Below are 57,671 nucleotides of genomic sequence, written 5' to 3'. Positions count from 1 at the left end.
GGCTGGCCGCGGCGGGCGGCGCGGTCGCGGTCGCGGTGCGCGACTACGGCGTCGGGCTCAAGCCCGGCGAGGCGACCCGGGTCTTCAGCCGCTTCTGGCGCGCGGACCCGGCACGCGCGCGTACCACCGGTGGTACGGGTCTGGGGCTGTCGATCGCCCTGGAGGACGCCCGGCTGCACGGCGGCTGGCTGCAGGCCTGGGGCGAGCCGGGTGGTGGTTCACAGTTCCGGCTGACGCTGCCGCGGACCGCGGACGAGCCGCTGCGGGGCTCGCCGATACCCCTGGAGCCCAAGGACTCGCGGCGCAACCGGGGGCTCGACGGCGCAGGACTGCCGGGCGGGGGCGACGGCAAGCGTGCCACCGTCCCGGTGCAGCCGACGGGCGGCCAGGCGCCGCTGCCGCCGCGCGATCCGATCGTGCCCCGGCCGGCCGTCAGTCCCACCGCCGACCCGACCGCGCTGCCCGGCAACGGCGCGCGCGTGGTGCCCAGGCCCAACGGTGGCGCGCGGAGGCAGGGCGGCGCGCCCGCCTCGGGCGCGGCGCGCGAGGAGACCGAGGGCCGCGCGGACGCGGTCGAGGACTTGAACGAGCCAGGGGAGGCATTTCGTGGGCGCTGACCACGAGGGGGGCGTGCGTCGGCGGCCGGTGCGCGCGGTGGTGTACGCCGTGTGTGGCGTCGTACTGCTGGCGGGGTGCGCCTCGATGCCCGACAGCGGGGATTTGCGCGATGTCGAGTCCACGCCCCGGCAGGACACCCAGGTGCGGGTCTTCGCGATGCCGCCGGCCGAGGACGCCCAGCCCGGGGAGATCGTGCAGGGCTTCCTGGAGGCGCTGACCAGCGACGATCCGCACTATGACACGGCGCGCAAGTATCTGACCGGTGAGGCTGCGAGGAAGTGGCTGCCCGAGCGGTTGACCACAGTGCTCGCGGACGGGCCTAACATCGCGCCCGACCCGCAGCCGGGCGCCCGTGAGGACGCCGACAACGTCTCCTACACGCTGGCCGGGGAAAGGGTCGCGTCGGTGGACGACGAGCAGGCGTACGCGCCCGCCGGCGGGCCGTACAGCAAGAAACTGCGTCTGACGCGGGACGCGAAGACCAAACAGTGGCGCATCAGCGCGCTGCCGCCCGGCGTCGTCATGGGCAAGTCCGACTTCCAGCGCAACTACAAGTCCGTGGACAAGTACTACTTCGCCTCGAACACCTGGGTCGGGACGAGCGGGCAGCCGGTGGCCGTCGCCGACCCGGTCTTCGTGCGCAAGGGCGTGGACCCGATGACCCAGGTGGTGCGGTCCCTGATCACCGGGCCCACGAGCCGGCTGTCACCCGTGGTCAGATCCAGCTTCCCCACGGGCTCGGCACTGCGGAAGGGCACCGCCTCGCTGACGCCCGACGACCAGAACGTGCTGACGGTGCCGCTGAACGACAAGGCCTCCGGGGTGGGGGTGGCCCAGTGCAACGAGATGGCCACCCAGTTGCTGTTCACCCTGCGGGCTCAGACGCCGACGGTGGACACCGTGGACCTGCGGGGCACCGGGGGCAGGAGGCTGTGCGACCTCAGCGAGGGCCGGGCCGAGCGCACCGCCTGGGACGCCGCGGCGAAGAGCCCCGAGTACCTGTACTTCCTCGACGACAAGCACCGGCTGGTGCGGATGGTCGGCGGCAGCCCGGGGACCAGCGCGGTGCCGGTGCCGGGCGCGCTGGGCGAGAGCGGCAAGGAACTGCGCTCGGTGGCCGTCTCGCGTGACGAGCGCACCGCGGCCGGGGTGGGCATCGACGGCGGCTCGCTGTACGTCACGTCGCTGACCTCGGGAAGCTCGCTCGGTGACGCCGTGGTCACCAGCCAGGGCGCGACCAAGGACGACCGGCTCACCACGCCCAGCTGGGATGCCCGGGGCGACCTGTGGGTGGCGGACCGCAACCCTCACGCTCCCCGGCTGCTCCTGCTGGAGCAGGGCAGGGGCGAGCCGGTCACCGTGCGGACCCCCCAGCTGCCCGGACGCATCAGGGACGTGCGGGTGGCCGGCGACGGGGTGCGGATAGCGCTCGTGGTGGAGAAGGACGGCAAGCAGTCCCTGCTCATCGGCCGTGTCGAGCGGGACGACGGGTCCGCGGGGCACCCGGTGGCGGTCACGGAACTGCGCTCGGTGACGCCGGAGCTGGAGGAGGTCACCGCCATGTCGTGGGCGGGCGACAGCCGGCTCGTGGTGGCCGGACAGGAGCACGGGGGACTGCTGCAGATGCGGTACGTCCAGGTCGACGGTTCCACGCCGGAGGGCCCGGCGCCCGCCGCGCTCTCGGGCGTGAAGGCGATCACGGCGTCCGAGGACGACCAGCTGCCGCTGGTGGCGTACTCGGAGGACGGGATCGTACGGCTGCCGTCCGGTGCTCAGTGGCAGAAGGTGGTCAAGGAAGGGTTCGCGCCGGTCTATCCCGGGTGACACGGCCCGGGTGACACGATCCGGGATACCGGGCGGGTTGTCCACAGGGAGTTTTCCACAGGGGTGGCCGGCCCGGTCGGGCGTTGGCACAGTGGAGGCCATGCGGGGGTGGTGGCAGGACCTCACCGACCTGGTGCTGCCGGCTGAGTGCGGAGGCTGCGGAAGGCCTCGCACGGTGCTCTGCCAGGAGTGCCGTGCCGCCCTGAACGGGGCCGTACCGCGCCGGGTGCGGCCGGTGCCGGAGCCGCCCGGGCTGCCTCAGGTCCGCGCGGCTGCTCCGTACGGGGACGAGGTGCGGGCGGTTCTCCTCGCCCACAAGGAGCGGGGCGCGCTGACCCTCACCGGTGCTCTCGGGGCGGCTCTGGCGGGTGCGGTGCGGGCGGGGCTGCCGGCCGCCGGGCGGGCCGGTGGGCCCGTGCTGCTTCTGCCGGTGCCCTCCGCGCGGCGGGCCGTGCGGGCGCGCGGGCACGACCCGGTGCGGCGGATCGCGCTGGCGGCGGCCGGTGAGCTGCGGAGTGCCGGAACGCCGGCCCGGGTGGTGGCGGTACTGCGGCAGCGGCGTGCCGTGGCCGACCAGTCGGGGCTGGACTGGCGCGGGCGGCTGGACAATCTGGCGGGCGCCCTGGAGGTGACGGCGGGCGGTGCCCGGCTGCTCGGCGGGAGCCGTCTGGTGCTCGTCGACGACCTGGTCACGACGGGCGCCACCCTGACGGAAGCGGCGCGTGCCGTACGGGAGGCCCTCGTCCGCGACGGCCGGAGAACGGTCGTGTACGCGCACGCAACCCGGGAAGAGATGGGGGAACGGAGGACCGGATCAACGGGAGGAGCGGTGATCCGCGGGGCCGTGATCGCGGCACCGCCGGATTCCTTCGAAAAGAACCGGAACTGACTTCGAACTTGCGTCGTTGCAGGTAACGAGGAGGCCAATTCACCGGAACGGAGGTACGCCGCAGTAGAGGGTGACGACATCCGTCCGGGCGAGATATGTTCGGTTGTGAGGGAAAGGCGCAGGCCATACCCCTCATATTCGAATGCCGTGCTGCGGGTTTCCTGCAATCACCCGCACCGGCTGGGTGGAGATCTTGCCCGCGGGGGAGGAGGAGGTGGACGTCACCGAGTCCGAGGCTCTGGGGCTCACCGGAGCCGGGTGCAAAAGGGAGATGCTCCGCCAGTGATGCGGAGCGATCCGGGAACGGAGTTCTGCGTGGACATCGTCGTCAAGGGCCGCAAGACCGAGGTGCCCGAGCGGTTCCGCAAGCACGTGGCCGAGAAGCTGAAGCTGGACAAGATCCAGAAGCTCGATGCCAAGGTGATCAGCCTCGATGTCGAGGTGTCCAAGGAGCCCAACCCGCGACAGGCCGACCGCTGCGACCGGGTGGAGATCACCCTCCGCTCCCGCGGTCCGGTGATCCGGGCGGAGGCAGCGGCCAACGATCCGTACGCGGCACTCGACCTGGCGGCGGACAAGCTGGAAGCCAGGCTGCGCAAGCAGCACGACAAGCGTTTCTCGCGCCGTGGCGCGCGCCGGATCTCGGCGGCCGAGGTTCCCGACCACGTCCCGGGCGCGGCGACGCTCAACGGGAACGGCCTCCCCGTCCATGAGGAAGAAAAGGGCGAAGTGCCGACGAAGAGGATCGGCTCGCTGGAGGTGCAGGGCGAAGGCCCTCTCATCGTTCGCGAGAAGACCCACGTCGCCTCCCCGATGACCCTTGACCAGGCTCTCTACGAGATGGAACTGGTCGGGCACGACTTCTATCTCTTCGTCGACTCCGAGACGAAGGAACCGGCCGTCGTCTACCGGCGGCACGCCTACGACTACGGCGTGATTCACCTCAGCACGGACCCGATGGTCGCCCAGGCGCAGGCCCCCGCGGCGGGCGGCACGCTGGGCGGCTGAAATTCATCCGGCTGACAGCTGAGCGGGTGCCCCTGGAGCGCGCGTGTGCGCCCCCAGGGGCACCGGTGTGCGACCAGTTCGCGCCCCGCTCTGTCACCGCAGTGTCGTCCCGGCATGAAATCATGGCCGCACCGGCCCAACCGGTGGGCCGCTGCCTTGGGTTGGCGATGGCACAGGACCACAGGCCACAGCCTCAGGGGGAGGAACGATGGCGGACAGCTTCGGACCGATGCAGGAGCAAGCTGCCGACGGCGCCGTCGGCATGGGCCCGGACGGGGGCACTCCACGCAAGGAGCCGATCAGAGTCCTGGTCGTGGACGACCACGCCCTGTTCCGCCGTGGTCTGGAGATCGTGCTCGCCGCCGAGGAGGACATCCAGGTCGTCGGGGAGGCGGGGGACGGCGCCGAGGCCGTCGACAAGGCCGCCGACCTGCTGCCCGACATCGTCCTGATGGACGTACGGATGCCCAGGCGCGGCGGGATCGAGGCATGCACCTCCATCAAGGAGGTGGCACCCAGCGCGAAGATCATCATGCTGACGATCAGCGACGAAGAGGCCGATCTCTACGAGGCGATCAAGGCGGGCGCGACCGGTTACCTGCTCAAGGAGATCTCCACGGACGAGGTCGCCACCGCCATTCGCGCGGTGGCCGACGGGCAGTCGCAGATCAGCCCCTCCATGGCGTCGAAACTCCTGACCGAGTTCAAGTCGATGATCCAGCGCACCGACGAGCGCCGGCTGGTGCCGGCGCCGCGGCTCACCGACCGGGAGCTCGAGGTGCTCAAGCTGGTCGCCACCGGGATGAACAACCGGGACATCGCCAAGGAGTTGTTCATCTCCGAGAACACCGTGAAGAACCATGTGCGCAACATCCTGGAGAAGCTTCAGCTGCACTCCAGGATGGAGGCGGTGGTCTACGCGATGCGGGAGAAGATCCTCGAGATCCGGTGAGGCTCAGGCGAGGAGACGGGCGAGAACCGCGGTGAGGGACTCGCGGAGCTCGGGGGCGTCCACGCGTTCCACCCGGACGTCCGTGCAGTCCACCCAGCTCGCGGCCTCGACCAGGGCCTGGGCCACGGCCGGGACGGCCTTGGCGCCGTCCAGAGTGACCTGCCTGGCCACCAGGGTGCGGCCCTCGCGGGCCGGATCGACACGCCCGACGAGGCGGCCGCCGGCCAGGACCGGCATGGCGAAGTAGCCGTGCACCCGCTTCGGCTTGGGAACGTAGGCCTCCAGACGGTGGGTGAAGCCGAAGATCCGCTCCGTGCGGGCCCGCTCCCAGATCAGGGAGTCGAACGGGGACAGCAGCGTGGTGCGGTGCCGGCCGCGCGGAGGTGTCCGAAGGGCCGCCGGGTCGGCCCAGGCCGGCTTGCCCCAGCCCTCGACCGTGACGGGGACCAGGCCCGAGTCCGCCAGCACCGCATCGACCTGCTCGCCCTTGAGGCGGTGGTAGTCGGCGATGTCCGCGCGCGTGCCCACGCCGAGGGACTGGCCGGCCAGGCGGACCAGGCGGCGCAGGCATTCGGCGTCGTCCAACTCGTCGTGCAGCAGCGCGTCCGGGACGGCGCGCTCGGCGAGGTCGTACACGCGCTTCCAGCCGCGGCGCTGCACGCAGACGACCTCGCCGTACATCAGGGCGCGCTCCACGGCGACCTTCGCACCGGACCAGTCCCACCACTCGCTGGTCCGCTTCGCGCCGCCCAGCTCGGTGGCCGTGAGGGGGCCCTCGGCGCGCAACTGCTTGATGACCTGCTCGTAGGCGCCGTCGGGCAGCTCGTGCGACCAGTGCGGGCGGTTGCGGTAGGCGCGGCGGCGGAAGGCGAAGTGGGGCCACTCCTCGACCGGGAGGATGCAGGCGGCGTGGGACCAGTACTCAAAGGCGTGCGTGTCTTTCCAGTAGGCGCCTTCGACGGTCTTGCGGCCGACCGCGCCCAGCCGGGCGTACGGGACGAGTTCGTGGGAGCGGGCGAGGACCGAGATGGTGTCCAGCTGGACCGCGCCGAGGTGGCGGAGGACGCCGCGGACGCCTGCTCGGCGGTCGGTGGTGCCGAGGAAGCCCTGTGCGCGGAGGGCGATGCGGCGGGCGTCGTCTGCGGAGAGGTCGGTGGCGGGGCGCGGGGTCGTCATGGGTCCGGACGATAGAGGGCGGCACTGACAGCGGGGGATGAGCTGGGAGTTCTCAGCCCAGGTGACCCGGTGCCGGCAGATACGGCGCCGTGGACGGCAGGCTGAGGTCCGACGGCAGCAGGGAGCCCACCCAGCAGTCCCGGCGCACGCCCTTGTTGTTGAGCGCGGAGCGCAGGGTGCCCTCGATGGTGAAGCCGACGCGTTCGGCCACCGCGCGGGAGGGTCGGTTGCCGACTTCCGCACGCCACTCCAGCCGGTCGACGGCGAGTGCGGTGAAGGCCCAGCGGGCGGCGGCGAGCGCGGCCTCGGTGATGTAACCGTGCCCGCGGTGCTCCTTGGTGGCCCAGAAACCGATCTCGCCGACACCCAGGGCGCGCATCGTGATGCCGAGCATGCCGGCCAGCTGCCCCTCGGGCAGGAAGAGGCCGAACGAGTACATCGAGTCGTGCGTCCAGCCGTCCGGTGCCATCTGTCCGGTGAAACTCTCCGCGTGCTCGCGCAGATAGGGCGAGGGGAGCTGGGAGATCCAGCGCTGGATGTCGGGGTCCTGGGCGGCGGCGTACACCGCGTCGGTGTCCTTCGGGCCCACGGTGCGCAGCAGGAGACGATCGGTGGTGAGCGTCACGGGTTCCATCGGGTGATTGTGCTCGGGCGGCGGGCGGGGACGCCATCGTTTATGCCCTGCGTGAGCGCGTGATCACATTTCGCGCAAATCCATGCGACGATGCGGCACTATCCGCGTGGCCCGGCCGTTGTCCCCGATGGGAACAGCCCTCGCGCCGCCAGGCCTCCCGGCGTGGCCGGGTCCTCGCATACGATGGCCGTTGCTCAGTACGTCCAATGGAAACCGACCGTCCCAGGCCCGACCGGCAAGGAGACCAGCCCCCGTGTCCGTCCTCTCGAAGATCATGCGTGCAGGCGAAGGCAAGATCCTGCGCAAGCTGCACCGCATCGCGGACCAGGTCAACTCCATCGAAGAGGACTTCGTCGACCTCTCCGACGCCGATCTGCGAGCCCTCACCGAGGAGTACAAGCAGCGGTACGCCGATGGTGAGACTCTGGACGACCTGCTCCCCGAGGCGTTCGCCACCGTGCGCGAGGCAGCCAAGCGCGTCCTCGGCCAGCGGCACTACGACGTGCAGATGATGGGCGGCGCCGCCCTGCACCTCGGGTATGTGGCCGAGATGAAGACCGGTGAGGGCAAGACCCTCGTCGGCACGCTGCCCGCGTATCTGAACGCCCTTTCCGGTGACGGCGTCCACCTGATCACGGTCAACGATTATCTGGCCGAGCGCGACTCCGAGATGATGGGCCGTGTCCATAAGTTCCTGGGCCTGAGCGTCGGCTGCATCCTGGCCAACATGACGCCGGCCCAGCGCCGCGAGCAGTACGAGTGCGACATCACGTACGGCACGAACAACGAGTTCGGCTTCGACTACCTGCGCGACAACATGGCGTGGTCGCAGGACGAGCTCGTCCAGCGCGGCCACAACTTCGCCATCGTCGACGAGGTCGACTCCATCCTCGTCGACGAGGCCCGTACGCCGCTGATCATCTCCGGCCCGGCCGACCAGGCCACGAAGTGGTACGGCGACTTCGCCAAGCTGGTCACGCGCCTGAAGAAGGGCGAGGCCGGCAACCCGCTCAAGGGCATGGAGGAGACCGGCGACTACGACGTCGACGAGAAGAAGCGCACGGTCGCCATCCATGAGGCCGGCGTCTCGAAGGTCGAGGACTGGCTGGGCATCGACAACCTCTACGAGTCGGTGAACACCCCGCTGGTGGGCTACCTGAACAACGCCATCAAGGCCAAGGAGCTCTTCAAGAAGGACAAGGACTACGTCGTCATCGACGGCGAGGTCATGATCGTCGACGAGCACACCGGCCGTATCCTCGCCGGCCGCCGCTACAACGAGGGCATGCACCAGGCGATCGAGGCGAAGGAAGGGGTGGACATCAAGGACGAGAACCAGACGCTCGCCACGATCACCCTGCAGAACTTCTTCCGCCTCTACTCGAAGCTCTCCGGCATGACCGGTACGGCGATGACCGAGGCCGCCGAGTTCCACCAGATCTACAAGCTCGGCGTGGTCCCGATCCCGACGAACAAGCCGATGGTCCGCAAGGACCAGTCGGACCTGATCTACCGCACCGAGGTCGCCAAGTTCGAGGCGGTCGTCGACGACATCGCCGAGAAGCACGAGAAGGGCCAGCCGATCCTGGTCGGCACCACCTCGGTCGAGAAGTCCGAGTACCTCTCGCAGCAGCTCAGCAAGCGCGGCATCCAGCACGAGGTGCTCAACGCCAAGCAGCACGACCGTGAGGCGACGATCGTCGCCCAGGCCGGCCGCAAGGGCGCGGTCACGGTCGCCACGAACATGGCCGGCCGTGGTACGGACATCAAGCTCGGCGGCAACCCCGACGACCTCGCCGAGGCTGAGCTGCGCCAGCGCGGCCTCGACCCCGAGGAGCACATCGAGGAGTGGGCGCACGCCCTGCCCGCCGCCCTGGAGAAGGCCGAGCGGGCGGTCAAGGCAGAGTTCGAAGAGGTCAAGGAGCTCGGCGGGCTCTACGTGCTCGGCACCGAGCGGCACGAGTCGCGCCGGATCGACAACCAGCTGCGCGGTCGTTCCGGCCGTCAGGGCGACCCCGGTGAGTCCCGTTTCTACCTCTCCCTCGGCGACGACCTGATGCGGCTGTTCAAGGCCCAGATGGTCGAGCGCGTGATGTCCATGGCGAACGTGCCGGACGACGTGCCGATCGAGAACAAGATGGTCACGCGCGCGATCGCGTCCGCGCAGTCGCAGGTCGAGCAGCAGAACTTCGAGACCCGTAAGAACGTCCTGAAGTACGACGAGGTGCTCAACCGCCAGCGCGAGGTCATCTACGGCGAGCGTCGCCGTGTCCTGGAGGGCGAGGACCTGCAGGAGCAGGTGCAGCACTTCATGGACGACACGATCGACGCGTACGTGGGCGCGGAGACCGCCGAGGGCTTCCCCGAGGACTGGGACCTGGACCGGCTGTGGGGCGCCTTCAAGCAGCTCTACCCGGTGCGGATCACCGTCGATGAGCTGGAGGAGGCGGCCGGTGACCGGGCCGGGCTGACCGCCGAGTTCATCTCCGAGTCCATCAAGGACGACATCCGCGAGCAGTACGAGACGCGTGAGGGACAGCTCGGCTCCGAGATCATGCGTGAGCTGGAGCGCCGGGTCGTGCTGTCGGTCCTGGACCGCAAGTGGCGCGAGCACCTCTACGAGATGGACTACCTCCAGGAGGGCATCGGCCTGCGCGCGATGGCGCAGAAGGACCCGCTGGTCGAGTACCAGCGCGAGGGCTTCGACATGTTCCAGGCCATGATGGAGGGCATCAAGGAGGAGTCCGTCGGCTACCTGTTCAACCTGGAGGTCCAGGTCGAGCAGCAGGTCGAGGAGGTCCCGGTCGAGGACGCCGCGCCGTCGCTCGAGAAGCAGCCGCAGGACACGGTTCCGGCGCAGGCCGGTGCCCGTCCCGAGATCCGCGCCAAGGGGCTGGACGCCCCGCAGCGCCGGAACTTGCACTTCTCCGCCCCGACCGTGGACGGCGAGGGCGGCACTATCGAGGGTGACTTCGAGAGCGACGACGAGCCCGTGCGCTCCGAGGCCGATGGCCTCACCCGTGCCGAGCGGCGCAAGCAGGCCAAGGCGGGCCGTCGCCGCAAGAAGTGACCCGTCGCCGCAAGAAGTGACCGCGGGCGTGCCTGCGGCGCCTTGACGGTGGGAAGGGCCGGGAACCCCTCGGGGTGCCCGGCCCTTCGGCATGCTGCCCCGGCTGCTCTTTCGCCGCCCCTTCGCCGGCGCTTCAGGTGCGCGGTCCGCCCAGTTCCACCGCCGTGCAGCGCCAGCGGAGGTCGGGGCCCTGTTCCAGCCGGAAGGCCAGGGCACGCAGTTGGTCGCCGGCGCCGATGCGGGCGAAGGCCTCGACGGCGCCCGGTCGGGGGACGTAGTAGCCGATGTCGCGGACGACGGGACGGGTGCCGCGGGTGCGCAGGGTGCCGGCTTCGGCGAGCCGGGCCAGGTCGTCGTAGGCGCGGCCGACGGTGTGCCGGAGCATCCAGTGGACGGGCCGCCGGCCGCTCAGTACGGCGAGGAGACGGTCGGCGAAGAGGTCGGTGGGACGGGGGCCCGCAGGCGGCGCGGTGGCCGGGTTGCGGGGCGGGGTGCCGCCGGGGCGGCGGGGGTCGCGGCGGTTCGGGGGGCGGGTGCCGGGGCGGTGCTGTGCCGCTGACCTGGTCATGACCTTGTTCATGGAAGTCCCCGTTGGGCGGGCCCGGCGGGTACCGGGCGGTAACTTGCTGGTGGGGATCTTGTACGGGCCGACGACGGCGGCAGCAAGGAAGGGCCCGGCTGGTGTCGCGGGGCCGGGAGGTTCACCTATCCGAGTGGTCGCCCAGGAGAGAAACCCCGTGGCGCGGCGGCGGGCCCGGGTGAGCCGCGGGGCGTCGGGTGGACGGCCGGGGGGCCATGGGCGGGAACCCGAAAGGGGACTCCACACGTATCCTGAAGAGCCTCAGCGGAGCCTCCGACCGAAAGAGCGGCCAGCATGCGCGTCTACGTCCCCCTGACCCTCTCCGGGCTCTCCGAGGCCTACAAGACGGGTGAGCTGGGGAGCGGCCCGCTCGTCGCGTACGCGGTCACGCCGGGGCTGCGCGAGTGGTACCTCTCCGACGACCTCGAGGAACTGGAGTACGCGGCGCTGAGCCGGGCCGCGCTGGCCTCCCTGAGGCTGCTGGCCGTGGAGCCGGACACGGCGCGGCGGCGTGTCGTGGTCGCCGTCGACGTGTCCGACGGCGCGGCCACCGCCGACCCGGACCGCGGGCTCGACCCGGCGGCGCTCGGCGAGGTGCGGGTGGCCGGGCCGGTGCGGCTGGCCAAGGCGGCGGCGGTGCATGTGGACGCGGACGACGCGGAGGCGGACGTGGCCGCCGCGGCCGGCGCGCTCGAGGCGGCGGACGGCGGGGACGACGACGCGCAGGCCGTCGTCGATGGGGCCGAGGACCACGAACTGCTGTGGTTCGCGACGCAGGAGATCCCGAATCTGGTGGGGCTCGGGTAACCGACGCGACCGACGCAACCCCTGTGACCTGCGGGACTACCCGTCGGGTCCATGATTGTCAGTGGCGGCGGGTACGTTTTTGGGCATGGGGATGCACGCGAGCACGCACATCGTCTGGGACTGGAACGGGACGCTGTTCCATGACAACGACGCGATCATCGGGGCGACGAACGCGGCGTTCGGCGAGCTGGGTCTTGAGCCGATCACACTGGAGCGGTACCGGGCGTTGTACTGCGTGCCGGTGCCGAAGTTCTACGAGCGGCTGCTGGGGAGACTGCCCACCGATGCCGAGTGGGAGGTCATGGACGACGTCTTCCACCGGTACTACACCGAGCACCGGGTGCGCTGCCGGCTGACCGAGGGTGTGGTGGAACTGCTGGCGGCGTGGCGGTCGGCGGGGCGCAGCCAGTCGCTGCTGAGCATGTACGGGCATGACGAACTGGTGCCGCTGGTGCGCGGGTTCGGGATCGAGGCGCATTTCCTCCGGGTGGAGGGGCGGACAGGGCCGTCCGGGGGCAGCAAGGCCGAGCACATGGTGCGGCATCTCGAGGCGCTGCTCGGGGTGGGGGTCGCGCCCGCGCGTACGGTGGTGATCGGGGACGCGGCCGACGACGCGGTGGCGGCGCGGTATGTCGGGGCGCGGGCCGTGCTGTACACCGGGGGGTCGCACAGCCGGGCCAGCCTGGAGGAGGTGGGCGTGCCCGTGGTGGACACGCTGGCGGAGGCCGTGGCGGAGGCGGAGCGGCTGGCGGCCTGACCGGCGGGCCCCGCCTCGCGCACATCGGCTCAGGTCACCGGCGCCTTCGCGCGCAGGACCTTCAGGAACTCCCGCATCCAGCCGGAGTGGTCCGGCCAGGCCCGTGCGGAGACGAGGGTGCCGTCGACGACCGCCTCGGCGTCCTGGAAGGTGGCGCCTGCGGCCTGCATGTCGAGTTCGAGGGCGGGGTAGGCGGTGACACGGCGTCCGCTGAGGCTGTCCGTGGCGGCGGTCAGCAGGGGGCCGTGGCAGATCTGGGCGACCGGCTTGTCGGTGTCGAAGAACGACTTGAGGATCTTGCGGACCTCGGGATCGTTGCGGAGATACTCGGGGGCGCGGCCGCCGGGGATGACGACGGCGACGTACTGGCCGGGATCGACCTCGGAGAAGGCGAGGTCGGCGGGCCAGGTGTAACCGGGCTTCTCGGTGTACGTGTCGAATCCGGGTTCGAAGTCGTGGACGACGAACTGCAGCTTCTTGCGGGCGAGGGCGGCGATGTGAACCTCGTAGCCCTCCTCGCGGAGGCGCTGGTAGGGGTACAGGACCTCCAGTGACTCCGCTGCATCGCCGGTGACGACGAGGATCTTGGCGGTCATGTCGGGCGGCTCCTCTCGGGAGGACAATCCCTGTCTACGGCAAACGTCCCTCCGACGAGCCCCGTTGCCAAGAGGACCCGCCGGTTTCCGAAAGAGACACCCGGATACGCCTTCCCGGGCGTCTCCACCCCTGTGCATAACGTCAAACTTCCACCCCGGGATTTGTACACATACGGCTCATGACGGGCCCCCCGTCAGGAGCGATAGCCTTGTGGCGTGATCAGCGCGATAGTTCGCGGGGGCACCGGTGCCCTCGCCCTGCGCCCGGAGAACACGGACGACATCCGTGGCCGGGCGGCAGTCGCTGGTCCTCGCGGGCGGGACGGGGACGCAAGGGTCCCCGAGGCGCCGCGCACTCCCCGGGCAAGGACGTCGCCGAGAGCAGCGTCACACCCGTCGGGCGCGCCGAGAATGGCTGATTACCCCCCGCTCCTCTCATCTTGCGGCATAGCGTCGGACCGGACCGGACACCCCGGGCCGTGGCGGCGAGCCGGAAGGGAAGAGGCCGTACTTCCTTCTACGTCACGCAACGGCGCGCGACAGGAGCCAGAGGACAATGCAGACCAAGCTGGACGAAGCCAAGGCCGAGTTGCTCGAGAGGGCTGCTCGGGTAGCTGAGAACAGCCCGGTCGGGGGGCACCTACCGACTGGGATCACGGGCGAGGGCATTCCGGGCACCCCGGGCAGCCCGGACCAGGAATCCATGATCGCGTTCCTCCAGCGCTACTACCTGCACACCGCCCCCGAGGACCTCGCCGACCGCGACCCGGTCGATGTCTTCGGAGCCGCGGTCTCGCACCACCGCCTGGCCGAGAACCGCCCCCAGGGCACGGCCAACGTGCGGGTCCACACCCCGACCGTCGAGGAGAACGGGTGGACCTGCAGCCACACCGTCGTCGAGGTCGTCACCGACGACATGCCCTTCCTCGTCGACTCGGTCACCAATGAGCTGACCCGGCAGGGACGCGGCATCCACGTCGTCATCCACCCGCAATTCGTCGTCCGGCGCGATGTCACCGGCAAGCTCATCGAGGTGCTGCCCACCCCGCCCAGCGGCGGCGAGCGCCCGCACGACGCGCACGTCGAGTCCTGGATCCACGTCGAGATCGACCGCGAGACCGACCGCGCCGATCTCAAGCAGATCACCGCCGACCTGCTGCGCGTGCTGTCCGACGTCCGGGAGGCCGTCGAGGACTGGGAGAAGATGCGGGACGCGGCGCTGCGCATGGCCGAAGGCCTGCCGGACGAGCCCGTTCCCGGCGACCTCGCCGCGCCCGAGGTCGAGGAGGCCCGCGAGCTGCTGCGCTGGCTGGCCGCCGACCACTTCACCTTCCTCGGCTACCGCGAGTACCAGCTGCGCGGGGACGACTCCCTGGCCGCGGTCCCCGGCACCGGGCTCGGCATACTGCGCTCGGACCCGCACCACTCCGACGAAGAGCAGCACCCCGTCAGCCCGTCCTTCGAGCGGCTCCCGGCCGACGCCCGGGCCAAGGCCCGCGAGCACAAGCTGCTGGTGCTGACCAAGGCCAACAGCCGGGCCACCGTGCACCGGCCGTCGTACCTGGACTACATCGGCGTCAAGAAGTTCGACGCGGACGGCAACGTCGTCGGCGAGCGCCGCTTCCTCGGCCTGTTCTCCTCCGCCGCCTACACCGAGTCCGTCCGCCGGGTCCCGGTGATCCGGCGCAAGGTCGAAGAGGTCCTGGAGCGCGCCGGATTCGGGTCCAACAGCCACGACGGCCGCGACCTGCTCCAGATCATGGAGACCTACCCGCGCGACGAGCTCTTCCAGACCCCGATCGCCGAGCTCCAGTCCATCGTCACGTCGGTGCTGTACCTCCAGGAGCGCCGGCGGCTCAGGCTCTACCTGCGGCAGGACGAGTACGGCCGCTACTACTCCGCGCTGGTCTACCTGCCCCGCGACCGCTACACCACCGGCGTGCGGCTGCGGATCATCGACATCCTCAAGGAGGAGCTGGGCGGCACCAGCGTCGACTTCACGGCCTGGAACACCGAGTCGATCCTGTCCCGGCTGCACTTCGTCGTCCGTGTCCCGCAGGGCACCGAGCTGCCGCAGCTCAGCGACAGCGACAAGGACCGCATCGAGGCCCGCCTGGTGGAGGCGGCCCGCTCCTGGACCGACGCGTTCGCCGAGGCGCTGACCGCCGAGTGCGGCGAGGAGTACGCGGCCGAGGTGCTGCGCCGCTACAACAACTCCTTCCCCGAGGGCTACAAGGCGGACCACAGCCCGCGCGCCGCGGTCGCCGACCTGGTCCACCTGGAGCGGCTGAGCGAGGACAAGACGTTCTCGCTCAGCCTGTACGAGCCGGTGGGCGCCGCGCCCGAGGAGCGCCGCTTCAAGATCTACCAGAAGGGCGGCACGGTCTCCCTCTCCGCGGTGCTGCCGGTGCTCAGCCGGCTCGGCGTCGAGGTCACCGACGAGCGGCCGTACGAACTGCGCTGCGCGGACCGGTCGACCGCGTGGATCTACGACTTCGGGCTGCGCATGCCCAAGGTGGCGGGCGGCGGCGCGGAGTACCTCGGCGACGACGGCCGTGAGCGCGTCCAGGACGCCTTCGCGGCCACCTGGACCGGCCGCGCGGAGAACGACGGCTTCAACGCCCTCGTGCTGAGCGCCGGCCTGACCTGGCGGCAGGCGATGGTGCTGCGCGCGTACGCCAAGTACCTGCGGCAGGCGGGCTCCACTTTCAGCCAGGACTACATGGAGGACACCCTCCGCAACAACGTCCACACCACCCGGCTGCTCGTCTCCCTGTTCGAGGCGCGGATGTCGCCGGACCGGCAGCGCGCCGGGCTGGAGATCGTCGACGCCCTGCTCGAGGAGCTCGACGCGGCCCTGGACCAGGTGGCGAGCCTCGACGAGGACCGCATCCTGCGTTCGTTCCTCACCGTCATCAAGGCGACGCTGCGCACGAACTTCTTCCAGGAGACCCGCGCCGGCGAGCCGCACGCCTACGTCTCCATGAAGTTCGACCCGCAGGCCATCCCCGACCTGCCGGCGCCGCGCCCGGCGTACGAGATCTGGGTGTACTCGCCGCGCGTCGAGGGCGTGCACCTGCGCTTCGGCAAGGTCGCCCGAGGCGGCCTGCGCTGGTCGGACCGCCGTGAGGACTTCCGTACGGAGATCCTCGGCCTGGTCAAGGCGCAGATGGTGAAGAACACCGTCATCGTGCCGGTCGGCGCCAAGGGCGGCTTCGTCGCCAAGCAGCTGCCGGACCCGAGCGTGGACCGGGACGCGTGGCTGGCGGAGGGCATCGCCAGCTACAAGACGTTCATCTCGGCGCTGCTGGACATCACCGACAACATGGTGGCGGGCGAGGTCGTTCCGCCGCAGGACGTCGTGCGGCACGACGAGGACGACACCTACCTGGTGGTCGCGGCCGACAAGGGCACGGCGACGTTCTCGGACATCGCCAACGAGGTCGCGCAGTCGTACAACTTCTGGCTCGGTGACGCCTTCGCCTCCGGCGGCAGCGCGGGCTACGACCACAAGGGCATGGGCATCACCGCCCGTGGCGCCTGGGAGTCCGTCAAGCGGCACTTCCGGGAGCTGGGCGTGGACACCCAGACCCAGGACTTCACGGTCGTCGGCATCGGTGACATGTCGGGTGACGTGTTCGGCAACGGCATGCTGCTGAGCGAGCACATCCGGCTGGTCGCCGCCTTCGACCACCGGCACATCTTCATCGACCCCACCCCGGACGCGGCCGTCTCCTACGCCGAGCGCCGCCGCCTGTTCGAACTGCCCCGCTCCAGCTGGGCCGACTACGACACCGGCCTGCTCTCGGCGGGCGGCGGCGTGTTCCCGCGCACCGCCAAGTCCATCCCGGTCAACGCGCACATCCGCGAGGCGCTCGGCATCGAGGGCAAGGTCACCAAGCTGACCCCGGCCGACCTGATGAAGGCGATCTTCAAGGCCCCGGTCGACCTGCTGTGGAACGGCGGCATCGGCACGTACGTCAAGGCGGCCACCGAGACCCACGCGGACGTCGGCGACAAGGCCAACGACGCCATCCGCGTCGACGGCGCCGACCTGCGCGTCAAGGTCGTCGGCGAGGGCGGCAACCTGGGCCTGACCCAGCTGGGCCGCATCGAGTTCGCCATGCAGGGCGGCAAGATCAACACCGACGCGATCGACAACAGCGCGGGCGTGGACACCTCCGACCACGAGGTGAACATCAAGATCCTGCTCAACGGCCTGGTCACGGACGGCGACATGACCGTCAAGCAGCGCAACAAGCTGCTCGCCGAGATGACCGACGAGGTCGGCCGTCTGGTCCTGCGCAACAACTACGCGCAGAACACGGCGATCGCCAACGCGCTGGCCCAGTCCAAGGACATGCTCAACGCCCAGCAGCGCTTCATCCGCCACCTGGTGCGCGAGGGCCACCTCGACCGGGCGCTGGAGTTCCTGCCCACCGACCGCCAGATCCGCGAGCGGCTGACCCAGGGCCACGGCCTGACCAGCCCGGAGACGGCCGTCCTGCTGGCCTACACGAAGATCACGGTCGCCGACGAGCTGCTGCACACCTCGCTGCCGGACGACCCGTACCTGCGCGGCCTGCTGCACGCGTACTTCCCGGCCGCGCTGCGCGAGCAGTTCGCCGACCGGATCGACGGCCACCCGCTGAACCGCGAGATCACCACGACCGTGCTCGTCAACGACACGGTCAACACGGGCGGTACGACGTATCTGCACCGGCTGCGCGAGGAGACCGGGGCCTCCCTGGAGGAGATCGTCCGGGCCCAGACCGTGGCTCGTACGATCTTCAGCTCGGCTCCGGTGTGGGACGCGGTGGAGGCGCTCGACAACCAGGTCGACGCCGACGTCCAGACCCGTATCCGGCTGCACTCGCGCCGTCTGGTCGAGCGCGGCACGCGCTGGCTGCTGAACAACCGGCCGCAGCCGCTGCAGCTCGCCGAGACCGTCGAGTTCTTCGCCGAACGGGTCGAGCAGGTCTGGCAGCAGCTGCCGAAGCTGCTGCGCGGCGAGGACCTGGAGTGGTACCAGCACGTGTACGACGAGCTGGCCGCGGCCGGTGTCCCGGACGAGCTGGCGACGCGGGTGGCCGGGTTCTCCTCGGCCTTCCCGACGCTGGACATCGTCTCGGTGGCCGACCGCATGGGCAAGGAGCCGCTGGACGTCGCCGAGGTCTACTACGACCTCGCCGACCGCCTCGGCATCACCCGGCTGATGGACCGCATCATCGAGCTGCCCCGCGCGGACCGCTGGCAGTCCATGGCCCGCGCGTCCATCCGCGAGGACCTGTACGCGGCCCACGCGTCCCTCACCGCGGACGTCCTCGCCGTCGGTAACGGCACCTCGACTCCCGAGCAGCGCTTCAAGGCCTGGGAGCAGAAGAACACGGCGATCCTGAGCCGGGCGCGGACCACCCTGGAGGAGATCCGCGGCTCGGAGACCTTCGACCTCGCCAACCTGTCGGTGGCGATGCGGACGATGCGGACGCTGCTGCGCACGCATTCGTAGGCGTACGACCTCGTAGGCGTACGACCTCGTAGGCGTTCGACAGCGGGGCGCCCCGGGCCGGTCTCGGCTCGGGGCGCCCACTGCTGATCGGGACATTTCGGACTAAGGTCTGCTGTGTGACAGCGCACCCCCGGGCGGTCCCGGCGCTCGTCGCGGCCTTCGTGCTGCTGCACGTCTTCGGCTACCCGGCGACCCGCTTCTCCAACGACTCCTACCGCTACGCCCGCGAGGCGTACGAATTCCTCGGCGACTCCCCGCACACGGCCACCCGCAAGGCCGTCGCCGCCTACTGCGAGGACACGGCCAAGCTGGTCCACCGCAACCGCATGCTCGACCAGCTGAAGTTCCGCGGACCGGGCCGCGAGGCCCCGTACGCGGCCGCGTGCGAGAAGAAGTACGCGGGCGGACTCGCGCCGACCGACCCCCGCTACGAGCGCATCTTCCACACCCGGCCCGCCTACCCGCTGATCGCCGCCCCCTTCGTGGCGCTGCTCGGCGCCAAACCCGGACTCACCCTGGTCGCACTCGCGTTCACCGCGCTCGCCGGATACCTCGTGTACCTGCTGCTGCGCGCACTGCGGGCACCGCCTACCGCCGCCGTACTCGGCCAGGTCCTCTACTACGTGACCCCGCTCGCCTCCTGGGGCGGCCGGCCGCTCACCGAGGGCCCGGCCCTCGCCCTGATGACCGCGCTGCTGCTCGCCTCGGTGTGGCTGCTGCAACGCCGAGTGCTGATCGGAGCCGTGCTGTTCACCGGGGCCTTCGCACTCGGGCTCGCCGTCAAGTACTCCAGCTTCCTGCTGGCGGCCCCCTTCCTGGCGGCCGCCGCGTGCGCCGCGCTGCTCTTCGTCCCCCGCACCCGCCACCGCGGCACCTACTGGCTGGCCGGGCTCTCGGCGGGCGGCACCCTGGCCGCACTGGTCCTGGGCAAGGCCCTGGACCTGCCCGGCATCGCCGACTCGCTCCAGGACACCTTCACCCTGCACTGGACCCGGCCCGAGATCGCCGACCCGTGGCGGGCCCTCGCCCGCCTCGACTACGACTACTGGTGGCAGTGGCTCCAGAAGGAGGCCCTGGCGCCCATGCTGCTCTTCCTGCTCGCGGTGGGGGCCTGGGGCGTGTGGCAGCGCTCGGTGCCGGTCGCCCTGTGCGTGATCGCCATGGGCCTCACCGGGTTCGCGACCACGGTGGCGCACCCGCTCGCGATCGAACTGGACCGGTTGTACGTCCCGGTGTGGCTGATCCCCGTGATCGGCGTGCCGCTCGCACTCGACCGGCTGTGGCGTACGGTCCCGGAACGGGGGAGCACGGCGTCGCCCGGCCCGGCCGGGGCTACCTCAGCACACCGGCCACCAGCCGCGCCGCCCGTCGCACCTTCGGGCGGGCGATCCCGCGGGCGACCGGGCGGATCAGGTGAGCCGTGACGCCGGCCGGCCGCCAGCGCACCTGGAGGCGGCCCGGGTTGCGGCCCTCCGGCTCCACCGTCAGACGGTGGTGGGCGGTCCGGGTGGTCAGGGAGGGGAAGGCCGCGGGAGCCAGCAGGACGCCCGTGTGGGCGAGGCCCTGCTGTCCGATGCGGAGCACAGGGTGGCGGATGCCGTCGAAGCCGTGCAGGGGCAGCGGCGCGGTGGCCGGCTCGAAGCGGACCCGCCCCTCGAAGACACCGGGACGCACGGGGTCGAGGCGGAAGGGGAGGGTGAGCCGGCGCCGGCCGGGGCTGAGGAGGAGGGCGGCGCGCTGCGGGCCGACGGCAAGACGCAGTCCCGGGTCGTAGGTGCGGATCGTCAGGTCGAGCGAGGCGCCGGGGCCGGGGGTGAGCTCCGTGATCTCGTGGCGGAACAGGGCGCTGGGGAAGGGACGCGCGTCGAGGTCCAGATCGGTCACGTCCAGTTCGCGGCGGGCCCAGATCGTCCCCGGGACGCGGTCGCCCCAGTACGTGGCCTCGCCCTCGGGGCCGGGTGTCACCTGTCTCGGCGCAACCGCGTGGCCCAGGCCGCGTGCCGCTTCCCGGGCCTCGGGCAGGCGGCCGTCACGGACGAGCTGGAGGACGACCCGCTCCGGGCGCGGGAGGCGGGCGTACGCGCCGGGTTCGAGCGAGTCGAGGTACGGGGTGACGATCCCGGCGAAGGACGCCAGCCACTCCTCGTCCCGGTACGGCAGGTCCCCGGCGTACATCCGGAAGTCGTGCTTGAGGAACTTGTAGTCCTTGTCCTCCCGCAGCGCCTCGTGCCCGCTCTCGGTGAGGAACTCGTCGATCAGCCGCTGGACGTGGACGCGGTCGCGGACGTTGGTGAGTTTGTGCCGCTGGTTCGAGATCGAGGCGGAGCCGGCGTCCGCGTGCGGGTCCACGTACCAGTGGTAGACCGGCTGCGGGATGATCGTGAACGACTTCGCCAGGCAGTACGCCTGCGCCGAGAACAGCTGGTCCTCGTAGTGGATGCCCTCGGGGAAGCGCAGGCCGTGCCGGTCCAGGAAGGAGCGGGCGTACATCTTGCTGGTCGCCAGGTGCTCGAACAGCAGGCGGGGGTCCGCCGCTATGCCCCGCACCGTGCGGCGTTCGGCCACCAGGTGGGGCATCCAGGTCGAGCGGTGGCCGTTGTCCGCCCGTATGCGCCGCACGGCGCCCATCGCGAAGTCGATCCGGTGCTCGCGGTGCGCGGCCAGGAGCAGTTCGACGGCGTTCGCGGGCAGTTCGTCGTCGCTGTCCAGGAACATCACGTACGGCGCCCGGGCGATCTCCAGGGCGCGGTTGCGCGGGGCGCTGCAGCCACCGCTGTTCTCCGGCAGCCGGAGGTAGTGGATACGGGGGTCCTGGGCCGCCAGCCGCCGTGCCACCGCCGGGGTGCCGTCCGTCGAGTGGTCGTCGCTGATGATGATCTCGATGCCGGGGTGGGTCTGCCGCCGCAGCGAGGCGACCGCCCGGGGCAGGCGTGCCGCGTCGTTGTGGACGATCACCGTCACCGTGGCGTCGGGGCGGTCGGGGTACCGGGGGGCAACGGGGGTCGGGACAAGGGGGGTCATGAAGCCGCCTCCTCGGGGGTCGGCGCCGGTGTGCGCTCCTCGACGGGGATCACCGGCGGCAGCGCTTCCTCGCCCTCGCCGAGGAAGACCCGCCGCACGATCCGCTCGGCGGCGCGCCCGTCGTCGTACTCGCAGAAACGGCGCCGGAAGGCGGCCCGTGCCTTCGTCGCGCCCTCGTCCCGCCAGGCGCCCGTGGTGAGGATCTCCGCCAGTTCCTCCTGGGTGCGGGCCACCTGGCCCGGCGGTTCGGCCATCAGGTCGAAGTAGACACCGCGGGTCGTCGCGTACGTCTCCCAGTCGTCGGCGTAGACCACCATCGGGCGGTCGAGGCAGGCGTAGTCGAACATGATGGACGAGTAGTCCGTGACCAGCGCGTCCGCCGCCAGGCACAGGTCCTCGACCGGGTCGTACGCCGAGACGTCGACGACCCTTCCGGTGCGGCGCAGGCCGGCGAGCGGGGAGGCCGAGCCGCCGTAGAAGTAGTGGCCGCGCACCAGCAGGACGGTGTCCTCGCCGAGGCGGTCTGCCAGGGTCGCCAGGTCCAGGCGGGGGGTCCAGCCGGCCTCGTAGTCGCGGTGGGTGGGGGCGTACAGGACGGCCCGCCGGCCCGGCGCGATGCCCAGGCGGTCACGGATGGCGCGCACTCCCTGGGCGTCGCAGCCGTAGAAGACGTCGTTGCGTGGATAGCCGTGATCGAGGGAGGTGTAGCGGGCGGGGTAGGCGCGTTCCCACATGCGGGTGGAGTGGCTGTTGGCGGAGACGCTGTAGTCCCACTTGTCGACGCGGGCCAGCAGGGCGGCGAAGTCCATGCCCTGGGCGGCGGCCGGATGCTCCATCTGGTCCAGGCCCATGCGCTTGAGCGGGGTGCCGTGGTGGGTCTGGAGGTGGATCGCGTCGGGCCGTTTGACCACCGCGCCCGGGAAGTTGACGTTGTTGGTGAGGTACCTGGCCGTGGCCAGCACCTCCCAGTAGCGGCGGGTGCCGGGGACGACGTGGTCGGTGCCGGGCGGCAGGAGCGGCACGTTCTCCTTGGCCACCACCCACACCGGGTGGATGTGGGGGGCGAGTTCGGTGAGCTTCGCGGCGATCGCGGCCGGGTTGCAGGCCACCCCGCGGTCCCAGTAGGCGGCGAACACCGCCAGGTGGGGGTCGACCGGGCGGCCGAGGGCGCGGCGGTACTGGTGGTCGCGGAGCTTGGCGCCCAGTTGCCGCCTGCGGGTCCGCAGGGTCGCCTTCGCCGTGCGGCGGGTGCGGTTGGCGGCCTGGAAGGCGCGGTAGCGGGTGTAGGCGCCCTCCTCGAGCAGGGCGCGGCGGACACCCTCGAGACCGTCCGGTCGGCGGTGGTCCGGCGCGCGCCAGCGGACCGCCGCCAGGGAGGCCCGGCGGAAGAACTCCCGGGCCACCGGCTCGGGCAGGGGCTCGCGGGCGAAGGTGCGCAGCAGTTCGCGGACCATGAGGTCGTAGAGGACCGCGCGGGTGGCGGGGCGGTCCTTGGCCAGGGTCAGCAGCGTCTCGTAGCGGTCGACGAGGGCGTAGCGGTCCTCGGGGGCGGTGGGGGGCAGGCTCTCGGCGCGCAGCCGGCGGTCGTCGTACGCCACCTGGTTCAGGCAGGCGATCCGTTCGGCGTGCAGCAGCGCCGCGTACGCCGCGCGGGGCTCGTCGTCGGTGCCGAGCCGCTCCTGGTGGACCCGCCAGAAGCCGGCGCGCAGGGCGCGGTTGCCGAGCAGCGGGGGCAGGCGCAGCAGGTGGGGGGCCTCGTCCAGGGGGAGTTCGGCGCGGCCCGCGCGGGCCAGGAGCCGGCCGCCGCCGGAGGGCCTGCCGGAGGTCTGCCAGGTGCTGGTGGTGTGGTCGAAGAGGAGGACGTCGACGTCGTCGGGCAGTTCGGCGGCGCGCTCGGCGACCATGCGGGGGGCGCCGGCGGGCAGGCCGTCCTTGGCGTGGACGAAGTGCAGCCAGCGTCCGGACGCCCGTGCGGCGCCCGCCGCCCGGGCCGCCGCGTCGCCCGTCCCGGCCGGCAGGGGCAGCACCACCGTCTCCGGGGAGTGCCCCTCGGCGGTCTCCCGGGCCCAGTCGCCGACCGCGGCCACGATCACCTCGGCGTCCGGGAGCGGGTGCGCGTCCAGGGAGTCGAGGAGCGCTGTCAGGTGCCCCTGGGTGTTCGGCCCGTAGACGATGACGCTGAGCTCGGGCATCGCGGGGGACTCCTTCGCCTCGACGTCACCGTGGCCACACCTTTCATCTCATAATGTCACCAATGGGATGAAAGGTGCGGATCTGGTTGCGCCGCCCGGGGGTCCTGTCACGCGGTCCGGCTACGCGGTCTGCGGGTTCCGGCTACGCGGTCTGCAGGGGCTTCGGCTGCGGCGTCTTCTTCGGCGCGGCCTTGGGGCCCTTGTCGCCGGTGAAGGCCTCGTACTCGGCGAGGACCTCCTCCGTCGGCCCGTCCATGCGCAGCTCGCCGCGCTCCAGCCACAGCACCCGGTCGCAGGTGTCGCGGATCGACTTGTTGTTGTGGCTGACCAGGAAGACCGTGCCCGCGTGCTTGCGCAGCTCGCGGATGCGTTCCTCGGAGCGCTTCTGGAAGGAGCGGTCGCCGGTGGCCAGCGCCTCGTCGATCATGAGGACGTCGTGGTCCTTGGCGGCGGCGATGGAGAAGCGCAGGCGGGCGGCCATGCCGGAGGAGTAGGTGCGCATCGGGAGGGTGATGAAGTCGCCCTTCTCGTTGATGCCGGAGAAGTCGACGATCTCCTGGTAGCGCTCCTTGACCTGCTCGCGGGACATGCCCATGGCGAGGCCGCCCAGGTAGACGTTGCGCTCGCCGGTCAGGTCGCTCATCAGGGCGGCGTTGACGCCGAGCAGGGAGGGCTGGCCGTCGGTGTAGATGTGGCCGTTCTCCACGGGGAGCAGGCCGGCCACCGCCTTCAGCAGCGTCGACTTGCCGGAGCCGTTGGTGCCGATGAGCCCGATCGCCTCGCCCCGGTAGGCGACGAACGAGACGTTCTTGACCGCGTGCACCTTGCGCACGCCGGCCGCCTTCTCGGCCTGCTTGCGGCGCAGCATGCGGTTGAGGGCGGCGGTGGCGGTGCCGCGTCCGGCGCCGGTGCCGTTGACCCGGTAGACGATGTCGACCCCGTCGGCGATGACGGTGGGGATGGGGGTGTCGTTCACGTTGTCAGCCACGGCCGTACGTCTCCTCAGCCTTCCAGAAGTAGATGAAGCCGCCGACCCCGGCGAGCAGGGCCCAGCCCGTGGCCGCCGCCCACACGTGCGGGGGCAGCTGGTGGGCGTGGAAGCTGTCGATCAGCGCGAAGCGCATCAGGTCGATGTACACGGCGGCCGGGTTGGTCTCCAGGGCGATCGTCAGCGCGTGGGGCAGATGGTCGCCCTTGGTCAGCTTGTCGATGCTCCACATCACGCCGGAGACGTACATCCAGGTGCGCAGGATGAACGGCATCAGCTGGGCGATGTCGGGGGTCTTCGCACCCATCCGGGCCATGATCATCGAAACGCCGGCGTTGAAGGTGAACTGCAGCACCAGCACCGGGAGCGCCAGCACCCACGAAGCGGAGACGGGGACGCCGAAGCAGAGCAGGATGACGATCAGCGCGGCCATCGAGAACAGCAGCTGCTGGAGCTGCTGGAGCGCGAACGAGATCGGCAGCGCGGCCCGCGGGAAGTGCAGCGCCCGTACGAGGCCGAGGTTGCCCGAGATGGCCCGGGTGCCCGCCATGATCGAGCTCTGCGTGAACGTCCAGATGAACACACCCGTGACCAGGAACGGGATGTAGTCCGGGACGCCGTGCTTGGTGTTCAGGAGCACGCCGAAGATGAAGTAGTAGACCGCCGCGTTGAGCAGCGGGGTCATGACCTGCCAGATCTGGCCGAGCTTCGCCTGGCTGTACTGGGCGGTGAGCTTGGCGGTGGCGAAGGCGCCGATGAAGTGGCGCCGGGCCCAGAGCTGGCGGACGTACTCGGGCAGGGAGGGGCGGGCGCCGCTGACCGTGAGGCCGTGCCGGGCGGCCAGGGCCGCGAGGTCGTCGTCGGCCGGGACCGGGGCCGCGGGCGGTGTGTGGAGAACCTGGCTCACATCCGCTGCTTTCGTTCGGGGGGAGGGGGTGCGTGCGTCCGGGCTGGCGCCGGGTCCGCGTCGCCTGGCGTTTCCTTACGCGTCTCTTCACGTTTTCTTACGTCGGGACGGGACCGTATCGTCGCAACGTGAGAGTAGGCCCAATCGACGTCGGAACGCAACCGTTTCGTCGTAACGCCCTATGCTGGAAGGTATGACGACGAACGCCGACGAGCCCCAGACGCGTCCGCGCCGACGGACCCCCGCCGGGGCCGCCGTACTCCGGGAGGACGTGACCGAGGCGATCCGGGCCGCCGTCTTCGAGGAACTGGCGGCCAGCGGCTACGCCCGCATGTCCATCGAGGGCATCGCACGCCGCGCCGGGGTCGGCAAGACCGCCGTCTACCGCCGCTGGCGCTCCAAGCTGCACCTCGTCCTCGACGTCGTCTCGGCGCTCGCCGTGATGGGCCTGCCCGTCCCGGACACCGGCTCCCTGGAGGGCGACCTGCGGCTGCTCTACGAGCTCACCTCGCGCGCGCTGCGCCACCCCGTCGCCTCGCAGATCATCCCCGACCTCCAGGCCGAGGCGGCCCGCAACCCCGACATCGCCGAAGCCATGCAGAAGGCCCTGCGCGACGGCCAGGCGGGTGTCGCCAGCAAGATCATCGCAGCGGCCGGACAGCGCGGCGAACTCCGCCCGGGCGTCAACGAGGAACTGGCCCTCGACCTGATCTCCGGCCCCCTGTACTGGCGCTCCGTCGTGATCCGCAGCCCGAAACTCCCCAAGGGCTACCTGCCCGCCCTGGCCACGGCGACGGCGGCGGCACTGAAGGCGCTCTGAGGCACATCGCCGCCCGCGGCCCGGCCGGTCAGCCCGCCAGGCTCCGGGCCAGCCCCGCCAGATCCGTCGCGCTCAGCACCCGCCCGTCGAACCCGGGCAGCGGCACGTGCAGGGTCTCGGTCCAGCGGGCCGGTACGGCGTGGATGCCGTGGACGGCTCCGGCCAGGCCGCCGGTGACGGCCGCCACGGTGTCCGTGTCGCCGCCCAGGTCGACGGCCGCGCGCACCGCTTCCTCGTACGAGGACGTGGTCCGCAGCGCCCAGACGGCGGAGCCCAGACAGGGCCGGACGGCACCGTTGAACTCGGTGGCGAGATCCGGGTGCCAGTCGGGTGCCAGGACCACCGCGTACCGTTCCCGGTGATCGGGATGAACAGACCGCAGTGCCTCCGGTACGGCGGCGAGCGGATCGCCACCGTCCAGGGCGACCCGCACCAGCTCGTGGAAGACGGCCGTGCCCTCCCAGGCCGCCCGGTCCCCGTGGGTGAGCGCGGCCAGACGGCGGGCGGCGTCCATCGTGGCCTCCCGCCCCAGGGCGGCGAAGCGCACGGCGGAAGGCGCCGCCCGCATCAACGCCCCGTTCCCGGCCGCACGTCCATTGCCCTGGAAGCGCAGCGCCGCCGCCAGGTCCCACGGGTCGCCGCTGCCGAGCACCGCCTCCGTCTGGAGACCGATGTCCTTCGGATCGGCGGCGGCCCACCGCTGGAACCGCCGGAACACGTCCGGGAGGTCCAGTCCGCCGTGCTCCAGCAGCGACTCGGCGACCAGCACGGCCATCTGCGTGTCGTCGGTCGCCTCGCCGGGGTCCCAGCCGCCGCCCCCGCACATCTCCCCGCCCTGCCCGGCCTGCGGGAAGCGGGCGGAGAAGGCGCCCTCGGGCCCGAACTCGAAGGGGGCGCCCAGGGCGTCGCCGACGGCGGAGCCCACGACGGCGCCGACCGCGCGTTCGACGCGTTCGGCTCGCTCGGCACGGAGGGGATCGGTCACCCGGGCAGCGTACGGGCGTTGGGCCTTCGGCGGGTGGTCAGGAGCGGGCCGCCTCCGGGTGGAATCGCAGCCAGCCCTCCCAGGCTGAGGTGATCATGTCCTCGATGTCGTACTTGGCCTGCCAGCCGAGTTCGACGGCGATGCGGTCGGCGGAGGCGACGACGCGGGCGGGGTCGCCGGGGCGGCGGGGGGTGACCGTCGGGGGGTGGTCGTAGCCGGTGACGGCGTTGATGCGGTCGATCATCTCGCGGACCGAGACCCCCTCACCGCGGCCGATGTTGAAGGTCAGGTCGATGCCGGGGGAGGACTGGAGGGCGCGGGCGGTGGCCACATGGGCCTCGGCGAGGTCCACGACATGGATGTAGTCGCGGACGCAGGTGCCGTCCGGGGTCGGGTAGTCGTCGCCGAAGATGCGCGGCGAGGCGTTCTCCGAGAGCTTTTCGAAGACCATCGGGATGAGGTTGTGGACGCCCGTGTCGGCGAGCTCCGGGCCGGCCGCGCCCGCCACGTTGAAGTAGCGCAGCGACGCCGTGGACAGCCCCGTGGCCCGGCCCGTGGCCCGCACCAGCCACTCGCCGGCCAGCTTGGTCTCGCCGTACGGGGACATCGGCGCGCACGGCGTCTCCTCGGTCAGCAGCTCCCCGTGGCGCGCGGTGTCCGGCATGCCGTACACGGCCGCCGAGGACGAGAACACGAAGGACGCGACACCGGCCTCCGTCGCCGCCTCCAGCAGGACCCGCAGGCCCTCCACGTTCTCCCGGTAGTAGTGCAGCGGGCGGTCCACCGACTCGCCCACCTGCTTCTTGGCCGCGAGGTGGACGACGCCGGTGACGGAGTGCTCGGCCAGGGTGCGCGCCAGCCGGACGCCGTCCAGGGTGGAGCCCGCCACCAGCGGGACCCCGTCCGGGACGCGGTCGGCGATGCCGCTGGACAGGTCGTCGTACACCACGGCCTGTTCCCCCGCCTCCGTCATCGCCCGCACGACGTGCGCCCCGATGTAACCGGCGCCGCCGGTGATCAACCAGGTCATGTGAGGCCGTCTCCTCGTTCCGTGGCCCTCGTTCCGTGGCCCGCGGCTCGTGGTGCGTGCGTCGGTCGCCGGGCCGGCGCCACTTCTCAGTGAAGCAGGCGGCGCGGCAGTCCGCGCAAAAGCCCTCAGCGGAAAGCACCGCGTCCGTCACAGGGGCGGCGTCGTTGTACCTGATGAAATGCAATCGCGGGAATGGCGGGTGTTCGCCCGCTAATGGGGGCTCAGTGCTCGATGCGGAAGACGGCCGGAGGAGGAGCGGGGTTCAGTCACGGGCGGGGGCTCCGCGACCGGGGGCCGGGTGGAGCGCCACAGCCGGGTGAGGGAGAGCACGGCGGCCGTCGCGAGGAGCCCGTTGCGCAGCAGCATCAGCAGGCAGCCCGTCCAGGTGCACCCCATGACCTCGCGGTACAGCGTGGGATAGGCGACGGCGCTGACCGCGCTCGCCGCCACCACCAGCGCGGCCACCGGGCGCTGGACGGTGTGCCGGGAGGTCAGGCAGACGGCGGCCAGACCGAGCAGCCAGACCATGTACTGGGGGCTGATGACCCGGCTGGTGACGGTGAACAGCAGCACGGCGCACAGCGCGGCGTCGTAGGGCGTCGCCTCGCTCCAGTGCCGGGCCCGTACCCGCCACAGCACCAGCAGCGCGAAGGCGACCGCCGTGAGCGCGAGGGAGGCGTCGGCGACGGCGGAGACGTGCGGGCCGAGCAGCTCGACCGCGCCGTACCGGTAGCGGGCCCGGCCGGGCCAGCCCGCGTGGGTGGCGAGGCTGAGCGCGGTCCCGCCGAGGGATTCGATCTGGACGCCCCGGCTCCCCTGCTGACGCACAAAGGCCAGGGGATTGTCGAACAATCCGGCGAGGATTCCGAAGACGAGCGCCCCCGCGCCCGCCGCCCACGTCCACGCCGACCGCGTCGCACGCCCCCTGGGCACCCCGAGCAGCACCAGAATCGGCCACACCTTCACCAGCCCGCCCAGCGCCGCGAACACCCCGCCCACGCGCGGGGAGCGCGACAACGTCAACAGGGAGATGACGGCGAACGCCGTGACCTGCACGTCGTACCGCGCGAGCGGCACGTGCAGCAGCAGCGGCAGGGCACCGACCCACAGCGCCGCCCCGCCCAGGCTGCGGCCGGGCCGGGTACCCGCGCGGGCCAGCACCAGCGCGATCAGCGCGTCGGCGGCGAGCGTGAGCGCCACGAACGCCTGGAAATAGGTCAGTCCGGGCACCAGCCCCGGCGCCAGCAGCACCGCGCCCGCGCCCGGCGGGTACTGCCACAGCTTGTCGTGCGCCGGGAAGGCACCCCCGGACAGGGTCACGTACCAGTTGAAGTACAGCCGCCACACCTCGCGCGCCACCGAGCCCCGCCCCAGGAGGGGAGCGGAGTTGTGGGCGAGCAGCCACAGCATCGCGGCACGGGTGGTCAGCCAGACGACGGCGAGGGAGAGCAGACGGCGGTTCATCCCTCGGAGCGTAGGCCGCGAGTATGGAGTATTCATGTCGATACGCCGTCAATACACACCAAATATTGGCTAATCGCAAAAGATCGGGCCGTGGTGAACTTTCGTCCCCTGGTCAACCCGGAGTCGAGCCGTGCCCGTCGCCGGGCGGCGGTGGCCGTTCCCACGGCCGTGATGCTCGCGCTCGGACTGTGGGGGATCGACCGCGGCGGCATGTGGCGCGACGAGGCGGTCACCTTCCAGGTGGCACGGCGCACGGTGCCGCAGATCTGGCGCCTGCTGCACGGGGTCGACGCGGTGCACGGCCTGTACTACCTGCTCATGCACGCCGTCCTCGCCCTCCACCCCGGCGAGGTCCTGCTCCGGCTGCCGTCGGTGTGCGCGGCGGCGCTGGCCACGGGCCTGGTCGCCGCGCTCGGCACCCGGCTGGCCCGGCCCCGCGTCGGACTGTGGGCCGGACTGCTGTACGCGGTCACGCCGATGGTCGGGCACTACGCGCAGGAGGGCCGCTCCTACGCCCTGGTCGCGGCCGGTGCGGCGGGGGCCACCCTGCTCCTGGTGCGGGCGGTGCAGGACGGCGGCCGGACCTGGTGGGCGTACGGCACGGTCCTCGGCGTCACCTGCTGGCTGCACGAACTCGCGGTCCTGCTGCTGCTCGCCCACGCAGGGACGCTCGCGCTGGCCCGGGTGCCGGCCGGGGTGTGGCGGGGATGGGGCCGCGCGGCCGGGGCCGTGACGCTGGCGCTGCTGCCGATGGTGGTGGTCTCGCACGCCCAGTCCGCGCAGCTCGCCTGGGTGCGGGAGCCGACGGTGGAGACCGCGGGGGCGTTGCTGCGGGAGTTCGCGGGACCGACCTCCGGCGTGTACTGGGCCTGCCTGGCCCTGGCGGTCCTCGGGCTGACGCGGCTCGTGGGCGGCCGCGGGGAGCTGACGTGCGCGGCGGTGGCGCTGCCGCTGGCGGTGGTGCCACCGACGGTCCTCATGCTGGCCTCACGCCTGACCCCGCTCTACGTCGACCGGTACGTGCTGTACGCGCTCGCGGGGGCGCCGCTGCTGGTGGCGGCCGGGGCGGACCGGGTGGCCGAGCTGCTGGGCCGCGTCGGCCGTACGGCCGGACCGCTCGGACGCACCGATCGTACGACCGGACCGCTGAGGCCCGGCCGCCGCCAGAATCCGCGCGTCCGCGCCCCCCTCCTCACCCTCGCCGGCGTCCTCGCCGTCGCCCTCGCCTTCGTCCACCAGCTCCCGGTCCTCCGCCAGGACCGCTCCCCGGACCACCGCCCCGACAACCTCGCCGCCATGTCCACGGACGCCGCCCGCGAACTGCGCCCCGGCGACCCCGTGCTCTTCCTGCCGTCCCACGCGCGGAGCACCGCGCTGGCCTACCCGGCGGGCTTCCGCGGCATCCGGGACGTGGCGCTCGCGGCGGGCGCGCCCGCGTCCGGCACGCTGTACGGGCGTGAGGTGGACCCGGACCTGCTGCGCCGCAGGCTGGCCGGGCTCGACCGGGTCTGGGTCGTCGCCGAGAAGCGCTTCGTCCGCTCGCCCTGGTACCCCGGCGACCCCACCGACCGGGCGAAACTGGACCTCGTGCGGGACCGGTTCGCGCTGCGGGAGGAACAGGCACGCGACGGGGTGGTGCTGCGGCTCTACGTCCGCAGGACCCTGGCTACGGGCAGCCTGGTTCGTCCAGTGCGGCTGCGTCCAGGGCGGTGGTGAGCCGGTCGAGACGGGTGCGCAGCTCGCTGATCTCCGCCAGGTCGAAGCCGGTCGCCTCGGCGATGCGGCGCGGCACCTTCAAGGCTCGCTCGCGCAGCGCCGCGCCCTCCTCGGTCAGTCGCACCTCCACCGAGCGCTCGTCGCGGGCGCTGCGCTCCCGGCGCACCAGGCCGGCCGCCTCCAGCCGCTTGACCAGCGGGGAGAGCGTGCCGGAGTCCAGGCGCAGGTGTTCGCCCAGCTTCTTGACCGGCAGGTCGCCGTGCTCCCACAGCACCAGCATCACCAGGTACTGCGGGTAGGTGAGACCGAGGTCCTTGAGGACCACGCGGTAGACGCCGTTGAAGGCGCGGGACGCGGCGTGCAGGGAGAAGCAGATCTGGCGGTCCAGGTGGAGCCAGTCGGCCTCGGGGGCAGGGGCGGGGGTAGGCGCGGAGGACGGGGTGGCGGTCATGGCTCCAGGATAGCTCTTGCGAGTCATTCAGTTGTGCACAACTGAGTTGTGTGCTCTACTTGTGGTCGTGAGGCGGCCCACCGAGGAGCCGCCGGAACGTGACTTCGAGAGGGATGGTCATCCATGGACGCGCTCTACACCGCTGTCGCCACCGCCACCCACGGCCGCGATGGTCGCGCCGTGTCCTCCGACGGCAAGATCGACCTCAAGCTGGCCCCGCCGGTGGAGCTGGGCGGCAACGGCGAGGGCACCAACCCCGAGCAGCTCTTCGCCGCCGGTTACGCCGCCTGCTTCGGCAGCGCCCTCGGCCTGGTCGGCCGGCAGGCCAAGGTGGACGTCAGCGAGGCCGCGGTGACCGCCGAGGTCGGCATCGGCAAGCAGGGCGAGGGCTTCGGCCTGAAGGTGACGCTGCGCGTGGAGCTGCCCGACACCGTGGACGAGGCGACCGGCCGCAAGCTGGTGGAGACCGCCCACCAGGTCTGCCCCTACTCCAACGCCACCCGCGGCAACGTCGAGGTCGACCTCGTCATCGAGTAACCCCGGTCACCTGACGGTGGTTCACCTCATCGAGTGAACCTCTCGCCCGGCGTGCCCCTGCGCGGGCACCGGCAGCGCACGCCGGACGAGAGGTTCCAGCAGCAGCGGCACCCCGACCACCGGCAGCAGCCAGGCCAGCACGATCAGCCGGTCGCCCCAGATGTTGATGTCGGGGTGCGCGGCCTGGGTGAGGATCCCGGTGCCCGCGGTCGCCAGCAGGAAGCAGCCGAACGCGCGCCGCCTGAGCGCGCCCCGCGCCCCGGCCGCCAGCGCCGCCAGGAACAGCGGCTCCCACAGCTGCCGCCGGATCCACTCCAGCCAGAAGCCGGCCTCCAGATGCTCCAGGTCCCGCCATGGGCGGACCCGGTCCGGGCGGGAGAAGTGGCCGGTGAGCAGGTCCTGGACGCTCTCCGCTTCGGACGGGTAGTGCAGCAGCCCGGCCAGCAGCACCGTCCCCAGCGCGGCGCAGCAGCCCACGGCCGCGATCGCCGTCACCCCGCGCCCCGCGGCCCGCCCGTGCCGCCTGCGCCGTACCGCGATGGCGGCGCCCGCGACGGCCAGGCACGCCCCGAGGAACAGCGCCTGCGAGTGCTTCACCGGGAACAGCGCGAGCAGGGCGCCGGCGGTCAGCGCCACCCCGGTCCTGGCCCGGCCGGTCAGGGCCAGCGCGCAGCCCCACAGCGCGGCCAGGGTCAGCGCCAGCAGCAGGCCCTCGGTCATCGGGCGCATGGCGGTCGGACCGCACGGCAGCACGTAGAACAGCACCTGGCCGGTCAGGGCGAGCGACGCGGGGACGGACAGGGTGCGCAGGGTCAGGAAGACGAGCACTCCGCCCGCGACCGTGACGACGACACTCGCCGCCCACACCCCCCAGGTCACCCCGAACACCGTGACGAACGGCACCAGGAACACCGGATAGCCGGGCCGTGTCTCGAAGAACCGGCGCAGCCGCGGGCCCACGAACGGCGCGACGTGCCCGTCCGTCTGCCCGGCTCGCAGCCGCCGGTCCACCAGTCGCCGCTCGTCGGCCCGGCACTGGGCGAACACCTGCTCGGTGGGGTCCGGCCGGTGGTAGCGCACCACGTTGACGCTCTGGCCCCGGAGCGCCAGGGACGCCCGGCCCTCGCACACCCAGTCGACGGTGTCGGCCGCCGCCGCACGCTTGTCCTCACCGCTCAGACTCAGCGCGTACGAGACGTAGCTCTTCGAGTCGGGGGTGTCTCGGCCGGTGACGTCGGCGAGCTGGAGCAGGGCGAACACCGCGCCCAGGACCAGGACCCAGGTGCGCGGCCTCATGTCGACGCGAGCAGGTCGTGACCGGCGGCCGGACCGGGCACCAGGCCGGCCTCCGGCTCCGGCATCGGCTCGCCCAGCATCAGCGTCCGCACCACCCGCTCGGCGGCCCGCCCGTCGTCGAACTCGCAGAACCGGGTCCGGAAGTCGGCCCGCAGCCGCGCCGACTCCTCGTCCCGCCACGCCCCCGAGGCGAACAGCCACGCCAGCTCCCGGTAGGAGCGCGACACATGGCCCGGCGCCTCCGCCGTGATGTCCAGGTAGGCGCCCCGGCTCGCCACGTACGCCGGCCAGTCGTCGGCGTGCACGACGATCGGCCGGTCGAGGTTGGCGTAGTCGAACATCAGGGCCGAGTAGTCGGTGACCAGCGCGTCGGAGGCGAGCATGACCTCCTCCACGTGCGGTTCGTCCGTCGCGTCCACCAGCACGCCCCGCCGGTGCAGTTCGGCGAGGCCCAGCCCGCGCGCGGGACCCGCGGCGACGGTGGGGTGCAGCCGGACCACCAGGGTGTGGCCCTCGCCGAGGTCGGCGGCGAACCGGGCCAGGTCCACGCGGTCGACGTGGCCGCCCCGGCGGTAGTCGCGGCGGGTCGGCGCGTACAGCACGACCGTGTGCTCCTCAGGGATGCCGTGCCGGACCCGGAACCCCGCCCCGTCGCCGGGCGCCGCGTTGACGAGGGCGTCGTTGCGCGGGCTGCCGGTGCGGACCGAGGTGAAGTGGCAGGGGTAGGCCCGCTCCCACACCAGCTCCGAATGGCGGTTGGCGACCAGACTGTGGTCCCAGCGGTCGGCCCGGCGCAGCATCTGCGGAACGTCGAAGCCGTACCGGGCACCGGGCTTGCCCAGCAGGTCGGCGCCCATGTACTTGAGGGGGGTGCCCTGATGGGTGTGGATGTACATGCTGCCGGCCCGCTTGACCAGGGTGCCGGGCCAGTTGACGTTGTTGACGAAGAACGTCGCCCGCGCGGTGACGTCCAGGTAGCGCGGGGAGTCGACGAGCACGTACTCGACGTCCGGGGGCAGCCGCCGCGCCTCCTCCGCGTCCCCGACCACCCACACCCCCCGGATGTGCGGCGCGAACTCGCGCGCCGCGCGGTACACGGCCGCCGGGTCGCCGAGCACCCCCTTGTGGGAGAACGCCGAGTACACGGCGAGGTCCGGGTCCAGCGGGCGGCGGGCGTGCAGCCCGGCCAGCCCCCGCCTGGCCCGTCCGCCCACCGCCTTGCGGGCCTCCAGACCGCGCCGCCCGAGCTCCCGGCCGGCCCGCCCGGCCTGCCGCTTGACCTGGTACATCGCGTAGCCGCCCGTCAGCAGCCGGACCTCCCCGTCGACCCGGGCGCCCTCGGGCCGGTGCCGCGCGAACATCCGGGCCGTGCGCTTGAAGAACTCCGCCTTGTCGGAGGGCGGCAGCCGGTCCGGCTTGGCCAGGATGTCCAGGCAGTGCTCGCCCATCTTGCGGTGCAGATAGGGCCGCCAGGCCGCGAGAGCGGGCCGGGAGCCGACGAACGCGAAGACCCGCTCGTACTGGTCGTGGATGTCGAAGTGCTTGCGGCTGGTGGTGGACAGGATGTTGCCCTGGCGGCGCTGGCGGTAGTCCAGGCAGATCCGGTCCAGGGCCGCGATCCGCCCGGCGCTGAGCATGACCGGGAAGGTCCAGGGGGTGTCCTCGTAGTAGCCCGGCGGGAACTCGAAGCCGTTCTCCTCGACGAAGTCCCGCCGGTAGACCTTGTTCCACACCACCATCAGCAGGTCGAGGATCTGCGGGTACTCGGCCGCCGTGAAGGTGCCGGGCCCGGCCTCCGTGAGCAGGTGGGCGAGGACGTTGCGGCGGGTCCCGCCCCACCAGTAGGTGCGCGCGTAGTCGAAGACCAGCACGTCCGGGTCCCCGGACTCCGCCAGCCGGTCGGCGATGGCGCCCAGCGCGCCGGGGGTGAGGGTGTCGTCGCTGTCGAGGAAGAAGAGGAAGTCGCCGGTCGCACGGGGCAGTCCGGCGTTGCGGGCCCGGCCGAGGCCGACGTTCTCCGGCAGGTGCAGCACCTTCACGCGCGGGTCCCGGGCCGCGTACTCGTCGAGGATGGCGCCGCAGCCGTCCGGAGAGCAGTCGTCCACGGCGATCAGCTCCAGGTCCGTGAAGGACTGCTCCAGAACCGAGTCGAGGCACTCGCGCAGGAATCCCTGCACCTTGAAACAGGGGACGATGACGCTGAAGCGGGGCACGGCGGGTCAGCTCCTCACGAGGGTCGCGGCGGCGGGGGCGGGGATGCGCTCCGCGAGCGGGATCACCGGCGGGATCGCCTCCGGCGGCTCACCGAGCAGCACCCGCCGTACGACGCGCTCGGCGGCCCGGCCGTCGTCGAACTCGCAGAACCGCCGCCGGAACGCGGCCCGCAGCTCCCGGGCCTCGGGCCCCGCGTAGGAACCGTCACGGAAGACCCGGGCCAGCTCCTCGGGCGTACGGGCGACCGGGCCGGGCGGCGCGGCCATCAGGTCGAAGTAGACGCCCCGGGTCTCCTGGTAGACCTCCCAGTCGTCGGCGTACACCACGATCGGCCGGTCGAGGTTGGCGTAGTCGAACATGATCGACGAGTAGTCGGTGACCAGCGCGTCGGCGGCCAGGCACACATCCTCCGAGGAGCGGTGCGCGGTGACGTCGATGATCCGGCCGCTGCTCCCGCCGAGCCCCCGGTCGTAGAAGTAGTGGGCGCGCAGCAGCACGACCACGTCCTCACCCGCGGCCTCGCAGAAGGCCTCCAGGTCGAGGCCGGTCTCGAAGCCGGTGTGGTGGTCGCGGTGGGTGGGGGCGTACAGGACGGCGGTCGCGTCCTGGGGGACACCCAGCTCGCGCCGGATCCGGGTGACGTCCTCGCCGGTCGCCGTGCAGAAGACGTCGTTGCGCGGATAGCCGTACTCCAGCGCCTCGTACGAACCGGGGAAGGCACGCTCCCACATCTGCGTGGAGTGGCGGTTGGAGGAGAGGTTGAAGTCCCAGCGGTCCACCCGGCCGAGCAGCTTGGCGAAGCTGCCGGTCTGCGCGGCCACCACCGGGTACGTCGACTGGTCCACGCCCATCTTCTTCAGCGGGGTCCCGTGCTGGGTCTGCACGTGCACGCTGCCCGGCCGCTTGACCACGCCCTCGGCGAAGTTGGCGTTGTTGACCAGGTACTTGGCCCGGGCCAGCACCTCCCAGTAGCGGCGGCTGCCGATCACCGCGTACTCGACGCCCCTGGGCATGGCGTGTTCCTGGCCGGGCTCGACCAGGAACACCGACCGGATGTGCGGGGCGAGTTCCCGGGCCTTGGCGTGGATCGCGGCCGGACTGCAGGCGTAGCCGCGGCCCCAGTAGGCGCAGTACACGGCGAGGTTCGCATCCAGCGGGCGGCGCAGGTCACGCGCGTACCGCAGACGCGTGCGCAGCGCGCGCGGGCGCGGTACGGCCTCGACGGCCCGTGCCGCCCCCTGGTTGGCGCCCCGCAGCGCGCGGAACGCCGTGTACGCCCCCGCCGCCAGCAGCCGGTGCTGCACGCCCAGGCTGCCGCCCGGCACCCGGAAGCCGGCCGGACGGTGCCGCCGGTACAGGCGGCATGCCCGGCGGAAGAAGACCCGGCGCCCGGCGGGCAGCCGCTCGGGCCGGGAGGCCGTCTTCAGCACGACCGCGAAGAGCTGCTCGAACAGCGCCCGCATCCGCTCGGCGGGCAGCTCCCGCTCGGCCGCCCCGGTCAGCACCAGCTCGACCTGGTCGAGGAGTTCGTGCTGGTGCGGCCCCGGCAGGTTGAGCCGGCTGCCCTGCCGCCGCAGCCGGTGCCGCAGCACGACCGCACGCAGCACCGCGATCCGCTCGGCGGCGAGCGTGGTCAGACCGCCCCAGCCGAGGTCCGTGAAGTGGGCCTCGGGAAAGGCCAGCCCCTGCCCGGTGACGAAGGAGCGGCGGTAGGCGGCGCTCCACGGCGGCAGCTGCACGCCGGTGACCCGCGGTGCCCGGTCCGGGGCGAAGGCCCCCTCCGGAGCCCTCGCCAGCAGCGGCTGCGCCGGATTGCTCGGCTCGCCGTCCCACCAGGGGGTCCGCAGGTGCTCGAAGTACAGCACGTCGACGTCCCCCGTCTGAGCCAGCCGCGCGTCGAGCCTGGCCAGCGCCCCGGGTACGAGGACGTCGTCACCGTCGAGGAACAGCAGATACGCGCCGGTCGCCGCCCGCACCCCGGCGTTGCGCGCCCCGCCGCGGCCGGCCGAGGGCGGCGAGTGGACCGGGATCACCCGGGAGTCCCGCTCGGCGTATCCGGCGGCGACGTCGGCGGCCGGGGTGTCGGGCCCGTCGCAGACCGGGATCAGCTCCAGGTCGCCGAAGGACTGGGCGAGGACCGAGTCCAGTGCCTGGGACAGCCGGCCGGCGACCCCATGGGACGGGACGATGATGCTGAAGCGGGGCATTCTGCTCTTTCTGTTCTCTGTCCTGGCGCCAGTCGTTGCCGTTCTGGGACGTCCTGGGCTCAGGCCGTACGGGTGCGACCGGGCCGCCCGGCCGGCCGCCAGGTGGACGGCCGGGACGGAGTGGGCCGCGAGGTGCTGTGGGGCATGGGAACTCCCGGAATGACAAACGGCGTTCAGCGGCTCTCGGTGACGGGGACGGGGCCGGAAGCTTGCGGCACGGTGGCGAGCGGAGCGCGCATGGGCGCCGACACCGCCGACGGCACCGGGTTGCGGTGCTCCAGCGGCACGACCCTCGGCAGCCCCGCCGGCTCGCCCAGCACGACGTGCCTTACGACCCGCTCGGCGGCCCGTCCGTCGTCGTGCGGGCAGAAGCGCTCACGGAACGCGGCGCGCAGCTGGGTGGAGCGGGAGCCGCGCCAGTGGCCGGTGGCGAAGATGTCGATCAGCTCGTCCTCGGTGCGCGCGACCGCGCCCGGCGGGAAGGCGCGCAGGTCGAAATAGGTGCCGCGGGCCGCGTCGTACGCCTCCCAGTCACCGGTGTGCACGACGATCGGCCGGTCGAGGTTGGCGTAGTCGAACATGATCGGCGAATAGTCGGTGAGCAGTGCGTCGGAGGCGACGCAGAGCTGCTCGACGCTGGGGTGGCCGCTGACGTCGATGAGCCGGCCGTCGATGATCCGGCCGCCCTCGCCCAGGGACGCGCCGTGCCGGTCGTGGCCGCGGGCCAGGATCACATGGCGCGGGCCCAGCCGGCGCAGGATCCGCTCCAGGTCGAGGGCGGGGCGTTGGGTGCGGCGGTAGTCGCGGTGGGCGGGGGCGTACAGGATCGCGATCGCGCCCCGCGGGATGCCGAGCGACTCGCGCAGCCGGGTGACGTCGGCGGAGGTGGCCCGCTGGAGGACGTCGTTGCGCGGACTGCCGTACTCCAGCGTGGTGTAGCGGCCGGGGTGGACGCGCTCCCAGGTCAGGGTGGAGTGGCGGTTGGCGGACAGGACGTAGTCCCACGTGTCGACGCCCTCGAGGAGTTCCTCGAAGTCCGTGTCCCGGGCGGCCGCCGGACGCTCCTGGAGGTCGAGGCCCATGTGCCCCAGCGGGGTGCCCTGCTGGGTCTGCACGAAGACCTGGCCGCGGCGCTTGACCAGCCGGCGGTCGAAGCTGACGTTGTTGACCAGGTACCTGGAGCGGGCCAGCGCCGTCCAGTAGGCGGCGGTGCCCGGGCGCAGCCTGCGGGTGCCCGGCGGGACGGTGTGCTGGTGCTCGGGGCGGGCGATCCAGGCGGTGCGCACGTGCGGGGCGTGCGTGCGGAACGCGGCCTCCAGGGCGCCCGGCTCGCAGCCGTACCCGCGGTCCCCGTACGCGGCGAACACCGCGCGGTCGGCGCGCAGCGGAAGGCGCAGCTGGATCCGGTAGTGCAGCCGGAGCGCGGCGCCCCGCACGGCACGGACGCACCTGGCGGCCGCTCTGCGTGTGCGGCGGACCGCCGAAGCGGTGGACCGGAGGGCGCCGTAGGTGTGGTGCAGGCCCAGGCGGACCAGGGTGTGGCGGAGGCGGACGCGCACAGGGGCGGGGGCGCCGGGGGCGCGGTAGCGGCGCAGATGGGCGCGGGCCAGGCGCAGGAACTCGGCGCGGGTGCCGCGCGGCAGCCGGTCGCGGCGCGTGTACACCGTCACGAGGTGGTCGGCCATGCGGCGGAACAGCTCCGGCCGCCACCGGGCGAGCTCCGGCCGCTCCTCGACGTGCGCGAACACCCGGTCGTACTGCTCGAAGACGTCGAAGTGCTTGCGGCTGGTGGTGCGCAGGATGCTGCCCTGGCGGCGCTGCCGGTAGTGCACGCACACCCGGTCGAGCGTGGCGATCGACCCGGCCGTCATCAGCACCGGGAAGGTCCAGGGGGTGTCCTCGTAGTAGCCCGGCGGGAAGCGGAAGCCCTCACGTTCGACGAACTCCCGCCGGCAGGCCTTGTTCCAGGCCACCATCAGCACCTTCAGCAGTCCCGGGCGGTCCTCGAGGCGGAAGGGGGCCGGGCCCTGCTCGGCCAGCAGGAGCGCGACCTTGTTGCGGACCGCCTCGCCCGTCCAGTAGGTGCGCGCGTAGTCGTAGACCAGGACGTCCGGCTCCCCGGTCGCCTTGATCCGGTCGGCGATCGCGCGCAGCGCGTCCGGGGTGAGGGTGTCGTCGCCGTCCAGGAACACCAGGTAGTCGCCCCTGGCCAGCGCCAGGCCCGCGTTGCGGGCGCGGCCCAGCCCCTGGTTCTCGGGCAGGTGCACCGCCCGCACGCGCGCGTCCCGGGCCGCGTACTCGTCGATGATCGTCCCGCAGGCGTCCGGCGAGCGGTCGTCCACGGCGATCAGTTCGAGATCGGGATACGACTGCGAGAGCACCGAGTCCAGGCACTCGGACAGGTACGCCTGGACCTTGTACGCGGGGACAATGACACTGAACCTGGGCAAGGGACATCCATGGGTCGGTCGGCGCGGGCGTTCTGCCCGGGAACGGCCAATGGAGTGACCTGGTTACGGTTTGTACGGCATGTGGGGGACATCCCGGTGAACGAAAAGGGGCGGGCCGGTGTCCCGGCCCGCCCCTCCAACAGGGCTGTCAGGCGCGCCTGCTCGACCGTCTACTTGACCGCGCCCGCCATCACGCCCGTCACGAACTGCCGCTGGAACGCGAAGAACACGGCCAGCGGGATCACCATGGAGATGAACGCTCCGGGTGCCAGGACGTCGATGTTGTTGCCGAACTGGCGTACCTGCGTCTGGAGCGCGACCGTGATCGGCTGGCTGCCGGACTTGGTGAACACCAGCGCGACCAGCATGTCGTTCCACACCCACAGGAACTGGAAGATGCCCAGGCTGGCGATGGCGGGCCCGCCCAGCGGCATCACCACCCGCGCGAACAGGCGCAGTTCACCCGCGCCGTCCAGCCGGGCCGCCTCCAGCAGCTCGCGCGGGATCTCCGCGAAGAAGTTCCGCAGCAGGAACACCGCGAAGGGCAGACCGAAGCCCACGTGGAACAGGACCACCCCGAAGATCGTCCCGAACAGGCCGATCTTGCCGAACAGTTCGGCGATCGGGATCAGCGCGACCTGCACCGGCACGACCAGCAGGCCCACCACGGCCAGGAACCACCAGTCGCGGCCCGGGAACTCCATCCACGCGAAGGCGTAACCCGCGAGGGAGCCGATGACCACGACCAGGACGGTCGCCGGGACGGTGATCAGGACGGTGTTCCACAGCGAACTGGTGATGTCGCTGTTCTCCAGCAGCTTCTGGTAGCTGTCGAAGGTGAGTTGGGACGGCTTGCTGAAGACGTGCCACCAGCCGGTCGCACTCATGTCCTCCGGTGCGCGCAGCGAGGAGACGAGCAGGCCGATGGTCGGCACCAGCCAGAACAGACCGACGACGATCAGGAAGACGCGGACCAGTCCGCCCCCGAGCTTCTCCACGAGCCTGGAGCCCAGCGACTGCCTGGCCTTCACGGTCTCGACGGGTTTCACCTCGCCCAGACTTCCGGCATGCGTGGTCATCGCCTCACCTCCCGCCTGAGCCTTCTGATGTTGAACAGCATCACGGGGATCACCAGCAGCAACAGGAACACCGCGATCGCGCTCGCGATGCCCGGCTGGCTCTCCGCGAAGCCCTTTCGGTACAGCTCCAGGGCGAGCACGTTGGCGTCGTCCTGGGAGGAGCCCGGCGCGATGATGAAGACCAGGTCGAAGACCTTCAGCACGTTGATCATCAGGGTGACGACGACGACCGCGAGGACCGGTGCGAGCAGTGGGACGGTGACCTTGCGGAACACCTGCCATTCGTTGGCCCCGTCCACCCGGGCGGCCTCCAGCAGTTCCCGGGGCACACCCGCGAGCCCGGCCGCGATCAGCACCATCGCGAAGCCCGCCCACATCCAGACGTACGAGCCGATGATGGCCGGGGTGACCAGCGACGGGCCGAGCCAGTCGACGCCGTTGTACGGCTCCTTGAAGTTGCTCGCGGGCAATCGGAGTCGGGCCCCGTCCGCCGCTGCGGGCAGGGTGAACGTGCCGTCGCCGGCGGCCTTCGTGGAGGCCACCACCTTGCCGTCCTTGACCGCCTCGATCCGCATGCCCGGGTAACCCAGCTCGGACGGATCGGGAGCGCCCAGCTTGCCGACGCCCTTGCCCCGGGTGAAGTCCTGCCAGGTCGTGCCGGTGATCTTCCCGGATTCCGGTTTCGCCGCCGCCGCCTTCTTTGCGCTGTCCGGCATCTGGTCGGGGGCCACGCCGACCAGCGGCAGGGTGACGACCTGGCCGGTGTGCACGGGCGACGAGGTGATGAAACCGCCCCCGTCGGTCTTCAGCGGCGACTCGCGGCCCGGGTGCGCCTTCGGGAACGCCGACGACTGGGCGAAGGTGTCGTGGACACCCACCCACACCGCGTTGGCGACGCCCTTGTCCGGGTCCTGGTCGTACACCAGCCGGAAGATGATCCCGGCCGCCAGCATCGAGATCGCCATCGGCATGAAGACGACCAGCTTGAACGCCGTGCCCCAGCGCACCCGTTCGGTCAGCACCGCGAAGATCAGACCCAGCGCGGTGGAGACCGTCGGCGCGAACACCACCCAGATGATGTTGTTCTTCAGGGCGGTGCGGATGCCGTCGTCGGTGAACAGGGCCTTGTAGTTGTCGACTCCGGCGAACCCGTCGCCGTTCGCGTTGTAGAAGCTGCGGATGACCGAGTACCCGATCGGATAGACCACGAGCGCGCCGAGCAGCACCAGCGCGGGCAGCAGGAAGAGCGCTGCCACGGTTCTGCGGGTGCCGGTCACGCTCTTGCGGCTCTTGGGCGCGGCGGGGCCCGGTGGGGCCCCGGCCGCCGCTGCCGACGACATGACCGGATCAGCTCCCGTTCCCGTAGGCCGCCGCCGCGTCCTTCTCCAGCTTCGCCTGCGTACCCGCGACGTCCTTCGGGTTCATCAGGAAGTCCTGGAGGTCCTTCCACTCGCCCTTGCCGGGGGTGCCGCCGAAGGCCTGCGGGGCCTGGTCGGACATGTCGAAGCGGAAGTCGTCGCCGGAGGCGATCAGTGCCTTGGCGATCGTGCGCTGCACCTCGTTCGGGTAGTCCGAGTTCGGGACGCTCTTGTTCGGGGACAGGTAGCCGCCGAGCTTGGCCTGGATCGACGCCGCGTCCGGGGAGGCCAGGAAGGTGGCCAGCGCCTGGGCCGCCTTGGAGTCCTTGAGGATGACGGCCGCGTCACCACCGGAGACCACCGGCGCGGACGAGCCCACCGCCGGGAACGGGAAGACCTTGGCGTCCGTGCCCACCTTCGCCTTGGTGTCACCGATGTTGACCTGCGCGAAGTCGCCCTCGTAGACCATGGCCGCCTTCGGCTGGTCGCCGCCGGTGAAGGTCTGGGTGACGGAGGCCGGGAACTCGGTCTGGAGCGCGCCTTTCGCGCCGCCCGCGACATAGTCCTTCTTGCCCCAGATCTGGGCGAGCGTGGTGAGCGCCTGTTTCACCGAGGGGTCGGTCCACTTGATCTTGTGCTGGGCGAGCTGGTCGTACTTCTCCGGGCCCGCCTGGGAGAGGTAGACGTTCTCGAACCAGTCGGTGAGGGTCCAGCCGTCGGCGCCGCCGACCGAGAACGGGGTCACACCCGAGTCGTACACCGCCTGCGCCGTCTTCAGCAGTTCCTGCCAGGTCTTCGGCTCCTTGGCGCCCGCGTTCTCGAAGGCCTTGGCGTTGTACCAGATCAGCGACTTGTTGGCGGCCTTGTAGTACACGCCGTACTGCTTGCCGCCGACCTTGCCGATGTCCTGCCAGCCCTGCGAGTAGTTCTTCTGGAGCTCCTTGACGGCGTCCGCGCCGAGGGGCTTGGCCCACTTCTTGTCCACGGCCTGCTTGATGGCGCCGGGCTGCGGCAGCAGCGCGATGTCCGGCGGCTGACCGCCGGCGATCTTCGAACCGAGGAAGTTGATGATCGGGTCCTGCGCGGGTACGAACGTGACCTTGGCGCCCGTGCGTTTCTCGAACTCCGTGAGGACCTGCTTGAAGTTCTTCTGTTCGGTGCCGGTCCAGACGGCGGCGACCTCCAGGCTCGCGCCGTTCAGCTTCGGGAGGGAGACGGTGGAGCCGCTCGCGCTCGGCCCGCTGCTGCTGCCGCCGTCGTCCTTCTTGTCGTCGCTGCCGCTACAGGCGGTGAGCGCCAGCGCTCCCGCGAGGAGGGCGGCGCATGTCGTGACGGCCCTGTTTGTCCGGATGGTGTTGCTGTTGCTACGCATCACTGCCCCGTTCTTCGTTCTTCGTTGAACGTATGAGCACTGTCCCGTGGCGTCCGGTCTACGCCGGGTGACTTGAAGGCGGCAAGAGCGCCTGCGGTGTCAACCGGGGGATCGTGACCGGCTCGTGATTAGGCCCGTATGCGCACTACGGAGTGCCGGTCCGGCCGGCACTACGGAGAGCTACAGAAGCGACGGGACTTCCGCGGCCGCCACTTGCCGCGCCGCCCGCTCCACCGCACTCGCCAGCAGGGCCAAATCCGTCGGGCCGTTGCCCAGTTCGCGGACGGGACGGCGGGTCGGCGGGTCGCCCATGCGGTGCCAGTCCAGGGGGACGACCGTGGGGCGCTGGGTGGCGGTGCGGGGGATGCGGCCGGTCACCCGGCCGCCCTGGAAGGGGGATATGCGCCCGTCGGCGTGGGCGAGCCGGCCGCGTCCCGGCGCCGGTTCGTCCGGGCCGGTGGACGGCGCGTCCAGGGTGACGCGGAGGGTGGCCCGGCGGGCCGGTTCCGACTCGGCGGTGCGGCCACCGGGGCCGGTGGCGGCCACCAGGTGGACGCCGAGCCGCTCACCCTCCTTGGCCACCGCCTCCAGCGCGCGTATCACCGAGCCCGCGGCGGGCCGGCCCGGTGAGCCGAGGGCGGGGGAGACCAGCGCGTCGAGGTCGTCCACGACCACCACCAGCCGGGGCAGCGGCGGCGGTGTCGCCTCGGTCTGCCGCCGGGAGGCCGCCCCGGGCCGCAACCGCATGGTCGAGCTCGGCGGTGACTCCAGGTCCCCCGCACCGCCGGTCCCGCCCGCCCCGGGAGCGGGCCGCCCGGAGGGTGTGCGCTGGGCGACGATCCGGCCGGAGACTTCCCGGTGCGTGTGCCACTCGGCGAAGTCGGCGCGCCCGAGCAGCTCGGCCCGCCGCTTCAGCTCGGCGCTCAGGGACTGGGCGAACTCCCGCATGCGGACCGGGTCGTTGACCGTGAGGTGGGTGGTGACGTGCGGTATCTCCGTACAGGTGCGCAGCCCTTCGCCGTGCGCCGATCCGGTGCCGACGCCGTCCCGGCCGTCGATCAGGACGATGCCCAGGCGGTCGGGGCGCTCGGCGGCGGCGAACGAGGCGACGACGGCCCGCAGCAGCTCCGTACGGCCGCTGCCGGGCGGCCCCTCGATCAGCAGGTGCGGTCCCTCGGCCAGGAGGTCGGCGCAGAGCGGCCCGCGCGGCCCGGCACCGAGCACCGCCCAGGCCCGCCCGCCGAGCGACTCCTTGTCGTCGGCCGCGTCCGCCCAGCGCGCCATCAGGGAGGCCGGGGTCGCCCGGGCGAGGCCCAGTTCGTCCAGGAGCCGCGCCGACTGGGGCAGCGGTGCCGCCACGCGTGCGTGCCCCTCGGCGACCGTGCCGTCCGTCCGCAGCGGCGCCAGTGCCCGCGCGAACCGCTCCGCCCAGGCGGCGGAGACCGCGTCGACGGCGGCGACCGTGCCGGGGCCCACCGGTCCGGCGGGGGCGGTGGGGGTGTCGGTCCGGGCGACGCGCGTCAGCCGCAGGGCGGTGGCGACATCGCCGCTGAGCAGCGCCACGGCCCCGCAGGCGCGGAACGTCGGCGCCGCCGAACACGCCGCCTCGTACGTGTCCGTCACCGGCGAGGCGGGCGAGGCCGGTGCCGTCTCGGCCAGGCACACCACATGGATCCCGGCCCGGGGCCCCTCCAGGGCCAGTCTCGCCACCGACTCCCGCAGGGCGGCGCCGCCGGGATCGCCGTCCACGACGACCACGGTGAACGGCCCGGGGAAGCCGCCGGGGCCCGCGCCGGCGTCGTCCCGCGCCCAGGAGGGGCGCCGGGCCGGGCGGGCCGCGGCCTCCGGTGCGGCATGCCCGCCGGTGCCGGTGCCGGTGCCGTGGCCGGTGCCGGTAGTGGTGGCGCCGCCGGGGGCCGGGGGTCTGTCGTCCGACGCCGGGTACGGGCGGGCGGTGGACGCCTGCCGGATCGCCGGGTCGTCCAGGCGGCGCAGCAGCTCCTCCGTGCGGGCCGCCGCCTGTTCGCGGTCGTAGGCCAGCAGGAGGCGGCAGTCCTGGCCATGGCCGGGCCGTACGTGGGGCAGCCAGCCGAGCCAGGACCACTCCGCGGTGCGTTCTTCCAGGGGCCGGGCGCGGTCCGGGCTGAGCAGGACGATCTCCAGCGCGTCGGGGGAGTGCAGCGCGGCCAGCTGGGCCAGTACCGCGCGCGCCAGCCCGGACAGCCGCGGGCGCGGTCCGGCCAGGCCCAGCGCCCCGGCCTCCCGCAGGTCGGCGGTCACCGGGACGGCGGGCAGCAGGCCCGAGCCGTCCGGCATGGCCCGGTCGGCGGTGCCCAGCCGGACCGTGAGGGTCTCCGGGTGGCCCGGCCCGCGCTCCCACAGCCGGGGCCCGGGGCCCAGCGCCGTGAGCAGCAGTGCCGCCGGGTCCGGCCAGATGTCCGGCTGCTGGGGGAGGAGGCCGGCCGGGGCCGGGGCGGTCTCGCCGGGGCCCTGCTCCTCGTACGCCCGGGGGTCCGCCGCCGGTTCGCCGCGTCCGCCGGTCAGCCGTCGCGCCCAGGCGCCGAGCCCGCCGCGTCTGCGGACGCCCTGCGGGATGTCGGTGCCACGGAGCGGGGTGGGCTTGCGGGCGCCGGGGGCCTGGCCCGGTGCGGCGGGATCGTCCGCCGTGCCGGGCGCCGCGAAGGCCCCGCCGACCCCGCCGACCCCGAAGGGGCCCGCGTGGGTGTCCCCGCTGTCCCGGCTCTCGATCCGGGGCGCCCCGCCCTGCCCCGGTACGACCGGCTCCGCGGCCCCCTGTTCCCGGGCGTCCGGCGTCGCGTCGGCGGTGCCCCAGCCCGCCGGGCCGTAGGCGTGCCGCGTGTGCCCCAGGGGCGTGCCGTCGTGTCCCACGCGCGCGGGAGCCGCCGCGTCCCCGGGGGTGACCCGTACGCATCCCTCCCCGTCGGGCATCGTCTCCACCCGGGCCCCGGGCCCCCCGGACGGAGTAAGCCGCAAGGCCGATTCGCCGATCCGCAGCAGTGCCCCGGGGGCGAACCGCAGCTGCCGGTCGCCCACGCGCGCGCCGTCCAGCGCCGTGCCGTTGGTGGAGCCCAGGTCGGCGACCGAGACGCGGCCGTCGGCGGCGACCGTGACCGCGCAGTGCAGGCGGGAGACGTCGGGGTCGTCCAGCGGGACGTCGGCGTCGGCGGAGCGGCCGATGGTGACCTGGCCGCCGTGCAGCAGGTGGACGCCGCCCGCGTCCGGGCCCGCGACCACGTGCAGTTGGGTCGGGGCGTCGTCCAGCTCGGGGTGCGGTTCCGGTTCGGCGGGGGCGCCCACGGACAGCACGGCGCCGTCGACCAGCGGGGGCTCGCCCAGAGTGGCCCGGCCGGCGTCCAGCCGCTCCACGCCCGCGTACAGCACGGCCGGGGCGCCGCCGGCGGTCTCGCGGCCGCCGTCGCCGGCGACCGCCGAGGCCAGCGCCGACGCCACCGCGGACAGGGCCGTGCCCGCGGGCGCGGTGACGAGCACGTCGCGGCTCGCGGCGCGGCCCCGCTGCGGGGACGGGCCCAGCGGGTCTACGACGGTCAGCCGGATCTGCATCGCCGTCAGCGGTCCCTTCTGCGCGGGCGCGGACTTCCCCCACCACACACGAGCACGTCGGCCAGTACTGACAGGCATCCTCGCACCCGCCACTGACAACGCGCCCCTCGCCCGGCGTCAAGTGATCTTGATTGGTCAGCTCTGTCCCTAAAAGTGCCTGACCAGTAGTGCACGGGTGATCAGTTGAGATCGGTCACGTCCGGCCACGGCAACCTGAAGACCGAGGCGAGCGTCTTTCCTTCGAACGTGCACCGGAACGCTTACGTAGTGCCTTGGGGAGCGGCACTACAGTGGGTCGGAATAGGTAAGCGGTAAGGGCAAGCAAGCAACAGGGAGCGCATGACGTGCGGCCGGTAGGCAGCAAGTACCTGCTCGAGGAGCCGCTCGGACGCGGCGCCACGGGCACCGTCTGGCGAGCCCGCCAGCGTGAGACCGCGGGCGCCGAGGCGGCCGTGCCAGGCCAGCCCGGCGAGACCGTCGCGATCAAGGTCCTCAAGGAGGAGCTGGCGAGCGACCCCGACATCGTCATGCGGTTCCTCCGGGAGCGCTCCGTCCTGCTCCGGCTCACCCACCCCAACATCGTCCAGGTGCGTGACCTGGTGGTCGAGGGCGACCTGCTGGCGCTGGTCATGGACCTCGTCGAAGGCCCCGACCTGCACCGGTACCTGCGCGAGAACGGCCCCCTCACGCCGGTCGCCGCCGCCCTGATGACCGCGCAGATCGCCGACGCGCTCGCCGCCAGCCACGACGACGGCGTCGTCCACCGTGATCTGAAACCGGCCAATGTGCTGCTCAGGCAGTACGACGGCCAGCTGCACCCGCTGCTGACCGACTTCGGCATCGCGCGCCTGGCCGACTCCCCGGGCCTCACCCGCACCCACGAGTTCGTCGGCACGCCCGCCTACGTCGCCCCCGAGAGCGCCGAGGGCCGCCCGCAGACCTCCGCCGTCGACATCTACGGCGCCGGCATCCTGCTGTACGAGCTGGTCACCGGCCACCCGCCGTTCTCCGGCGGCAGCGCCCTGGAGGTCCTGCACCAGCACCTGAGCGCCGAACCGCGCCGCCCCTCGACCGTCCCGGACCCGCTGTGGACGGTCATAGAGCGCTGCCTGCGCAAGAACCCGGAGGAACGGCCCAGCGCCGTGAACCTGGCGCGCGGCCTGCGTGTCGTCGCCGAGGGCATCGGCGTGCACGCCAACAGCGCGCAGATCGCCGCCGCCGAGGGCGTCGGGGCACTGCTCGCCCCCGACCCGGCGCCGACCGCCGTACCGGGCGCGCCCGGGGCCGCCGACCCCACGCAGGTGCTGCCCACGGGCTCGGCGCCCGGAGCGTACGACCCCAACGGGGCGACCAGTGTCCTGCCCCACAGCGGCGGCCCGGCCGGCGCGGCCGACCCCACCGCCGTACTGCCGAACACCGGGGCCGCCGACCCGACCGCCGTCATGCCGCCGATGCCGCAGGGCCAGCCCGGCGCCGGACCGCAGGGCCAGTCGCCGGAGCAGCCGCACCCCTGGCAGAACCAGCTGCGCGCCGCCCGCGACCGCAACGAGCAGACCCAGATCCAGTACCTCGACCCGAACGAGGACCCGCTGCGCCGCCGCCCGCAGCGCCAGGTGGCCCGCCCCCAGCAGCAGCCCCAGCCGCAGGCGCGCCCGCAGCAGCCCCAGCCGCGCCAGGCCCGGCAGCGTCAGCAGCAGGGCCCGCCGCCCGGCTACGGCCAGCCGCAGCAGCAGCCCCAGCGGTACGCCGCCCCGCAGCCGCAGCAGTACGCCCCGCCCGCTCCGGCGGAGCCCCGGCGGCCGGCCCGGGAGCCCCGGGAGCCGCGGCAGCGCAGCGCCAACCCGATGAAGATCCCCGGTCTCGGCTGCCTGAAGGGATGCCTGTTCACGATCGTCATCCTGTTCGTCGCAGGCTGGCTGATCTGGGAGCTGAGCCCCTTGCAGCACTGGATCGGCACGGGCCGGGGCTACTTCCAGGAGCTGAAGCACTGGTTCAGCACGGTGACCGGATGGGTCAGGGACCTCGGGAGTTCCGTCGGCAACTGATCGCTGGTTTGGGGATTTGTCGACATCTGACGGGTGATTTCCGTCTCCGCGGTGAAGGTTGGCTCCTCGGACGCGTACTTTTAACGACAACACGCGTCAGTAGGAGCAGCCTTGGCACGGAAGATCGGCAGCCGGTACACCGCCCACCAGATCCTGGGCCGGGGCAGCGCCGGCACGGTGTGGCTGGGCGAGGGACCGGACGGGCCCGTCGCCATCAAGCTGCTGCGCGAGGACCTCGCGTCCGACCAGGAACTCGTCGGACGCTTCGTCCAGGAGCGCACCGCCCTGCTCGGCCTGGAGCACCCGAACGTCGTCTCGGTGCGCGACCTGGTGGTCGACGGCAACGACCTCGCGCTCGTCATGGACCTGGTCCGGGGTACGGACCTGCGCACCCGGCTCGAACGTGAACGGCGCCTCGCGCCCGAGGCGGCGGTGGCGATCGTCGCTGACGTCGCCGACGGGCTGGCCGCGGCGCACGCGGCCGGCGTCGTGCACCGGGACGTCAAGCCGGAGAACGTGCTGCTGGACATGCAGGGCCCGCTCGGCCCCGGCGGCGCGCACCCGGCGCTGCTGACCGACTTCGGCGTGGCCAAGCTGATCGACTCGCCCAAGCGGACCCGGGCCACGAAGATCATCGGCACCCCGGACTACCTGGCCCCGGAGATCGTGGAGGGCCTGCCGCCACGCGCCTCGGTCGACATCTACGCCCTGGCCACGGTGCTGTACGAGCTGCTGGCCGGCTTCACCCCCTTCGGCGGCGGACACCCCGGGGCCGTACTGCGGCGGCACGTGACCGAGACGGTCGTACCGCTGCCCGGGATCCCCGAGGAGCTGTGGCAGCTGCTCGTGCAGTGCCTGGCCAAGGCACCGGCCTCGCGGCTGCGGGCGTCGGAGCTGGCGGCCCGGCTGCGGGAGCAGCTGCCGCTGCTGGCCGGGATGCCCCCGCTGGAGGTGGACGAGCCGGACGCGGAGCACTCCGAGGAGGCGGCGGCCGAGGAACCGGCGTACCCGGCGTCACCCGGGGACGAGCCGGTACGGCGGCGCGGGGCGGTGTCCCTGGTACCGGGAGCCAAGCCGGACTCCAACCGGGACACGCACACCTCGATGCGCGTACCGGGGCCCGACGAGCTGGCCGGCGGCGCCCGGGGCACCGCACGCGCCCCCCGGGCCGCCGGAGCGCCCCGCCCCGGCTCGGCCCGGCACCGGGCGGTCGCCCGGCGGCGCAGGATCACCCTCGGAGTGGCCGGACTCACGCTCGCGGCCGCGCTCGGGGTGGGCGCGTGGCTGGCGACGTCGGGCGACGACTCCGAAACCTCCCCGCAGGACACGCACACCTCTTCGACCCCGTGAGGAAAACGAGCCCGTCCGGCCGTGCGGCCCCGCACCGGCGCCGGGTGCCCTTTCCGGCCGGGGTTGCCTGAAGGAACCGTTACGCTGGATGGCGTGGCAGTCGTCGATGTATCCGAAGAGATCAAGTCCCTCTCCTCCACCATGGAGTCGATCGAGGCCGTTCTGGACCTCGACAAGCTGAGGGCAGACATCGCCGTGCTCGAGGAGCAGGCGGCCGCGCCGTCCCTGTGGGACAACCCGGACGAGGCGCAGAAGATCACCAGCAGGCTCTCCCACCTCCAGGCCGAGGTCAGGAAGGCGGAGGCGCTGCGCGGACGGATCGACGATCTCGCCGTGCTCTTCGAGATGGCCGAGGAGGAGGACGACCCGGACACCCGTGCCGAGGCCGAGTCCGAGCTCGCCGCCGTCCGCAGGGCGCTGGACGAGATGGAGGTCCGCACGCTCCTGTCCGGCGAGTACGACGCCCGAGAGGCGCTCGTGAACATCCGCGCCGAGGCCGGTGGTGTCGACGCCGCGGACTTCGCCGAGCGGCTCCAGCGCATGTACCTGCGGTGGGCCGAGCAGCACGGCTACAAGACCGAGGTGTACGAGACCTCGTACGCGGAGGAGGCGGGCATCAAGTCCACCACCTTCGCCGTGCAGATCCCCTACGCCTACGGCACCCTCTCCGTCGAGCAGGGCACGCACCGGCTGGTGCGCATCTCGCCCTTCGACAACCAGGGCCGCCGCCAGACCTCCTTCGCGGGCGTGGAGGTCCTGCCCGTCGTCGAGCAGTCCGACCACGTCGAGATCGACGAGTCCGAGCTGCGCATCGACGTCTACCGGTCCTCAGGCCCCGGCGGTCAGGGCGTGAACACCACCGACTCCGCCGTCCGCATCACGCACCTTCCCACCGGCATCGTCGTCTCCTGCCAGAACGAGCGGTCGCAGATCCAGAACAAGGCCACCGCGATGAACGTCCTCCAGGCGAAGCTGCTCGAGCGGCGCCGGCAGGAGGAGCAGGCCAAGATGGACGCCCTCAAGGGCGACGGCGGCAACTCCTGGGGCAACCAGATGCGGTCGTACGTGCTGCACCCGTACCAGATGGTCAAGGACCTGCGGACGGAGCACGAGGTCGGCAACCCGGAGGCCGTGTTCAACGGTGAGATCGACGGTTTCCTCGAGGCCGGTATTCGCTGGCGCAAGCAGCAAGAGAAGTAACTTTGTCGACTTGGCAACTGCCGCCCACCGGGCGGCAGTTGCTGTTTTGTCTGGGTTCTACATCACACTTACACACCGCAACTCCCGGCATACGGCCCACCGATGGACATTGCGCCCGCAACGGCCTTGACGTTGCTTTGAAAAATCGGAAGGGTGCAGCGTGGCATGCGTATCTCTGGGGCGCATGTGAACCGGGGGCCTCACGCGGTGACTTGAACTTCGTCAGCTGCCTCCGTCGATCACGGCCGACCCCATGCGCCGCTCAGTTGACCTACAGCTACTGGGGGTAGCAACCATATGACGAAGAAGACGCGGATCCGGATCGCGCGGATAGCCGCCGGCGCCGTGATCGCCGCGGGCGCCTCGCTGACCGCCGCGGGCGCCGCCTCCGCCACGGAGTCGGACTGCGTGCTCGGCGTGCTGTGCGCCGACGAGAACCCGACCCCGGACCCGGGCCCGACGGACCCGACCACGGTCCCCACCACCCCGACCGACCCGACCACGATCCCGACGGACCCCACCACGGTCCCGACGGACCCGACCGACGGGCCGACGGACCCCACCGAGGAGCCGACCGAGCCCACCGAGGACCCGGACCCGACCACGGCCCAGCCCTCCCAGGACCCCACCGCCACCTCCGAGCCCTCGCAGGGCGGTAGCCACGGCAACGGCGGCGGGAACAACAACAACCCCGACGGCGGCGGCTCCGACACCTCCGCCCAGGAGGAGGGCACCTCCGCCCTCACCGACACCGGCTCGAACACCACGGGCTCCGGCGCCAAGGCCCAGGGCAGCGGTTCCGAGCTCGCCGAGACCGGTGCCGGGCAGACCGCGTTCCTGATCATCGGTGCCGCCACCATGATCGCCGGTGGCATCGGCTTCCGCGTCCTGCCGCGCCTCGTCGGCGGCCGGGGCGGTGCGGCTGCCTGACGGTAGCCGATCGGGTACGATGCGTGCCCATCGCTTACAGTGAAGGGCCCGGAGCTTGGCGCTCCGGGCCCTTTCAGGCGTACTGGGCGGGAACTCTCACGCGGTCTGGTGCGCCAGCAGCGCCACCGCGGCGATCAGCACCGCCAGCAGCGCGATCAGCGTCATCGGGTTCAGTCCCGCGAGGAAGTTCTCCTGCTGCAGTCGCTCGCGGTTGGCGCGGCACACGGGGCACCGGCCCTCACTCACGGGCGCCGCACAGTTCGCGCACACCAACCGGTCGTACGTCATGCGCTCGCCCTCCTTGCACCGGCCATCACCCATATAACGTTTCCGGAACCGAGAACGTTCCCCCTCCACTGTGCCAGGTTCCAGCGGTTCCCGCGGGGCCGGAGTCGAGGCCGGGGCTGTGACCCGGGGAGACATCACCGGGCACAAAAACGCACAAGCCCCCCGCAACCTCGACCGGCGACTGCGCTTCCGTACCCGGTTCGCGTATGGTCACGCACATCTACCCCCGGCGACCCGTGGTGCATCCGTGATCCGATTCGACAATGTCTCCAAGGTCTACCCCAAGCAGACCCGCCCCGCACTCAGGGAAGTGTCCCTGGAAGTGGAGAAGGGCGAGTTCGTGTTCCTGGTGGGGTCCTCCGGCTCCGGAAAGTCCACCTTCCTGCGGCTGATCCTCCGCGAGGAGCGGTGCAGCCACGGACAGGTGCACGTGCTGGGCAAGGACCTCGCGCGCCTCTCCAACTGGAAGGTGCCGCAGATGCGCCGCCAGCTGGGGACCGTGTTCCAGGACTTCCGGCTCCTGCCCAACAAGACGGTCGCGGAGAACGTGGCCTTCGCGCAGGAGGTCATCGGCAAGTCCCGCGGCGAGATCCGCAAGTCCGTGCCGCAGGTGCTCGACCTCGTCGGGCTCGGCGGCAAGGAGGACCGGATGCCGGGCGAGCTGTCCGGCGGTGAGCAGCAGCGCGTGGCCATCGCCCGGGCCTTCGTCAACAGACCCAAGCTGCTGATCGCCGACGAGCCCACCGGCAACCTCGACCCGCAGACCTCCGTCGGCATCATGAAGCTGCTCGACCGGATCAACCGCACCGGTACGACCGTCGTCATGGCCACGCACGACCAGAACATCGTGGACCAGATGCGCAAGCGCGTCATCGAGCTGGAGAAGGGCCGCCTCGTCCGCGACCAGGCACGCGGCGTCTACGGCTACCAGCACTGACGATCCCCCCGGATCCTGGATCCACGGAAAGGCTTACCAGACGCCATGCGCGCCCAGTTCGTACTGTCGGAGATCGGTGTGGGTCTCCGCCGCAATCTCACGATGACCTTCGCGGTGATCGTCTCCGTCGCCCTGTCCCTGGCCCTGTTCGGTGGCTCGCTGCTGATGAGCGACCAGGTCAGCACGATGAAGGGCTACTGGTACGACAAGGTCAACGTCTCGATCTTCCTCTGCAACAAGAGCGATGCCGACTCCGACCCCAAGTGCACCAAGGGTGCGGTCACCGAGGACCAGAAGAAGCAGATCCTCACCGACCTGAAGAAGATGACGGTCGTCCAGACGGTGACGTACGAGTCGCAGGACCAGGCGTACAAGCACTACAAGGAGCAGTTCGGCGACTCCCCGCTGGCCAGTTCGCTCACCCCGGACCAGATGCAGGAGTCGTACCGGATCAAGCTCAAGGACCCGCAGAAGTACCAGGTCATCGCGACCGCCTTCGACGGGCGTGACGGCGTGCAGTCCGTGCAGGACCAAAAGGGCATCCTGGACAACCTGTTCGGGCTGCTGAACGGCATGAACTGGGCCGCCCGGATGGTCATGGCGCTGATGCTGGTGGTCGCGCTGATGCTGATCGTCAACACCGTGCGCGTCTCCGCGTTCAGCCGTCGGCGGGAGACCGGGATCATGCGGCTGGTCGGCGCCTCCGGCTTCTACATCCAGGCGCCGTTCATCGCCGAGGCCGCTGTCGCCGGGCTGATCGGCGGCACGGTGGCCTGTGGATTCCTGGTCGTGGCGCGGTACTTCATCATCGACCACGGCCTGGCCCTGTCGCAGAAGCTGAACTTGATCAACTTCATCGGCTGGGACGCCGTGTTGACGAAGCTTCCGCTCATCCTGGCCACCAGCCTGCTGATGCCGTCGCTGGCCGCGTTCTTCGCGCTGCGCAAGTACCTGAAGGTGTGACGCATGCCAAGAGGGTCGTACGTTCAAGCGAGCGTACGGCCCTTCGCGTTGTCCTAGACTCACCCGCATGTCAGGCCGCGACCTGTTCTGCCAGCCCCGCCGTTTCGGCCGCGGGGCCGCCCTGACATTGGTCTTCGCGGGCGTGCTCGCCGCCGGAGCCGCCACCGGCGCCCTCCCGGACGGCGACCACCCAGGTCACTCGGGCGCCTCCGGACGCACCGCCATGCAGGGAGCCGCCCGCCAGGCCACCGGGCACGACGGCGTCGAGAAGGCCGCCGCCGAGGCCCTGGCCGACGGCAAGTCCCCCATGGAGGCCGCCGAGCGCGCGGTCAGCCGCAGCGGGGACCGCTGGGGCGCCGTGTACTCCGAGGGGGAGTACGAGGAGTTCCAGGAGGCCCTCGACGGCGAGTACACCGGCGTCGGCCTGTGGGCGCGCCGCGAGCGCGACGGACGTATCGAGGTGACCAAGGTGCAGTCCGGCTCGCCCGCGGCCGGCGCCGGGGTCCGCCCGGGCGACCGGCTGCGCAGCATCGACGGGCGGCCGGTCGGCGGACTGCCCGTCACCGAGGTCGTCTCGTTACTCCGCGGCGACGCCCAGGACGCGCATGCCGGCAGCACCGTCCGGCTCGGCCTGGAGCGCGGCACGCGCGCGTGGAGCGAGACACTGCGCCGGGCCCGCCTCTCCACCGACTCCGTCACCGTCCGCAAGCTCGCCGGCGGGGTGACCGTCATCAGGGTCGCCGCCTTCACCAAGGGCTCCGGCGACACCGTCCGCACCGCCGTCCGCGAGGCCCCGGCCGACGGCCGGCTCATCCTCGACCTGCGCGGCAACTCCGGCGGCCTGGTCACCGAGGCCACCACCGCCGCCTCCGCCTTCCTCGACGGCGGCCTGGTCGCCACCTACGACGTCGATGGCAAGCAGCACGCCCTGCACGCCGCGTCCGGCGGCGACACCGCGAGACCGCTGGTCACCCTGGTCGACGGCGGCACGATGAGCGCGGCCGAGCTGCTCACCGGCGCCCTGAAGGACCGCGGCCGCTCGGTCGTCATCGGCTCCCGCACCTTCGGCAAGGGCTCGGTCCAGATGCCGAGCAAGCTGCCCGACGGCTCCGTCGCCGAGCTGACCGTCGGCCACTACCGCACCCCCTCCGGCCGCGCCGTCGACGGCCGGGGCATCACCCCCGACCTGGAGGCAGGGCAGAACGCGCTCCAGCGGGCGGAGACCGTCCTCACGGGCCTGGGCGACCCGTCGTAAACGGCTTTCCCGGGGACCCCTCCGTAGTGCGAAAATGGACGGCACTATGAGCAAGGGAATGTACGTACCGAAGGAGTCCCAGCCCAAGCAGGGCGGAGGGGCCGCGAAGGCGGCCAAGGACGGCAAGCGCAAGATCGTCGCGCAGAACAAGAAGGCCCGGCACGACTACGCGATCATCGACACCTACGAGGCCGGGCTCGTCCTCACCGGCACCGAGGTGAAGTCGCTGCGCCAGGGACGCGCCTCGCTGACCGACGGCTTCGTCCAGATCGACGGGAACGAGGCGTGGCTGCACAACGCCCACATCCCCGAGTACAGCCAGGGCACCTGGACCAACCACTCCGTGCGCCGCAAGCGCAAGCTGCTCCTGCACCGCGAGGAGATCGACAAGCTGGAGTCCAAGTCCCAGGAGACGGGTCACACGATCGTGCCCCTCGCCCTGTACTTCAAGGACGGCCGGGCCAAGGCCGAGATCGCCCTCGCCCGAGGCAAGAAGGAGTACGACAAGCGGCAGACCCTGCGCGAGAAGCAGGACCGGCGGGAGTCGGACCGGGCGATCGCGGCGGCGAAGCGCAAGCAGCGGGGTGCCTAGCCCTCCCGGCCGCCGGGAATAA

Annotated in this window: 42 protein-coding genes (1 of these 42 only partly in view); 21 read left to right on the top strand and 21 right to left on the bottom strand. The window is 71.9% G+C overall.

The window, feature by feature from the left end:
• The 5 genes from mtrB to ACH45E_RS29660 form a co-directional block, all read left to right on the top strand.
• Nucleotides 1-617: the end of an MtrAB system histidine kinase MtrB gene (gene mtrB, locus ACH45E_RS29680; protein ID WP_361452693.1), read on the top strand. Its footprint begins 1,459 nt before the window's first position; 617 of the gene's 2,076 nt are visible here — the last part of the coding sequence; its start codon lies off the left edge, out of view; the stop codon is at nucleotides 615-617.
• The gene (locus ACH45E_RS29675; protein ID WP_361452696.1) at nucleotides 607-2,442 is read left to right on the top strand and encodes an LpqB family beta-propeller domain-containing protein; all 1,836 of its coding nucleotides are present in this window, start codon (nucleotides 607-609) and stop codon (nucleotides 2,440-2,442) included. The genes mtrB and ACH45E_RS29675 overlap by 11 nt, the downstream gene beginning before the upstream one ends.
• A gap of 100 nt (nucleotides 2,443-2,542) precedes the next feature.
• Nucleotides 2,543-3,331, top strand: coding sequence for a ComF family protein (locus ACH45E_RS29670; RefSeq protein WP_361452699.1), 789 nt, complete (start codon nucleotides 2,543-2,545; stop codon nucleotides 3,329-3,331).
• 315 nt (nucleotides 3,332-3,646) lie between these two features.
• Entirely contained in the window at nucleotides 3,647-4,339 is a 693-nt protein-coding gene (gene hpf, locus ACH45E_RS29665) for a ribosome hibernation-promoting factor, HPF/YfiA family (protein ID WP_399041795.1), read from the top strand.
• 208 nt (nucleotides 4,340-4,547) lie between these two features.
• The gene (locus ACH45E_RS29660; protein WP_361452705.1) at nucleotides 4,548-5,291 is read left to right on the top strand and encodes a response regulator transcription factor; all 744 of its coding nucleotides are present in this window, start codon (nucleotides 4,548-4,550) and stop codon (nucleotides 5,289-5,291) included.
• A gap of 3 nt (nucleotides 5,292-5,294) precedes the next feature.
• On the opposite strand, the gene ACH45E_RS29655 is transcribed toward ACH45E_RS29660, so the two are convergent.
• Together ACH45E_RS29655 and ACH45E_RS29650 are read right to left on the bottom strand one after the other, a co-directional pair.
• Nucleotides 5,295-6,467 (bottom strand): DNA glycosylase AlkZ-like family protein, encoded by a 1,173-nt coding sequence (locus ACH45E_RS29655; protein WP_361452708.1) that lies wholly within the window; start codon nucleotides 6,465-6,467, stop codon nucleotides 5,295-5,297.
• Between the two features lie 52 nt (nucleotides 6,468-6,519).
• Complete coding sequence (locus ACH45E_RS29650; RefSeq protein WP_361452711.1) at nucleotides 6,520-7,101, bottom strand: GNAT family N-acetyltransferase; 582 nt, start codon at nucleotides 7,099-7,101, stop codon at nucleotides 6,520-6,522.
• A 253-nt stretch (nucleotides 7,102-7,354) separates the two neighbouring features.
• On the opposite strand from ACH45E_RS29650, the gene secA reads away from it, so the two are divergent.
• Nucleotides 7,355-10,171, top strand: a complete 2,817-nt coding sequence (secA, locus tag ACH45E_RS29645) for a preprotein translocase subunit SecA (RefSeq protein WP_361452714.1) — start codon at nucleotides 7,355-7,357, stop codon at nucleotides 10,169-10,171.
• 133 nt (nucleotides 10,172-10,304) lie between these two features.
• Here secA and ACH45E_RS29640 read toward each other — a convergent pair whose 3' ends face one another.
• On the bottom strand, nucleotides 10,305-10,751 hold the full coding sequence (locus ACH45E_RS29640) for an Rv3235 family protein (RefSeq protein ID WP_361452717.1): 447 nt from the start codon (nucleotides 10,749-10,751) through the stop codon (nucleotides 10,305-10,307).
• Between the two features lie 294 nt (nucleotides 10,752-11,045).
• Between ACH45E_RS29640 and ACH45E_RS29635 the strand changes: the two genes are divergently transcribed.
• Both ACH45E_RS29635 and ACH45E_RS29630 read left to right on the top strand, forming a co-directional pair.
• On the top strand, nucleotides 11,046-11,558 hold the full coding sequence (locus ACH45E_RS29635) for a DUF6912 family protein (protein ID WP_361452720.1): 513 nt from the start codon (nucleotides 11,046-11,048) through the stop codon (nucleotides 11,556-11,558).
• Nucleotides 11,559-11,643: 85 nt separating this feature from the next.
• A complete protein-coding gene (locus tag ACH45E_RS29630; protein ID WP_361452723.1) occupies nucleotides 11,644-12,315 on the top strand; it encodes an HAD family hydrolase in 672 nt (223 codons plus the stop codon).
• A gap of 29 nt (nucleotides 12,316-12,344) precedes the next feature.
• Here ACH45E_RS29630 and ACH45E_RS29625 read toward each other — a convergent pair whose 3' ends face one another.
• Nucleotides 12,345-12,911, bottom strand: a complete 567-nt coding sequence (locus ACH45E_RS29625; RefSeq protein ID WP_361452725.1) for a DJ-1/PfpI family protein — start codon at nucleotides 12,909-12,911, stop codon at nucleotides 12,345-12,347.
• Between the two features lie 556 nt (nucleotides 12,912-13,467).
• Here ACH45E_RS29625 and ACH45E_RS29620 point away from each other — a divergent pair.
• Both ACH45E_RS29620 and ACH45E_RS29615 read left to right on the top strand, forming a co-directional pair.
• Entirely contained in the window at nucleotides 13,468-18,420 is a 4,953-nt protein-coding gene (locus tag ACH45E_RS29620) for an NAD-glutamate dehydrogenase (RefSeq protein WP_361452728.1), read from the top strand.
• A 116-nt stretch (nucleotides 18,421-18,536) separates the two neighbouring features.
• Complete coding sequence (locus ACH45E_RS29615) at nucleotides 18,537-19,844, top strand: hypothetical protein (RefSeq protein WP_361452731.1); 1,308 nt, start codon at nucleotides 18,537-18,539, stop codon at nucleotides 19,842-19,844.
• Here ACH45E_RS29615 and ACH45E_RS29610 read toward each other — a convergent pair.
• From ACH45E_RS29610 to ACH45E_RS29595, 4 genes are all read right to left on the bottom strand, one after another.
• A complete protein-coding gene (locus ACH45E_RS29610) occupies nucleotides 19,753-21,441 on the bottom strand; it encodes a glycosyltransferase family 2 protein (protein ID WP_361452734.1) in 1,689 nt (562 codons plus the stop codon). The genes ACH45E_RS29615 and ACH45E_RS29610 overlap by 92 nt on opposite strands.
• Nucleotides 21,438-23,633: a CDP-glycerol glycerophosphotransferase family protein gene (locus tag ACH45E_RS29605; RefSeq protein WP_361452737.1), complete on the bottom strand. Its 2,196-nt coding sequence runs from the start codon at nucleotides 23,631-23,633 to the stop codon at nucleotides 21,438-21,440. Before ACH45E_RS29605 ends, ACH45E_RS29610 begins: the two co-directional genes overlap by 4 nt.
• Nucleotides 23,634-23,775: 142 nt before the next feature.
• Nucleotides 23,776-24,621: an ABC transporter ATP-binding protein gene (locus ACH45E_RS29600; RefSeq protein ID WP_361452740.1), complete on the bottom strand. Its 846-nt coding sequence runs from the start codon at nucleotides 24,619-24,621 to the stop codon at nucleotides 23,776-23,778.
• Complete coding sequence (locus ACH45E_RS29595) at nucleotides 24,614-25,528, bottom strand: ABC transporter permease (RefSeq protein ID WP_361452743.1); 915 nt, start codon at nucleotides 25,526-25,528, stop codon at nucleotides 24,614-24,616. Before ACH45E_RS29595 ends, ACH45E_RS29600 begins: the two co-directional genes overlap by 8 nt.
• A gap of 193 nt (nucleotides 25,529-25,721) precedes the next feature.
• On the opposite strand from ACH45E_RS29595, the gene ACH45E_RS29590 reads away from it, so the two are divergent.
• Nucleotides 25,722-26,348 carry a TetR/AcrR family transcriptional regulator gene (locus tag ACH45E_RS29590; RefSeq protein WP_361452746.1) on the top strand — a complete coding sequence of 209 codons (627 nt, stop codon included), beginning with the start codon at nucleotides 25,722-25,724 and terminating at the stop codon, nucleotides 26,346-26,348.
• Nucleotides 26,349-26,376: 28 nt separating this feature from the next.
• On the opposite strand, the gene ACH45E_RS29585 is transcribed toward ACH45E_RS29590, so the two are convergent.
• From ACH45E_RS29585 to ACH45E_RS29575, 3 genes are all read right to left on the bottom strand, one after another.
• Nucleotides 26,377-27,333 carry an ADP-ribosylglycohydrolase family protein gene (locus ACH45E_RS29585; protein ID WP_361452749.1) on the bottom strand — a complete coding sequence of 319 codons (957 nt, stop codon included), beginning with the start codon at nucleotides 27,331-27,333 and terminating at the stop codon, nucleotides 26,377-26,379.
• Nucleotides 27,334-27,370: 37 nt separating this feature from the next.
• Entirely contained in the window at nucleotides 27,371-28,363 is a 993-nt protein-coding gene (gene galE / locus ACH45E_RS29580; protein WP_361452752.1) for a UDP-glucose 4-epimerase GalE, read from the bottom strand.
• Nucleotides 28,364-28,573: 210 nt separating this feature from the next.
• Nucleotides 28,574-29,827, bottom strand: coding sequence for a glycosyltransferase family 87 protein (locus ACH45E_RS29575; protein ID WP_361452755.1), 1,254 nt, complete (start codon nucleotides 29,825-29,827; stop codon nucleotides 28,574-28,576).
• A gap of 90 nt (nucleotides 29,828-29,917) precedes the next feature.
• Here ACH45E_RS29575 and ACH45E_RS29570 point away from each other — a divergent pair, with 90 nt between their 5' ends.
• A complete protein-coding gene (locus tag ACH45E_RS29570; RefSeq protein WP_399041789.1) occupies nucleotides 29,918-31,543 on the top strand; it encodes a glycosyltransferase family 39 protein in 1,626 nt (541 codons plus the stop codon).
• Here ACH45E_RS29570 and ACH45E_RS29565 read toward each other — a convergent pair.
• Nucleotides 31,494-32,021, bottom strand: a complete 528-nt coding sequence (locus tag ACH45E_RS29565) for a MarR family winged helix-turn-helix transcriptional regulator (RefSeq protein WP_399041787.1) — start codon at nucleotides 32,019-32,021, stop codon at nucleotides 31,494-31,496. The two genes, ACH45E_RS29570 and ACH45E_RS29565, sit on opposite strands and share 50 nt — an antisense overlap.
• Before the next feature lie 96 nt (nucleotides 32,022-32,117).
• Here ACH45E_RS29565 and ACH45E_RS29560 point away from each other — a divergent pair, with 96 nt between their 5' ends.
• Entirely contained in the window at nucleotides 32,118-32,531 is a 414-nt protein-coding gene (locus ACH45E_RS29560) for an organic hydroperoxide resistance protein (RefSeq protein WP_361452761.1), read from the top strand.
• A 21-nt stretch (nucleotides 32,532-32,552) separates the two neighbouring features.
• Here ACH45E_RS29560 and ACH45E_RS29555 read toward each other — a convergent pair whose 3' ends face one another.
• The 8 genes from ACH45E_RS29555 to ACH45E_RS29520 form a co-directional block, all read right to left on the bottom strand.
• Complete coding sequence (locus ACH45E_RS29555) at nucleotides 32,553-33,827, bottom strand: hypothetical protein (protein ID WP_361452764.1); 1,275 nt, start codon at nucleotides 33,825-33,827, stop codon at nucleotides 32,553-32,555.
• Nucleotides 33,824-36,040: a CDP-glycerol glycerophosphotransferase family protein gene (locus tag ACH45E_RS29550; protein ID WP_361452767.1), complete on the bottom strand. Its 2,217-nt coding sequence runs from the start codon at nucleotides 36,038-36,040 to the stop codon at nucleotides 33,824-33,826. Before ACH45E_RS29550 ends, ACH45E_RS29555 begins: the two co-directional genes overlap by 4 nt.
• A 6-nt stretch (nucleotides 36,041-36,046) precedes the next feature.
• A complete protein-coding gene (locus ACH45E_RS29545) occupies nucleotides 36,047-38,248 on the bottom strand; it encodes a bifunctional glycosyltransferase family 2 protein/CDP-glycerol:glycerophosphate glycerophosphotransferase (RefSeq protein ID WP_361452770.1) in 2,202 nt (733 codons plus the stop codon).
• A gap of 173 nt (nucleotides 38,249-38,421) precedes the next feature.
• Nucleotides 38,422-40,698 (bottom strand): bifunctional glycosyltransferase family 2 protein/CDP-glycerol:glycerophosphate glycerophosphotransferase, encoded by a 2,277-nt coding sequence (locus ACH45E_RS29540; RefSeq protein WP_361452773.1) that lies wholly within the window; start codon nucleotides 40,696-40,698, stop codon nucleotides 38,422-38,424.
• 170 nt (nucleotides 40,699-40,868) lie between these two features.
• Nucleotides 40,869-41,777: a carbohydrate ABC transporter permease gene (locus ACH45E_RS29535; RefSeq protein ID WP_361452776.1), complete on the bottom strand. Its 909-nt coding sequence runs from the start codon at nucleotides 41,775-41,777 to the stop codon at nucleotides 40,869-40,871.
• Nucleotides 41,774-43,117, bottom strand: a complete 1,344-nt coding sequence (locus tag ACH45E_RS29530; protein WP_399041782.1) for a carbohydrate ABC transporter permease — start codon at nucleotides 43,115-43,117, stop codon at nucleotides 41,774-41,776. Before ACH45E_RS29530 ends, ACH45E_RS29535 begins: the two co-directional genes overlap by 4 nt.
• A 7-nt stretch (nucleotides 43,118-43,124) precedes the next feature.
• Nucleotides 43,125-44,507 carry an ABC transporter substrate-binding protein gene (locus tag ACH45E_RS29525; protein ID WP_361452779.1) on the bottom strand — a complete coding sequence of 461 codons (1,383 nt, stop codon included), beginning with the start codon at nucleotides 44,505-44,507 and terminating at the stop codon, nucleotides 43,125-43,127.
• Between the two features lie 180 nt (nucleotides 44,508-44,687).
• Entirely contained in the window at nucleotides 44,688-48,089 is a 3,402-nt protein-coding gene (locus ACH45E_RS29520) for an FHA domain-containing protein (RefSeq protein ID WP_361453029.1), read from the bottom strand.
• A 344-nt stretch (nucleotides 48,090-48,433) separates the two neighbouring features.
• On the opposite strand from ACH45E_RS29520, the gene ACH45E_RS29515 reads away from it, so the two are divergent.
• From ACH45E_RS29515 to ACH45E_RS29500, 4 genes are all read left to right on the top strand, one after another.
• Nucleotides 48,434-50,134: a protein kinase gene (locus ACH45E_RS29515; protein ID WP_361452782.1), complete on the top strand. Its 1,701-nt coding sequence runs from the start codon at nucleotides 48,434-48,436 to the stop codon at nucleotides 50,132-50,134.
• A 111-nt stretch (nucleotides 50,135-50,245) separates the two neighbouring features.
• Nucleotides 50,246-51,484: a serine/threonine-protein kinase gene (locus tag ACH45E_RS29510; RefSeq protein WP_361452785.1), complete on the top strand. Its 1,239-nt coding sequence runs from the start codon at nucleotides 50,246-50,248 to the stop codon at nucleotides 51,482-51,484.
• A gap of 93 nt (nucleotides 51,485-51,577) precedes the next feature.
• Nucleotides 51,578-52,684 carry a peptide chain release factor 2 gene (gene prfB, locus ACH45E_RS29505; RefSeq protein ID WP_361452788.1) on the top strand — a complete coding sequence of 369 codons (1,107 nt, stop codon included), beginning with the start codon at nucleotides 51,578-51,580 and terminating at the stop codon, nucleotides 52,682-52,684.
• Between the two features lie 297 nt (nucleotides 52,685-52,981).
• Entirely contained in the window at nucleotides 52,982-53,614 is a 633-nt protein-coding gene (locus ACH45E_RS29500; protein ID WP_361452791.1) for a hypothetical protein, read from the top strand.
• A 96-nt stretch (nucleotides 53,615-53,710) separates the two neighbouring features.
• Here the strand turns inward: ACH45E_RS29500 and ACH45E_RS29495 are convergent, their stop codons facing one another.
• On the bottom strand, nucleotides 53,711-53,902 hold the full coding sequence (locus tag ACH45E_RS29495) for a hypothetical protein (protein ID WP_361452794.1): 192 nt from the start codon (nucleotides 53,900-53,902) through the stop codon (nucleotides 53,711-53,713).
• Nucleotides 53,903-54,149: 247 nt separating this feature from the next.
• Between ACH45E_RS29495 and ftsE the strand changes: the two genes are divergently transcribed.
• From ftsE to smpB, 4 genes are all read left to right on the top strand, one after another.
• Nucleotides 54,150-54,839 carry a cell division ATP-binding protein FtsE gene (gene ftsE / locus ACH45E_RS29490; protein ID WP_132851613.1) on the top strand — a complete coding sequence of 230 codons (690 nt, stop codon included), beginning with the start codon at nucleotides 54,150-54,152 and terminating at the stop codon, nucleotides 54,837-54,839.
• Nucleotides 54,840-54,884: 45 nt separating this feature from the next.
• The gene (gene ftsX / locus ACH45E_RS29485; protein WP_361452797.1) at nucleotides 54,885-55,802 is read left to right on the top strand and encodes a permease-like cell division protein FtsX; all 918 of its coding nucleotides are present in this window, start codon (nucleotides 54,885-54,887) and stop codon (nucleotides 55,800-55,802) included.
• A 67-nt stretch (nucleotides 55,803-55,869) separates the two neighbouring features.
• Entirely contained in the window at nucleotides 55,870-57,057 is a 1,188-nt protein-coding gene (locus tag ACH45E_RS29480) for a S41 family peptidase (protein WP_361452800.1), read from the top strand.
• A gap of 46 nt (nucleotides 57,058-57,103) precedes the next feature.
• On the top strand, nucleotides 57,104-57,649 hold the full coding sequence (gene smpB / locus ACH45E_RS29475; RefSeq protein WP_361452803.1) for an SsrA-binding protein SmpB: 546 nt from the start codon (nucleotides 57,104-57,106) through the stop codon (nucleotides 57,647-57,649).
• Nucleotides 57,650-57,671 lie beyond the last annotated feature (22 nt).

Source organism: Streptomyces sp. NPDC020299, assembly GCF_044387825.1.
In the GTDB taxonomy this organism is placed as follows: domain Bacteria; phylum Actinomycetota; class Actinomycetes; order Streptomycetales; family Streptomycetaceae; genus Streptomyces.
This window is presented reverse-complemented; position numbering and strand designations above follow the sequence as displayed.

What these genes read in the sequence shown, in the direction of transcription:
- ACH45E_RS29575 (WP_361452755.1), bottom strand. Translation starts at nt 29,827, where the DNA reads ATGAACCGCCGTCTGCTCTCCCTCGCCGTCGTCTGGCTGACCACCCGT.
- ACH45E_RS29555 (WP_361452764.1), bottom strand. Translation starts at nt 33,827, where the DNA reads ATGAGGCCGCGCACCTGGGTCCTGGTCCTGGGCGCGGTGTTCGCCCTG.
- ACH45E_RS29660 (WP_361452705.1), top strand. Translation starts at nt 4,548, where the DNA reads ATGGCGGACAGCTTCGGACCGATGCAGGAGCAAGCTGCCGACGGCGCC.
- ACH45E_RS29640 (WP_361452717.1), bottom strand. Translation starts at nt 10,751, where the DNA reads ATGAACAAGGTCATGACCAGGTCAGCGGCACAGCACCGCCCCGGCACC.
- ACH45E_RS29625 (WP_361452725.1), bottom strand. Translation starts at nt 12,911, where the DNA reads ATGACCGCCAAGATCCTCGTCGTCACCGGCGATGCAGCGGAGTCACTG.
- ACH45E_RS29635 (WP_361452720.1), top strand. Translation starts at nt 11,046, where the DNA reads ATGCGCGTCTACGTCCCCCTGACCCTCTCCGGGCTCTCCGAGGCCTAC.
- ACH45E_RS29545 (WP_361452770.1), bottom strand. Translation starts at nt 38,248, where the DNA reads ATGCCCCGCTTCAGCATCATCGTCCCGTCCCATGGGGTCGCCGGCCGG.
- ftsX (WP_361452797.1), top strand. Translation starts at nt 54,885, where the DNA reads ATGCGCGCCCAGTTCGTACTGTCGGAGATCGGTGTGGGTCTCCGCCGC.
- ACH45E_RS29535 (WP_361452776.1), bottom strand. Translation starts at nt 41,777, where the DNA reads ATGACCACGCATGCCGGAAGTCTGGGCGAGGTGAAACCCGTCGAGACC.
- ACH45E_RS29610 (WP_361452734.1), bottom strand. Translation starts at nt 21,441, where the DNA reads ATGACCCCCCTTGTCCCGACCCCCGTTGCCCCCCGGTACCCCGACCGC.
- smpB (WP_361452803.1), top strand. Translation starts at nt 57,104, where the DNA reads ATGAGCAAGGGAATGTACGTACCGAAGGAGTCCCAGCCCAAGCAGGGC.
- ACH45E_RS29605 (WP_361452737.1), bottom strand. Translation starts at nt 23,633, where the DNA reads ATGCCCGAGCTCAGCGTCATCGTCTACGGGCCGAACACCCAGGGGCAC.
- ACH45E_RS29525 (WP_361452779.1), bottom strand. Translation starts at nt 44,507, where the DNA reads ATGCGTAGCAACAGCAACACCATCCGGACAAACAGGGCCGTCACGACA.
- ACH45E_RS29495 (WP_361452794.1), bottom strand. Translation starts at nt 53,902, where the DNA reads ATGACGTACGACCGGTTGGTGTGCGCGAACTGTGCGGCGCCCGTGAGT.
- ACH45E_RS29655 (WP_361452708.1), bottom strand. Translation starts at nt 6,467, where the DNA reads ATGACGACCCCGCGCCCCGCCACCGACCTCTCCGCAGACGACGCCCGC.
- ACH45E_RS29560 (WP_361452761.1), top strand. Translation starts at nt 32,118, where the DNA reads ATGGACGCGCTCTACACCGCTGTCGCCACCGCCACCCACGGCCGCGAT.
- ACH45E_RS29500 (WP_361452791.1), top strand. Translation starts at nt 52,982, where the DNA reads ATGACGAAGAAGACGCGGATCCGGATCGCGCGGATAGCCGCCGGCGCC.
- ACH45E_RS29620 (WP_361452728.1), top strand. Translation starts at nt 13,468, where the DNA reads ATGCAGACCAAGCTGGACGAAGCCAAGGCCGAGTTGCTCGAGAGGGCT.
- ACH45E_RS29530 (WP_399041782.1), bottom strand. Translation starts at nt 43,117, where the DNA reads ATGTCGTCGGCAGCGGCGGCCGGGGCCCCACCGGGCCCCGCCGCGCCC.
- ACH45E_RS29650 (WP_361452711.1), bottom strand. Translation starts at nt 7,101, where the DNA reads ATGGAACCCGTGACGCTCACCACCGATCGTCTCCTGCTGCGCACCGTG.
- ACH45E_RS29590 (WP_361452746.1), top strand. Translation starts at nt 25,722, where the DNA reads ATGACGACGAACGCCGACGAGCCCCAGACGCGTCCGCGCCGACGGACC.
- ACH45E_RS29480 (WP_361452800.1), top strand. Translation starts at nt 55,870, where the DNA reads ATGTCAGGCCGCGACCTGTTCTGCCAGCCCCGCCGTTTCGGCCGCGGG.
- ACH45E_RS29630 (WP_361452723.1), top strand. Translation starts at nt 11,644, where the DNA reads ATGGGGATGCACGCGAGCACGCACATCGTCTGGGACTGGAACGGGACG.
- ACH45E_RS29520 (WP_361453029.1), bottom strand. Translation starts at nt 48,089, where the DNA reads ATGCAGATCCGGCTGACCGTCGTAGACCCGCTGGGCCCGTCCCCGCAG.
- ACH45E_RS29670 (WP_361452699.1), top strand. Translation starts at nt 2,543, where the DNA reads ATGCGGGGGTGGTGGCAGGACCTCACCGACCTGGTGCTGCCGGCTGAG.
- ACH45E_RS29565 (WP_399041787.1), bottom strand. Translation starts at nt 32,021, where the DNA reads ATGACTCGCAAGAGCTATCCTGGAGCCATGACCGCCACCCCGTCCTCC.
- galE (WP_361452752.1), bottom strand. Translation starts at nt 28,363, where the DNA reads ATGACCTGGTTGATCACCGGCGGCGCCGGTTACATCGGGGCGCACGTC.